This is a genomic window from Pseudomonas sp. FSL L8-0168 (genome assembly GCF_037976155.1).
In the GTDB taxonomy this organism is placed as follows: Bacteria; Pseudomonadota; Gammaproteobacteria; order Pseudomonadales; family Pseudomonadaceae; genus Aquipseudomonas; species Aquipseudomonas paracarnis.
In genome coordinates, this window is the sequence record NZ_CP150262.1 from 3,176,989 (window position 1) to 3,233,406 (window position 56,418).

General features: G+C 61.1%; 52 protein-coding genes, 8 tRNA genes, 1 pseudogene and 1 riboswitch (2 of these 62 cut by a window edge). Of the genes and pseudogenes, 16 read left to right on the plus strand and 45 right to left on the minus strand.

The genetic code is table 11. The annotated features are described in order from the left end of the window. Positions 1-361, plus strand: the 3' portion of a protein-coding gene (locus MHH62_RS14345) for an endonuclease I family protein (protein ID WP_019820898.1). Its footprint begins 329 nt before the window's first position; 361 of the gene's 690 nt are visible here — the last part of the coding sequence; its start codon lies beyond the left edge, outside the window; the stop codon is at positions 359-361. A gap of 35 nt (positions 362-396) precedes the next feature. On the opposite strand, the gene MHH62_RS14350 is transcribed toward MHH62_RS14345, so the two are convergent. Next, the gene (locus tag MHH62_RS14350) at positions 397-762 is read right to left on the minus strand and encodes an SPOR domain-containing protein (protein WP_165901700.1); all 366 of its coding nucleotides are present in this window, start codon (positions 760-762) and stop codon (positions 397-399) included. A gap of 264 nt (positions 763-1,026) precedes the next feature. On the opposite strand from MHH62_RS14350, the gene csrA reads away from it, so the two are divergent. From csrA to MHH62_RS14365, 3 genes are all read left to right on the plus strand, one after another. Then, positions 1,027-1,221 carry a carbon storage regulator CsrA gene (gene csrA, locus MHH62_RS14355; RefSeq protein ID WP_003192511.1) on the plus strand — a complete coding sequence of 65 codons (195 nt, stop codon included), beginning with the start codon at positions 1,027-1,029 and terminating at the stop codon, positions 1,219-1,221. Positions 1,222-1,431: 210 nt separating this feature from the next. Continuing rightward, on the plus strand, positions 1,432-1,692 hold the full coding sequence (locus MHH62_RS14360) for a hypothetical protein (RefSeq protein ID WP_014719135.1): 261 nt from the start codon (positions 1,432-1,434) through the stop codon (positions 1,690-1,692). 98 nt (positions 1,693-1,790) lie between these two features. After that, the gene (locus tag MHH62_RS14365) at positions 1,791-2,087 is read left to right on the plus strand and encodes a hypothetical protein (protein ID WP_014719136.1); all 297 of its coding nucleotides are present in this window, start codon (positions 1,791-1,793) and stop codon (positions 2,085-2,087) included. Here MHH62_RS14365 and MHH62_RS14370 read toward each other — a convergent pair. Then, positions 2,049-2,753, minus strand: coding sequence for an HAD family hydrolase (locus tag MHH62_RS14370; RefSeq protein WP_014719137.1), 705 nt, complete (start codon positions 2,751-2,753; stop codon positions 2,049-2,051). The genes MHH62_RS14365 and MHH62_RS14370 overlap by 39 nt on opposite strands. Positions 2,754-2,937: 184 nt before the next feature. Between MHH62_RS14370 and MHH62_RS14375 the strand changes: the two genes are divergently transcribed. Genes MHH62_RS14375 through MHH62_RS14385 form a run of 3 tightly spaced genes read left to right on the plus strand, consistent with a single transcriptional unit; the run spans position 2,938 to position 5,309 of the window. Further along, complete coding sequence (locus MHH62_RS14375) at positions 2,938-3,198, plus strand: DUF2790 domain-containing protein (RefSeq protein WP_014719138.1); 261 nt, start codon at positions 2,938-2,940, stop codon at positions 3,196-3,198. Between the two features lie 42 nt (positions 3,199-3,240). After that, on the plus strand, positions 3,241-3,912 hold the full coding sequence (locus MHH62_RS14380; RefSeq protein ID WP_003192516.1) for a heavy metal response regulator transcription factor: 672 nt from the start codon (positions 3,241-3,243) through the stop codon (positions 3,910-3,912). Continuing rightward, a complete protein-coding gene (locus tag MHH62_RS14385; protein WP_339231181.1) occupies positions 3,909-5,309 on the plus strand; it encodes a heavy metal sensor histidine kinase in 1,401 nt (466 codons plus the stop codon). The genes MHH62_RS14380 and MHH62_RS14385 overlap by 4 nt, the downstream gene beginning before the upstream one ends. 12 nt (positions 5,310-5,321) lie before the next feature. On the opposite strand, the gene MHH62_RS14390 is transcribed toward MHH62_RS14385, so the two are convergent. The 4 genes from MHH62_RS14390 to MHH62_RS14405 form a co-directional block, all read right to left on the minus strand. Continuing rightward, a complete protein-coding gene (locus tag MHH62_RS14390) occupies positions 5,322-5,813 on the minus strand; it encodes an anti-virulence regulator CigR family protein (protein WP_014719140.1) in 492 nt (163 codons plus the stop codon). A 64-nt stretch (positions 5,814-5,877) separates the two neighbouring features. Continuing rightward, positions 5,878-6,507 carry a pyroglutamyl-peptidase I gene (gene pcp, locus MHH62_RS14395; protein WP_072433801.1) on the minus strand — a complete coding sequence of 210 codons (630 nt, stop codon included), beginning with the start codon at positions 6,505-6,507 and terminating at the stop codon, positions 5,878-5,880. A gap of 7 nt (positions 6,508-6,514) precedes the next feature. Continuing rightward, positions 6,515-7,465, minus strand: coding sequence for a DUF979 domain-containing protein (locus MHH62_RS14400; protein ID WP_014719142.1), 951 nt, complete (start codon positions 7,463-7,465; stop codon positions 6,515-6,517). Continuing rightward, positions 7,462-8,178 carry a DUF969 domain-containing protein gene (locus MHH62_RS14405; RefSeq protein ID WP_014719143.1) on the minus strand — a complete coding sequence of 239 codons (717 nt, stop codon included), beginning with the start codon at positions 8,176-8,178 and terminating at the stop codon, positions 7,462-7,464. Before MHH62_RS14405 ends, MHH62_RS14400 begins: the two co-directional genes overlap by 4 nt. Positions 8,179-8,514: 336 nt before the next feature. Between MHH62_RS14405 and MHH62_RS14410 the strand changes: the two genes are divergently transcribed. Then, positions 8,515-8,673 (plus strand): hypothetical protein, encoded by a 159-nt coding sequence (locus tag MHH62_RS14410; protein WP_339231183.1) that lies wholly within the window; start codon positions 8,515-8,517, stop codon positions 8,671-8,673. A 128-nt stretch (positions 8,674-8,801) separates the two neighbouring features. Here the strand turns inward: MHH62_RS14410 and MHH62_RS14415 are convergent. Next, positions 8,802-8,878: transfer RNA gene (locus tag MHH62_RS14415), tRNA-Val, on the minus strand. Between the two features lie 184 nt (positions 8,879-9,062). Here MHH62_RS14415 and MHH62_RS14420 point away from each other — a divergent pair. Next, positions 9,063-10,346, plus strand: a complete 1,284-nt coding sequence (locus MHH62_RS14420) for an FAD-binding oxidoreductase (RefSeq protein WP_032903795.1) — start codon at positions 9,063-9,065, stop codon at positions 10,344-10,346. 136 nt (positions 10,347-10,482) lie between these two features. On the opposite strand, the gene MHH62_RS14425 is transcribed toward MHH62_RS14420, so the two are convergent. From MHH62_RS14425 to leuC, 24 genes are all read right to left on the minus strand, one after another. Further along, positions 10,483-11,454 (minus strand): XdhC family protein, encoded by a 972-nt coding sequence (locus tag MHH62_RS14425; RefSeq protein ID WP_014719145.1) that lies wholly within the window; start codon positions 11,452-11,454, stop codon positions 10,483-10,485. 1 nt (position 11,455) lies between these two features. Further along, on the minus strand, positions 11,456-12,691 hold the full coding sequence (locus tag MHH62_RS14430) for a cytochrome c (RefSeq protein WP_020300944.1): 1,236 nt from the start codon (positions 12,689-12,691) through the stop codon (positions 11,456-11,458). A gap of 2 nt (positions 12,692-12,693) precedes the next feature. Beyond that, positions 12,694-13,233, minus strand: coding sequence for a (2Fe-2S)-binding protein (locus MHH62_RS14435; protein ID WP_014719147.1), 540 nt, complete (start codon positions 13,231-13,233; stop codon positions 12,694-12,696). Further along, complete coding sequence (locus MHH62_RS14440; RefSeq protein ID WP_032903799.1) at positions 13,226-16,057, minus strand: xanthine dehydrogenase family protein molybdopterin-binding subunit; 2,832 nt, start codon at positions 16,055-16,057, stop codon at positions 13,226-13,228. Before MHH62_RS14440 ends, MHH62_RS14435 begins: the two co-directional genes overlap by 8 nt. Positions 16,058-16,445: 388 nt before the next feature. Continuing rightward, positions 16,446-16,522 (minus strand) — tRNA-Asp (locus MHH62_RS14445). Positions 16,523-16,627: 105 nt separating this feature from the next. Next, positions 16,628-16,704, minus strand: a tRNA-Asp gene (locus tag MHH62_RS14450). A 56-nt stretch (positions 16,705-16,760) separates the two neighbouring features. After that, a tRNA-Val gene (locus MHH62_RS14455) sits at positions 16,761-16,836 on the minus strand. A 107-nt stretch (positions 16,837-16,943) separates the two neighbouring features. Then, positions 16,944-17,708, minus strand: a complete 765-nt coding sequence (locus tag MHH62_RS14460) for an SDR family oxidoreductase (protein WP_014719149.1) — start codon at positions 17,706-17,708, stop codon at positions 16,944-16,946. 11 nt (positions 17,709-17,719) lie between these two features. Next, positions 17,720-18,931, minus strand: coding sequence for an O-succinylhomoserine sulfhydrylase (locus MHH62_RS14465; protein WP_014719150.1), 1,212 nt, complete (start codon positions 18,929-18,931; stop codon positions 17,720-17,722). 65 nt (positions 18,932-18,996) lie between these two features. After that, the gene (gene purF, locus MHH62_RS14470) at positions 18,997-20,502 is read right to left on the minus strand and encodes an amidophosphoribosyltransferase (protein WP_003192537.1); all 1,506 of its coding nucleotides are present in this window, start codon (positions 20,500-20,502) and stop codon (positions 18,997-18,999) included. A 41-nt stretch (positions 20,503-20,543) separates the two neighbouring features. Next, entirely contained in the window at positions 20,544-21,101 is a 558-nt protein-coding gene (locus tag MHH62_RS14475; protein ID WP_014719151.1) for a CvpA family protein, read from the minus strand. A gap of 235 nt (positions 21,102-21,336) precedes the next feature. Beyond that, entirely contained in the window at positions 21,337-22,638 is a 1,302-nt protein-coding gene (locus tag MHH62_RS14480) for an IS4 family transposase (RefSeq protein ID WP_080643517.1), read from the minus strand. Between the two features lie 131 nt (positions 22,639-22,769). Further along, positions 22,770-23,438, minus strand: coding sequence for an SPOR domain-containing protein (locus MHH62_RS14485; protein WP_014719152.1), 669 nt, complete (start codon positions 23,436-23,438; stop codon positions 22,770-22,772). After that, on the minus strand, positions 23,422-24,729 hold the full coding sequence (gene folC / locus MHH62_RS14490) for a bifunctional tetrahydrofolate synthase/dihydrofolate synthase (RefSeq protein WP_032903800.1): 1,308 nt from the start codon (positions 24,727-24,729) through the stop codon (positions 23,422-23,424). Before folC ends, MHH62_RS14485 begins: the two co-directional genes overlap by 17 nt. Then, complete coding sequence (gene accD, locus MHH62_RS14495) at positions 24,726-25,646, minus strand: acetyl-CoA carboxylase, carboxyltransferase subunit beta (RefSeq protein WP_014719154.1); 921 nt, start codon at positions 25,644-25,646, stop codon at positions 24,726-24,728. Before accD ends, folC begins: the two co-directional genes overlap by 4 nt. A gap of 245 nt (positions 25,647-25,891) precedes the next feature. Continuing rightward, positions 25,892-26,524: a phosphoribosylanthranilate isomerase gene (locus tag MHH62_RS14500; protein WP_032903801.1), complete on the minus strand. Its 633-nt coding sequence runs from the start codon at positions 26,522-26,524 to the stop codon at positions 25,892-25,894. Positions 26,525-26,587: 63 nt separating this feature from the next. Then, positions 26,588-27,412, minus strand: a complete 825-nt coding sequence (gene truA / locus MHH62_RS14505; protein WP_003192549.1) for a tRNA pseudouridine(38-40) synthase TruA — start codon at positions 27,410-27,412, stop codon at positions 26,588-26,590. A 243-nt stretch (positions 27,413-27,655) separates the two neighbouring features. After that, positions 27,656-30,181 carry a FimV/HubP family polar landmark protein gene (locus MHH62_RS14510; protein ID WP_339231190.1) on the minus strand — a complete coding sequence of 842 codons (2,526 nt, stop codon included), beginning with the start codon at positions 30,179-30,181 and terminating at the stop codon, positions 27,656-27,658. A gap of 161 nt (positions 30,182-30,342) precedes the next feature. Then, positions 30,343-31,353, minus strand: a complete 1,011-nt coding sequence (locus MHH62_RS14515; protein ID WP_339231192.1) for an aspartate-semialdehyde dehydrogenase — start codon at positions 31,351-31,353, stop codon at positions 30,343-30,345. Between the two features lie 249 nt (positions 31,354-31,602). Further along, positions 31,603-32,715, minus strand: coding sequence for an aspartate-semialdehyde dehydrogenase (gene asd, locus MHH62_RS14520; RefSeq protein ID WP_003192554.1), 1,113 nt, complete (start codon positions 32,713-32,715; stop codon positions 31,603-31,605). 64 nt (positions 32,716-32,779) lie between these two features. Beyond that, positions 32,780-33,862, minus strand: a complete 1,083-nt coding sequence (gene leuB, locus MHH62_RS14525) for a 3-isopropylmalate dehydrogenase (protein WP_339231194.1) — start codon at positions 33,860-33,862, stop codon at positions 32,780-32,782. A 53-nt stretch (positions 33,863-33,915) separates the two neighbouring features. Continuing rightward, positions 33,916-34,680, minus strand: a complete 765-nt coding sequence (locus MHH62_RS14530) for a class I SAM-dependent methyltransferase (RefSeq protein ID WP_130174886.1) — start codon at positions 34,678-34,680, stop codon at positions 33,916-33,918. Positions 34,681-34,809: 129 nt separating this feature from the next. Continuing rightward, entirely contained in the window at positions 34,810-35,454 is a 645-nt protein-coding gene (gene leuD, locus MHH62_RS14535) for a 3-isopropylmalate dehydratase small subunit (protein ID WP_057977611.1), read from the minus strand. 10 nt (positions 35,455-35,464) lie between these two features. Next, a complete protein-coding gene (gene leuC / locus MHH62_RS14540; protein ID WP_339231197.1) occupies positions 35,465-36,883 on the minus strand; it encodes a 3-isopropylmalate dehydratase large subunit in 1,419 nt (472 codons plus the stop codon). 140 nt (positions 36,884-37,023) lie between these two features. On the opposite strand from leuC, the gene MHH62_RS14545 reads away from it, so the two are divergent. Further along, a complete protein-coding gene (locus MHH62_RS14545) occupies positions 37,024-37,914 on the plus strand; it encodes a LysR family transcriptional regulator (RefSeq protein ID WP_014719162.1) in 891 nt (296 codons plus the stop codon). Between the two features lie 66 nt (positions 37,915-37,980). Continuing rightward, positions 37,981-41,280, plus strand: a complete 3,300-nt coding sequence (locus tag MHH62_RS14550) for an EAL domain-containing protein (protein WP_339231199.1) — start codon at positions 37,981-37,983, stop codon at positions 41,278-41,280. Here MHH62_RS14550 and MHH62_RS14555 read toward each other — a convergent pair. The 10 genes from MHH62_RS14555 to uvrB all read right to left on the minus strand — a co-directional run bounded on the left by MHH62_RS14555 (position 41,240) and on the right by uvrB (position 48,644). Then, the gene (locus MHH62_RS14555) at positions 41,240-42,199 is read right to left on the minus strand and encodes a tRNA-dihydrouridine synthase (protein ID WP_003192567.1); all 960 of its coding nucleotides are present in this window, start codon (positions 42,197-42,199) and stop codon (positions 41,240-41,242) included. The genes MHH62_RS14550 and MHH62_RS14555 overlap by 41 nt on opposite strands. 55 nt (positions 42,200-42,254) lie before the next feature. After that, on the minus strand, positions 42,255-42,689 hold the full coding sequence (locus MHH62_RS14560) for a thioesterase family protein (RefSeq protein ID WP_020300953.1): 435 nt from the start codon (positions 42,687-42,689) through the stop codon (positions 42,255-42,257). A gap of 38 nt (positions 42,690-42,727) precedes the next feature. Further along, entirely contained in the window at positions 42,728-43,561 is an 834-nt protein-coding gene (locus tag MHH62_RS14565) for an alpha/beta fold hydrolase (protein WP_019820855.1), read from the minus strand. A gap of 15 nt (positions 43,562-43,576) precedes the next feature. Then, positions 43,577-44,116: a TetR/AcrR family transcriptional regulator gene (locus tag MHH62_RS14570; RefSeq protein ID WP_014719166.1), complete on the minus strand. Its 540-nt coding sequence runs from the start codon at positions 44,114-44,116 to the stop codon at positions 43,577-43,579. A gap of 185 nt (positions 44,117-44,301) precedes the next feature. Further along, a tRNA-Glu gene (locus MHH62_RS14575) sits at positions 44,302-44,377 on the minus strand. 81 nt (positions 44,378-44,458) lie between these two features. Then, positions 44,459-44,534, minus strand: a tRNA-Ala gene (locus MHH62_RS14580). 50 nt (positions 44,535-44,584) lie between these two features. Next, positions 44,585-44,660, minus strand: a tRNA-Glu gene (locus MHH62_RS14585). A 79-nt stretch (positions 44,661-44,739) separates the two neighbouring features. Next, positions 44,740-44,815: transfer RNA gene (locus MHH62_RS14590), tRNA-Ala, on the minus strand. Positions 44,816-44,962: 147 nt separating this feature from the next. Beyond that, positions 44,963-46,444: a glutamate--tRNA ligase gene (gene gltX, locus MHH62_RS14595; RefSeq protein WP_019820852.1), complete on the minus strand. Its 1,482-nt coding sequence runs from the start codon at positions 46,442-46,444 to the stop codon at positions 44,963-44,965. A 184-nt stretch (positions 46,445-46,628) separates the two neighbouring features. Further along, the gene (gene uvrB, locus MHH62_RS14600; protein ID WP_003192575.1) at positions 46,629-48,644 is read right to left on the minus strand and encodes an excinuclease ABC subunit UvrB; all 2,016 of its coding nucleotides are present in this window, start codon (positions 48,642-48,644) and stop codon (positions 46,629-46,631) included. A 343-nt stretch (positions 48,645-48,987) separates the two neighbouring features. Between uvrB and MHH62_RS14605 the strand changes: the two genes are divergently transcribed. Both MHH62_RS14605 and MHH62_RS14610 read left to right on the plus strand, forming a co-directional pair. Further along, a complete protein-coding gene (locus tag MHH62_RS14605; RefSeq protein ID WP_032903807.1) occupies positions 48,988-50,184 on the plus strand; it encodes an amino acid aminotransferase in 1,197 nt (398 codons plus the stop codon). A gap of 106 nt (positions 50,185-50,290) precedes the next feature. Continuing rightward, entirely contained in the window at positions 50,291-50,500 is a 210-nt protein-coding gene (locus tag MHH62_RS14610; RefSeq protein WP_005789784.1) for a hypothetical protein, read from the plus strand. Positions 50,501-50,606: 106 nt separating this feature from the next. On the opposite strand, the gene MHH62_RS14615 is transcribed toward MHH62_RS14610, so the two are convergent. Further along, positions 50,607-51,479 carry a LysR family transcriptional regulator gene (locus MHH62_RS14615; RefSeq protein WP_019820847.1) on the minus strand — a complete coding sequence of 291 codons (873 nt, stop codon included), beginning with the start codon at positions 51,477-51,479 and terminating at the stop codon, positions 50,607-50,609. 254 nt (positions 51,480-51,733) lie between these two features. Here MHH62_RS14615 and MHH62_RS14620 point away from each other — a divergent pair, with 254 nt between their 5' ends. Beyond that, on the plus strand, positions 51,734-53,128 hold the full coding sequence (locus MHH62_RS14620; RefSeq protein WP_014719170.1) for an aldehyde dehydrogenase family protein: 1,395 nt from the start codon (positions 51,734-51,736) through the stop codon (positions 53,126-53,128). Between the two features lie 8 nt (positions 53,129-53,136). Here the strand turns inward: MHH62_RS14620 and MHH62_RS14625 are convergent, their stop codons facing one another. Further along, positions 53,137-53,442: a protealysin inhibitor emfourin gene (locus MHH62_RS14625; RefSeq protein WP_073454100.1), complete on the minus strand. Its 306-nt coding sequence runs from the start codon at positions 53,440-53,442 to the stop codon at positions 53,137-53,139. A 29-nt stretch (positions 53,443-53,471) separates the two neighbouring features. Next, positions 53,472-54,533 carry a M4 family metallopeptidase gene (locus MHH62_RS14630; RefSeq protein ID WP_339231203.1) on the minus strand — a complete coding sequence of 354 codons (1,062 nt, stop codon included), beginning with the start codon at positions 54,531-54,533 and terminating at the stop codon, positions 53,472-53,474. A gap of 136 nt (positions 54,534-54,669) precedes the next feature. Between MHH62_RS14630 and MHH62_RS14635 the strand changes: the two genes are divergently transcribed. After that, a complete protein-coding gene (locus MHH62_RS14635; protein WP_339231204.1) occupies positions 54,670-55,599 on the plus strand; it encodes a DNA/RNA non-specific endonuclease in 930 nt (309 codons plus the stop codon). A gap of 9 nt (positions 55,600-55,608) precedes the next feature. Here MHH62_RS14635 and MHH62_RS14640 read toward each other — a convergent pair. Then, positions 55,609-55,716: pseudogene (locus tag MHH62_RS14640) on the minus strand (outer membrane lipoprotein carrier protein LolA); the annotation flags it as partial. A gap of 1 nt (position 55,717) precedes the next feature. After that, positions 55,718-55,911: riboswitch (cobalamin riboswitch) on the plus strand. 114 nt (positions 55,912-56,025) lie between these two features. Here MHH62_RS14640 and MHH62_RS14645 point away from each other — a divergent pair. Further along, positions 56,026-56,418, plus strand: partial view of an ABC transporter substrate-binding protein gene (locus MHH62_RS14645; RefSeq protein WP_020302464.1) — the beginning only. The gene runs 618 nt beyond the window's last position; 393 of the gene's 1,011 nt are visible here — the first part of the coding sequence; it begins with the start codon at positions 56,026-56,028; the stop codon falls past the right edge of the window.

Genomic DNA, 56,418 nt, shown 5'->3' on the forward strand with positions numbered 1-56,418 from the left:
GGCAGACCTGCACAATCTGGTGCCGAGCATCGGCGAAGTGAATGGCGACCGTAACAACTTCAGCTTTGGCTGGCTGCCGGTGCAAAGCGGGCAGTACGGCTCATGCCTGACCCAGGTGGACTTCAAGGCAAAGAAAGTCATGCCGCGCCCGTCCATTCGCGGAATGATCGCACGTACGTATTTTTATATGAGCAAGCAATACGGCCTACGCCTGTCGAAGCAGGACCGGCAATTGTATGAAGCCTGGAACAAGACCTATCCGGTGCAAATCTGGGAGCGCCAGCGCAACCAGACCGTGGCTTGCGTGATGGGGCGCGGCAATGAGTTCGTCGGCCCGGTCAACCTGAAGGCCTGCGGCTGAACGTGGGCGGGGCTGCCCGCCCACCTGGCCTGCTGCTACTGCGCAGCCTTGTGTTCGGTGATCTCCGACACGGTGTCGTTTTTCTTGGCCCGTGCCATTTTTTCGTTTAGCAGCGCCTGCTTGGCTTCGGCCTCGGCTTTGGTCGCGAACGGCCCCAATAGCACCTCATCCTTGCCGTCGACTTTGACGATATAGAAATTGAAGCCGTGTTCCAGCAACCAGGCGGTCAGGTCGGTGATCGCCTGCAGCTTGTGGTCCGGCGGGCCGACCCGTATATCCCACTCCTGAGCGGCAATCGCACCGGTTTGCGGCAGGCTTTCGGTCACGGCAGGCTTGGCCTTGGGGGCATCGACCGACTTACCTTCACCGCATCCGGCCAACGCCAACACCACAATTGCCATCGCTACTTTACGCACTGCCCTGCTCCTTTGAGGATCAAAGAGGCAACTTTACCATTCACTGTCTATTCTGGCCGTCATAAACGTTGGCTTAAACAATGCGAATCATGTATCGCGACCTGTATGATACCGCCATGGGAATTAATGTCGCCTCTATGCGTCCTAGAAAGAGGCAGTCACAGGGAAGCGCTTCGCAGTAAGCTACACACATCCGACACCTACCCTGTCTGAAACATGTGTCCTTAAAAGTAATTCAAGGAGAAGTCCATGCTTATACTCACCCGCAAAGTCGGTGAAAGCATAAACATCGGTGATGACATTACGATCACCATCCTGGGCGTTAGCGGCCAGCAAGTACGAATCGGCATCAACGCCCCTAAGGATGTTGCCGTGCATCGCGAGGAGATTTACCAGCGTATCCAGGCCGGCCTGACTGCACCCGATAAAAACCAGACGCCTTGAAACGCCTCCAGTAGCCAGCCTTTTCGTTCACTGTAACGGCTGGCGAAAACCCAATTGGCCTGCTCGCGTTTCCCCGCGTGACCAGCGCGCCTTGAGCTTTCCCTTCGCTGCAAGATGAAACTGTCAGGGTATCCGGAACTTGTCGCGCTATTGGCAGCCCAATTTCTGACACTTTATCCTGCCATCCGAGTGCATTTCAGGAACACGTCGATGAGGCCAGCCGCGTCGCAATCCCTTGTTTCCAGATCCTGGATGATTGCCCTGTTGATAGGGCTGACCTTCGTGGCACTCGGGTGTGGCCTGAGAATGGAAGTTGAAGGGGCCGATCCCGACACCCATTCCTGGGTGGATCTGGCGCTTCTACTCTGTGGCTACCTGCTTGTGTTCTGCCTCAAGCCCATCCAGAAGGTGATCTTGCGCAAGCTGTGTCAGCGCGCCGCTCATCGCGCCCATGAAAAAGCCGCACGCTGAGGGCGTTTAGCGGTTATCGGATCGCCGGTATTTACACCGCCGCACCACCACCTATCATTGGGCTTGCGTTGCGCAGCTAATCAAAGGTGCAAAAGCAGATGGACACCCTCAACAAATCCCAAATCGAAAAAGCCTTGGCAGAACGCCTGCCGAGCTACAGGGTTGAGTGCACGCTGCATGCCGACGGCACCCTGTCAGCCGTGCTCAGCGGCCCAGAGACCGATCACTTCGCGATTACCGGCATCGTGCGTGCGCACTATCACGGTACAGAGGCCATCAACCAGCTCGCCACCGAGATACTCAGGGAAATGGTAATGTCGCGCCAAGGCATGAAAAATAGCCGGTTGCAGGCGCTATCAGACTCCCTCGACTGCCTGGAAGGCCGAGACCGGTAACGGACTTAAGGACAGCAAGCCATCAGCCCCACGCTCGGCTTTCAACGCACTATATTCCTCGATGCAAGCATGGGCAGTCACCATCGGCGCCATGTGTGTCGAGGTCACCACCATGATATCCGCCCCCGCCGCTTCCCCAGCCTGAATGCCCACTGTGGCGTCCTCGAACACCAGGCAGTCTTGCACCGGCACGCCCAGGCGCTGGGCACCCAGCACATAACAGGCCGGATCGGGCTTGCCCGTCTTTACATCTTCGGCTGTCACCAGTACCGCCGGCACCGGAATGCCCGCCGCTTGCAGCCGGCGCACGGCCAACGCTTTTGGCGCAGAGGTGACCAACGCCCATTGATCGACGGGCAGGCTGGCCAAAAACGCCACCGCGCCGGGAACTGCCACGATGCCTTCGACATCGTCCAGCTCAGCCTCGGTGATCCATTGGGCTTCTACCTGTGGATCGACACCCGGCAACGCCTGGCGGGTGATCGTATCAATTGCGCGGGCACCATGAATGGTGTGCAGGAACGCTTCCACATCCAAGCCATGCCGTGCAGCCCAGATGCCCCACACGCGCTCCGCAGCCGCAATGGAGTTGAGCAGGGTCCCGTCCATATCGAACAGAAAGGCGCGGTAACGCCGGGTAAATACGTTTGGAGTTGGGCTGGACACTGCGCGGCTTCCTCATGGGCTGGGCCCCTGCAATCTACGGATCACCTTGACGCTTGTAAACGCCGAGATCTGGCCCGTCAGTTCCGAGGCAAAAATGACGAACTTGTCATGATCCTGTTGGTTGGCTGTTGGGGTCGCCTGGTTACCGTGAGCTCACTACCCACCCGGAACGTGAGACACCACCATGAAACTGATTGCCCTGGGCTTCGCCGCTTTGCTCGTCACTGGCTCGGTATTCGCTGCCGACGCCGCCCCTGCCGCCAACGTGATCCATGACAAGACCGGCTTCTTCGTGCACCTGGATGTCGCCAAGGTGCTGTCGAGCACCGACACCTACGGCCAATGCGGGGTTGTGCCGGCGCAACTGCGCTACCTGGACCACCAAGACCGCGAACATGTGCTGGATTACCAAGTCCAGGGCACCGGTTGCGCCAATGACAATTGATCGGGCTACACTGGCGCAACTTATTGAAGCAGAGCACTTCCCATGAACATCCTTGTAGTCGAAGACGAACCCAAGGCCGGCAATTATCTGCTCAATGGCCTGCAGGAACTGGGGCATTGTGTGAGCCTGGCCCGCGATGGCGTGGACGGTTTGCACCAGGCCCTTGAAACGCCCTTCGACGTGATCGTACTCGACGTGATGATGCCGAAAATGGATGGCTGGGAAGTGCTGCGTCGCCTGCGCAAAGAGGCCGATACGCCGGTGCTGTTCCTCACCGCCCGCGATGACATCGCCGACCGCATCAAAGGCCTTGAACTGGGTGCCGATGACTACCTGATCAAGCCCTTTTCGTTCGCCGAACTGGTGGCGCGCCTGCGTACCCTCAACCGTCGTGGCCCGAGCCGGGATGAAGAGCAACTGCACATCGCCGACCTGCACATTGACGTACTCAAACGTCGGGTCACCCGCGCCGGCACGCGCATTACCCTGACCAACAAAGAGTTCGCCCTTCTGCACCTGTTTGCCACGCACCAGGACCAAGTGCTGTCCCGCTCGCTGATTGCTTCGCGGGTATGGGACATGAACTTCGACAGCGACACTAATGTGGTGGATGTCGCCGTGCGCCGCCTGCGCCTGAAAATCGACGACCCGTTCCAGCTCAAGCTGATCCACAGCGTGCGGGGCATTGGCTACCGCTTCGATACCCAGCCATGAGCCGCCAGCACCCTTACTCCCTGACCCTGCGCCTGGCATTGATCTTCGCCCTGCTCGCCTTCGCCCTGCTGGCAACCCTGGGCGTGGCGCTGTACCGGGAGCTGGAGCGCGAACTGATCCGCCGCGATGACGCCGCGCTGATATCCCGGGTGGACCAGTTACGCAACCTGCTCAACGACAGCAATACCTTGGACTTGATCAAGACCAAGCCAGAGCTGTTCCAGAACATGTTGGGCAACCGCGAATCGGTGCTGAGTATCGCCGCACCCGGCCAGCAGCCGCTGCTGCTGGTAAACCCGGGAAATATTGAGTTGCCGTCGATCCAGCCGCTGCCCAAGGATCACCGGCTCATATTGAGCGACGTGCAACATTTGCCAGGCCTGAACGGTATTCCCTTCTCGCTGGTGGCCGTGGCTATCGACTCCGGCGACCTGGGCAGCCTGCAAATCACCAGCGGCCGCCTGATGACCGAGCGCACCGCGGTGCTCGCCAGTTATCGACTCAGCGTATACATCCTGGCGAGTATCGCCGCGATCATCCTGGCGCTGGTGGGTTACCTGCTGGTTCATCGCGGCTTGCTGCCGTTGCGCCGCCTGGCCCGGCATGCCCAAGGGATCGGCGTCAGCAACCTGGCCGAGCGCCTCGACAGCCAAGGCGCGCCGAAAGAATTGCTGCCCATGATCGACTCGTTCAACACCATGCTCGAACGCCTGGCCAAAGGCTTTGTACAACTGGGCCAAGTGTCCACCGATATGGCCCATGAACTGCGCACCCCGATCAACAACCTGCTCGGCGAAACCCAGGTGGCCCTGCAGCAGCAGCGCAGCATCGAGAGCTACCAGCAACTGCTGGCCTCCAATGTCGAAGAGCTGGAGCGCCTGGCGCGGATGCTCGACAACATGCTGTTCCTGGCCCGCACCGACCCCGCCAGCGCACTGCGCCAACGCCAGGCGCTGGACGCGGCGGATGAAGTGGAACGCATCGCGGATTACTTCGAGGGGCTGGCCGGTGATGTGGACATGCACATCACGGCCTTGGGCGAAGGGGTGATCTGGGCTGAACCGATGCTGCTGCGCCGTGCCTTGGCCAACCTGTGTGCCAACGCCATCAAGTATGGCGCGCCGGGCTCGGAGCTGAGTATCCAGGCAGTGCCGGATGGCGCGGGCATCAACCTGAAAGTCAGCAACCAAGGCCAGACGATCCCGGCTGAGCACCTGCCGCGGCTGTTCGAACGGTTCTACCGGGTGGATGAATCCCGCGAGCGGTCATCCCAGTCCAACGGCCTGGGGCTCTCGATCGTGGCGACCATCATGCAACTGCATAACGGGCGGTACCGTGTAAGCAGTGAAGATGGCGTGACCTGTTTTGAGTTGTTTTTCCCCGGCCGTGAAGCCTGAGGGCGCGGCACCTCAATCAAACGCACCGTTCAGAACTTCGTAGATGATACCGGTCGCAATGGCCACCAATATCAAGTCGGTTCCCGCTTGCTGCCATTCGTAACCGTCGTAGCGAGGCAACTGCCCCAGCAAGCGGCCGTCCAGCTTCTTGGCAATACCAGGCGGCAGGGGCTTGCCGCGTGCCAGGTTTTTCTGAATGCCAGGCGGTAAGGCTGGCCCTGGGCGCCAATAATCGCGGTGACCGCCCAGCACGTTCAGTACAAGACCGCGATCAACGCTGAAGTCATTTCTGGATTGGCCGCCCTTGTCTTTGGCCTTACCCGGCCCGCCCTGGGCATTACCTTTGTTATTACCGTGACCTTTGCCGTTGTCCTGCCCACCATAGGCGTCACCCTTGTTATTGCCTTGGCCTTTGCCATTACCTGGATCTGCAAGGGCAAGGCCACTGGTGACGGACAGTGCAAGCGACAACGCAGCCGATACAAGTTTCGTACGCTTTAACATGGCGACTTTCCGAGGCAAGGGTGTGCTGGAACTGTAGTTGAAATTGCAACACAGCGTACAGCTGTCAGCTGATCTGGCCACCGGCAAGGACGACATCCGCCTGGGTTTGCCAGGCTGCCAGCGCCGCAACCCGCAGCCCTTCCACGGTTGTCGATAGCACCATCGACGGCTCGCTCGATCCGGGCAAGCCGGGAACGTGAATAAACCCACTGCGCACCCCAGTCCCCACCAAGGCGTGCTGCAAACGATAAAACACCTGGTTGCACACAAACGTCCCCGCCGTCTGCGATACCGAGGCCGCAATACCCGCCTCACGCACCGCCTTGACCATGCCCTTGATCGGCAACGTCGAGAAGTACGCCGCCGGGCCGCCCTCCACCACTGAGGTATCAATTGGCTGAGCGCCCAGATTGTCGGGAATACGCGCATCGTTAACGTTGATCGCAACGCGCTCGATGGAAATATCACTGCGCCCAGGCCCCAGGCCTGTGGCGATGACCATTGCCGGCTGCAGTTCGTTGATCAACTGCAGCAAGGTCTCGGCCGCGGTGGCAAATGCGCAGGGCAAGCAACGCGCAACTATCTGCACCCCCTCGCACAACTGCACACCGTCCAACTGGCGCACGGCCTCCCAAGAAGGGTTTACCGCCGCCTTATCAAAGGGCTCGAAGCCCGTCAGCAATACGTTTTGCACAATCACCTCACATCAACAGGTAAAGCAGCACGATATTGACCACCAGCATCATCAGCGCCGTGGGTATCTGGGCCTTGATCACCGCATTTTTGTCCGGCAGTTCCAGTAGCGCCGCCGGTACGATATTGAAGTTGGCCGCCATGGGCGTCATCAACGTACCGCAATAGCCCGAGAACATACCAATGGCCGCCATCACCGCAGGGTTGCCACCGTAAATCCCCACCAGCACCGGCACGCCGACGCCACCGGTCATCACCGGAAAGGCCGCAAAACCATTGCCCATGATCACGGTAAACAAGGCCATGCCCAGCACATAGACCATCACCGCCACCAACTTGTAGTCCAGGTTGATGTAGGTGGTGGTGACATGAGCGACCGCCGTGCCCACCCCGGCCTCATTGAACAACAGCCCGAGCATCGCCAGCATTTGCGGAAGCACCATGGCCCAGCCCAGGGCTTCGGTCAGGCGACGGGATTCGCGTAACGCTTGTACCGGCGTATCCCGGGTCAGCCAGCAGGCCAGGCCAAGGGCAATCAGGCAACCGATGCCCAGGGAGACGAAGGTGGTGTTCTTCGGGTCCAGCAGCGGTACACCACCGATTTCGGTGTGTTTGAGCAACACTGAGCCAATCACCGTGGTCAGCGGAATCGCCAACGCCGGGATGAACAATTTGTGGCCCAGGCGCCCGGCACTGGCGCGAGACGCCTTGTCGTGCAATTGGGCATGGCGGCCACGACCAACGCCGCCCAAGCCCGCAATCAATGCCATCACCACCACACCCACTCCGATGACCACCGAGGGCAGGCGCTCGCCTATAAGGAACGGTACGGCGAACAACAACCAGAACAGTGCACTGGACCAGCGCTTGGGGTGGGAACGGTCGAGCAGGATCATGCCGGCGGTGATCAGCAACAGCACGCCCGCCAGCCAGTACAGGTATTGAATGGAAATAATCATTGAGCAGCCTCCACTGGAGCGGTGGCCGAGCTCATTTCGCGGGTCAAGCGCCGGTCGAAACGATGCAACCGGATAGCGTGAATGATGAAGGCGCAGATCGCCGTCGGGATGCCCCACACCGCAATGTGCAGCGGCTCCACATCAATCCCCGAGCCAAGCAGGAAGGTGTGCATCAACGCAATCGCACCAAAGGCCACGAAGATGTCCTCACCAAAGAACAACCCGACGTTGTCGGTGGCAGCGCACATGGCCAGTACCTTGTGGCGTAGCTTGTCAGGCAGCTTGCCATAACGTTTTTCTGCGGCGCCCTCGGCCATCGGCGCCAGCAGCGGCCGCACCATCTGCGGATGCCCACCCAGGCTCGTCAACCCCATGGCCGCCGTGGACTCACGCACAAACAGATAGATGATCAACAAACGCCCGACCGTGGCGCGTTCGAAGCGTGCAATCCAGTTCTGCGCATGCAGGCGCAGGCCATGGCGTTCCAGCAGGCCAATCACCGCCAGCGGCAATAACAGAATCAGTTGCAAGGCACGGGTCTGAAGGAAGCCATCGCCCATGGTGGCGAGAATTTTTTCCAGCGGGAACTGGGCGGCAAGCCCGGTGGCGATGGCGGCCGCGGTGACCACCAACAGCGGATTGAAGCGCAATACAAAGCCGACCACGATGACAAGTACGCCGATCAACGGCCATAAGTTCACAACAGTTTGCATGGCGAAGAGGTCCTTTAGTGCGCGCTGCGGCGCCATTACAGCAGGATGTGGGCAAAGGGCTCACAGCATGAAAATGGCGTGCAATCGGCTCGGTTTTTTATTGTTGACCTGGAAGGTCGAGCGTCAGTGGCGGCAACTTTGCTGCCTGGGGACGGGGGTGTCCAACAAGAAAAATTGTTGCTGCAAACCAATAATTTTTGTGGGGGGATGGCATCGGGGGTACGGCACCATGGAGAGATTCAGCGCAGTTTTTTTGGAAAAGACGTGAGGATGAACTCGCTATGGCGTCGGCAGGGAAAATTCCTGATCTGCACCTATACTCCACGGTGCAGCTGTGTGTACTTGCAGTTCATGCACGGCGTCACGCCGACAATGGGGGTTCCCGCTATGTATGCCGGACAAATGAGTAATATGGCGACCACGCTTGGCGAAATACGCTGCCAGCTGTTCGCCCAGGTAATTTGCCTGCTGGCGGTGGCGACGCTTTTCGCCTGATTGGACATACAAGCCCTGAAAGGACGCCGCCCGGCCTCTTGACTTTCCTTTGCCCAAATTTCAGGCAACAAAAAAGGGCCCACCTTTCGGTGAGCCCTTCTAGACCGCCCAGCAGAGCGGATTTTGTTTGGTAGGCGCGATTGGACTCGAACCAACGACCCCCACCATGTCAAGGTGGTGCTCTAACCAACTGAGCTACGTGCCTGCTGTGAGGCGGCATTCTACGGAATTCCGGAGGGGTGTCAACATCTTTTTTGCAGCTAACCCTATGAATATGCGAATTTTTTATTTGCGCCGGGTACACCCGTGATTTTCGGGTGGCTGGCAGGCAATTTTCAACTCAGGTAGGATCGGCGCACTCGTAAAAAATATAAAACAGAGGTTCCAGGATGGCGAACACCCCCTACCCCCAGTCGTATTACGCCGCTTCTGCGAATGCAGTTCCGCCCCGTCCTGAGTTGCAAGGTGAGGTCGAGACCGATGTGTGCGTGATCGGGGCCGGCTATACCGGGCTTTCCAGTGCGCTGTTTCTGCTGGAGAACGGCTTTCGCGTTACGGTGCTGGAAGCCGCCAAGGTCGGTTTTGGTGCCTCGGGTCGCAACGGTGGGCAGATCGTCAATAGTTACAGCCGCGATATCGACGTGATCGAGCGCAGCGTCGGGCCTCAGCAGGCGCAGTTGTTGGGGCAGATGGCGTTTGAAGGCGGCAGAATCATCCGTGAGCGCGTGGCCAAGTACCAGATCCAGTGCGACTTGAAGGACGGTGGCGTGTTCGCCGCCCTCAACAGCAAGCACATGGGCCACTTGGAATCGCAGAAGCGTCTGTGGGAGCGCTACGGCCATACGCAACTGGAGTTGCTGGACGAGCGACGCATCCGCGAAGTGGTGGCCTGTGACAACTATGTGGGCGGCTTGCTGGACATGAGCGGCGGCCATATCCACCCGCTCAACCTGGCGCTCGGTGAAGCCGCGGCTGTGGAATCCCTGGGCGGCACGATCTATGAGCAATCGGCAGCGGTGCGCATCGAGCGCGGCGCTAATCCGGTGGTGCATACCGCCGAAGGCAAGGTCAGGGCCAAATTCATTATCGTCGCGGGGAACGCTTACCTGGGCAATCTGGTGCCGGAGCTGGCGGCCAAGTCGATGCCGTGTGGCACCCAAGTGATCACCACGGCGCCACTGGGCGATGAAGTAGCCAAGACTTTATTGCCACAAGATTACTGTGTCGAGGACTGCAACTACCTGCTCGACTACTACCGCCTCACCAGCGACAAGCGCCTGATCTTCGGCGGCGGCGTGGTGTATGGTGCACGAGACCCGGCGAATATCGAAGCGATCATCCGGCCGAAAATGCTCAAGGCATTTCCGCAACTGAAGAACGTGAAGATCGACTACGCCTGGACTGGCAATTTCCTGCTGACCCTGTCGCGTTTGCCGCAGGTCGGTCGCCTGGGTGACAACATCTATTACTCCCAGGGCTGTAGCGGCCATGGCGTGACGTACACGCACCTGGCAGGCAAAGTACTGGCAGAGGCCTTGCGGGGTCAGGCAGAGCGTTTTGATGCGTTTGCGGGTTTGCCGCATTACCCGTTCCCGGGTGGGCAAATGTTGCGCACGCCGTTTGCGGCGCTGGGGGCTTGGTACTACGGGTTGCGGGATAAATTCGGGATGTAAACACAGGCAGACTGTAGCGAGGGAGCTTGCTCCCGCTGGGCTGCGAAGCGGCCCCAAAAGCCTGGGAGCGCTACGCACTCCAGCGGGAGCAAGCTCCCTCGCCACATTTACATCAAGCCTTCAAGCAAAGATGCGCTCAGAGCCGGTCGCGAGCAATCCCGCTGCGAATCCGCACGATATCCGCCAATACCGCCAACGCAATTTCCGACGGCGTCCTGCTCCCCAGGTTAAGCCCGATGGGCGCGTGTATCCGCGCCAGTTCAGGCTCCCCCAACCCACCGATGCGGCGCAGTCGCTCAAAGCGCTTCTGCGAGGTCTGCAACGACCCCATCACGCCAATGTAGAACGCGTCGGTACGCACCGCTTCCATCATCGCCAGATCGTCGATACGCGGGTCATGCGTCAGCGCAACCACCGCCGTATCACGGTGACAGCCGCCATCGGCAATAAACACCGACGGCAACTGGCGACGAATCTCCACGCCATTGAGCACCACGCCTTCGAGCACTTCATCGCGTGGGTCGCAGAGAATCACTTCGAACCCGAGGCCGACTGCAAACTCGGCACACGCCTGCGCCACGCTGGAGTACCCGGCCAGCAATAGACGCTGAGCCGCACCGACGCGGAGGCGCACCCGCTCACTGTCACGCTCGATGCGCGCGCCCTGCTCACAATCAGCGACCAGGCGGCGCGCCCCGCTGGCCAGGTCGACCTGGCGAATCAAGCGCCGCTGCCCGAGCAGCGCCGACTCCACTTCACGCAGGTGCGCCTGCACCTCGCAGTCAGGCTCGAACTTCTCAACCAATACTTCGAGAATGCCGCCGCAGGGCAGGCTGACCCGCGAGCGCGGATCGTCCCCTGCGCCGTAGCGCACCACGTTGACCGCATCGAGAAACGCACCGTCAGCGACGCGTTCGAGAAAGTCTTCCTCGACGCAACCACCCGACAACGACCCAATCCACTGCCCTGCGGCGTTCACTGCCAGCAACGAACCCGGCGCACGCGGCGCCGAGCCGTAGGTGGCCAGTACCGTACAGAGCCAGATGCGTTGCCCGGCCACCGACCACTCCAGCGCCCGTCGTATCACCTGCAGGTCCAGATGCTGCATGTCAGTGCGCCTTGTGCTCGATGGACGGCGCCTCAGCCTGCAACTTCTGCACATCGCTCACCGCCAGCTCCGCCGATTGCCCGCCCCAGCCTTGGCGCAGGTAATTGATCAGATCGGTGAGTTGCGCCGGGCTGAGTTTTCCAGCGAAGCCCGGCATCGGTTGCATGTGCTCGAACCCGGAGAACTTCTGCTCACCGATCCCGTCCTCGATCACCCGCACCAGGTTGCGCGGGTCTTCCAGACGCAGCGTGGTGTTGCCGCGCATCGCCACCGCGATGTGCGGCTTGCCTTCACCCCCCGCGGCATGGCAACCGGCACAGACGTTCAGGTATTCCTGGCGGCCGCGCTGAGCGCTCGGGCCGAGCTTGTCCACCGGCACTTCGACCAACGCCTTGGCTGCCGGCGGTTTATCGCCGAGCAGGAAGGTCGCCATCGCGGCCAGGTCCGCATCGCTCAGGCCCTGGGTGCTGTTGTGGAACACCGGGAACATCTCGTTGAACATCGTCCCTTGTGCGCTCATGCCGTGCTTGAGGAACGTGGCCAGGTCCTGCTCATTCCAGCCGCGTGCGGCCAGGTCCGTGGCGAGCAGGCTGGGCGCCAGATAGCCATTGAGGATGCCGCCGGTCAGGCGTTTGTCCAGCTCCATCGCACCGGGCAGGCCACGTGGCGTGTGGCATTCGCCGCAGTGGCCGAGCACTTCGACCATGTACTGGCCGCGCTTCCAGGCTTCGCTCTTGCCTTCGGCCGGTTCCAGTTTCAGCGCTTTGCCGTACAACACGTTCCAGCCCATCAAGCCCAGGCGCACGTTGAAGGGAAAGCTCAGGCTCGTGACCGGCGCTGCGCGCTTGATCGGCTCGATGGTTTTGAGGTACGCATGAATGGCGTCCGAGTCTTCACGCGGCATCAGGTGGTACGAGGTGTAGGGCATCGCCGGATACAAGTACGCACCGTCGCGACGCTTGCCTTCGGTCAACGCAGCGAAGAACTCGTCATCGCTGTACAAGCCGATGCCGTGTTCTTTGCTTGGCGTGATATTGGTGCCATAGATGGTGCCAAACGGCGAGACAATCGGCAGGCCGCCGGCAAACGGCGCACCGCCCGGTGCAGTGTGGCAGGCCATGCAGTCAGCGGCGCGGGCGAGGTATTCGCCGCGCTTGGCTTGATCATCAGCGTGGGCAAACAATACCGGCGCGGCCAGGCCGACCGCCAAGGCCAGGCGGGTCAGAAAAAGCTTCATGCTTAACCCTCCTTGACCAGGCCGAGATCGGTCAGCACGTTGCGGGTGGCGTTGTAATAACGCACGTACCCGGTACAACGGCAGACGTGATGACCGAGGCTGTCCTCGATGATTTGTTCCAGCTTGCTGTACACGGTCGGCTGGCGTTGCAGTTTCTCCACTAACACGGTCGCCGCATTGACGAAGCCCGGCGCGCAATAGCTGCACTGAAAGGCGAACTCATCCACGAAGCGCTGCTGGATCGGGTTGAGCTCAGTGACCTGGCCCGACTCATCGCGCTTGGCGTGGCCTTCGATAGTGCGCACTTGCTTGCCTTCAAAGTAATGCGCGCCGGTGATGCAGGTGCGCACTTCTTCGCTGGTGCCGTCCGGGTTGTCGACGATCACCACACAGGCGTGGCAAATGCCTTGGCCGCAGCCCAGCCGCGAGCCCGTGAGGTTTTTGTATTCGTGCAGGTAGTCGATCATCGGCAGGTCATCAGGGATGTCCACCGGGCCGACGGGTTGACCATTGAGGGTCAGTTGAAGCGGACGGTTAGCCATTGAGGGCCTCCTTGATGCGTGCAGCCGTGATTGGCAGGTCGCGAACACGTTTACCGATGGCGTGTGCCACCGCATTACCAATGGCCCCGACAATCGGGATCATCACCACTTCAGCGATACCTTTGGACGGGTCGCTTGGCGACAGCGCCGGCAGAATCTCCGAGGTCTGTTTCCATACGGCAACGTGACGCGCCATCGGCAGACGGTAGCGGTTGAAGTTCCAGTCGCCCTCCCCCGGCCCGCCTTCGTACAACGGCATTTCCTCCATCAACGCGTGACCGATACCCATGGCCACTCCACCTTCGAGCTGGCCTTTGACCAACTCTTCAACCAGCACACGCCCGCACTCGACCCATGAATGGTGATTGAGCACTTCGACCTGCGCCGAACCCTTGTTGACCTTCAACTCGACCAACGTGGCGACGGGGCTGTAGTACGTCACCGCAGCGTTATTCAACTGGGTGGCGGGATAGCTGACGTTCTGGCGATCGAGCAGGTGGAAACCGGCAGTGCTCATCAGCGCCTGCTTGGCTTTCGGTGCGCCATCGCCGTATTTCACCGCCAGACCGTCGAGCGGCAGGCGCTCGCGCACACCGTCGATGCTGTACTCAGCCTCGGCCCAGCTCCAGCGGTTGAACCCGTGGACCGTGGCAGCGGTGACCAGGCCGCGCTCATGAGCGCGCTTGGCCAGTTCTTCAAAGCTCAATGGCTGCATGCCGTTGGCAGTGAGCTTGCCGTCCACCCAATGTGCGTCTTCGCGGCGCACCACATAGGGGTTGGCCTGGCCGCCGAACGGGCCCTGGCGCCAGATCTCCAGCGCCGCTGGCCACAGGCCGTGGTTGAACAGCACACGCGCCGCTTCACGGGTGGCGTGGCTGAAGTAGTACGCCGAGTTGGTCGCGGACGACGCCGACGCGAGCTTGCCCACCCAACGCGGGTTGCGCAGCAGGTTGTCCTGCTCGGCCTGGCTCATGGTGTAGGGGTTGCCGCCGGTGACCAACTGCATTTCCTGCCATTGTGTTTCGCCGGTCTTCACTTCGTGGGCCGGGCTGCCAAGGAAGTCGGCGACCACCAGCGATTGCGAAGTGGACATGCCGGTGCCGATTTCGATCCCGATGTGGCGCAGGCTGATGCGGCCGTCAGCGCTGAATTCAACACTGGCCATCGGCGCTTCGGAACCGGTGCCGAAGTCTTTCTGGCAGATGGCAAAACCGACGCCATACCAGTTATCCGGGTCTGCGGCTTCACGCTGTTGCTTGATCGCGTCGCGGTTTTTCCATACGTCGTGCGCAGCGGCCTTGTCGAGAATTTCGTGCAGCCGCAACGCACCGGCAGGGATCGCGCCCTGGGTGTTCTTCATGCCCGAACGCAGTGCGTTCTTGCGTCGCAATTCAATGGCATCCACACCCAGGCGACCGGCGATTTCGTCGACCATCATTTCGGTCGCCGCCATGCTTTGCAGGGTGCCGTAGCCCCGCATCGAACCGGCTTCAACGCCACGGGAGTGGTACGCAGTGACTTGCAGGTCGTTCTGCGGCATGTAGTAGATCGACTGCGCCGCCGTGGCGCCGACCGCAGCCACCGACGGGCTGTAGTTGATCCGGCCACCGCCGTCGACGCTCATGTCGGCGAGGAAGATTTTGAAGCTGTGGTCGTTCTTGTCGACCGCCAACTGATAGCGCATATCGAACGAGTGACGCTTGATGCCGCTCTGGAATTGCTCGTAACGATCATTGGCCAGACGCACCGGTACACCGGCGCCATACAACGCAGCGAGGGCGGCGTAGTAGACGAAAATGTTGTGGTCTTTGGAACCGTAACCCACGGTATAACCCGGATGCATGTTCAGGTGGGCCAGGCCGAAGCGCGACGGCGAGATCATCTTGGCGGTCTCGGTCGCCACTTCCAATGGGCACTGGGTGGCCACCACAAAGTGTAGGGTCTTGGTCGCCGGATCGTACCAACCGTTGCCGTTGTCCGGCTCCATGGCGGCCGGTTCGATCGATGGGGTTTTGTAGCGCTCGTCAAACACCAGCCAGTTGTCCGGTGGCGTGTTGATCTGGCTTTTCATGCGCTCGGCGTAGAACAGCCCGCGCTCGGTCAGGTTGCCGTGCAGGTTTGGCTGGGAATTCCACACCGGGCGACGGTTTTTCAGCATCGGGAACAGGATCGAATCCTTGAGGCTGGCGAATTCGTCTTCGTCGGCCGAGGTCGGGCCACCCACGCGCACGTAGCGGAAGCTACCGTAGGGGTCACCTTCGTAATACGGCACTTTGGCACCGTAACGAATCGCCTTGTCATTGAACTTGAGCTTGTTCTTGGCCTGACGGAAACGCTCGAAGTCGTTCCAGATCAGGATCGCCACCGGGTGACCGATGAACATCGGCACTTTGCCCTCGGGCAACAACGGATCCGGCGCATGTTCTTCCGGGAAGACGATACCGTCTTTGTCCAGGTCGGCAGCGGTGACAATGCGGTCCGGCTGCAACTCGGCGCCAAGCCACGACAGGTCGTAGCCCGCGTAGATGTGGTCGGCCTTGATGGTTTTGAGCAACATGGCGTGACCTTGCTGCTGGGGCCAGCCAGGCATGTCCTTGGAACGGATGTCGCGGGCAAACACCTTGCTGCCGCAGACTTTCGACAAGGCATCGTTACGCTGGCGCGCCTTGCCGTTATGGCCGAGCCACTTTTCAGACGGCACGGTCACGCTGTTTTCCATCAAGGCAGCCAGCGCCTGGGTGCTGAGCGGCGTGAGCGTGACACTCACACCCGCCACCAGCCCGCCCTGAAGGAACGAGCGCCGGGTTATTTCACGGTTGGACATGGATCATCCTCTGAGCGGTTATAAATCCGCCCTTATGGTTAAGTACACCGAATCTGGAGACTTGCAGAAGCCTTTCTCGACGAATCAAAAGGCCATGATGACAGTGCAAAGTTGACCGAAGGGTTAACTTTAAAGGTTTCTGCGCCTGCGGCAAATAACCACATTGAAATTTTTTGACACAAGAACGCAAAAACGGCCGACAGAATCGAAATGATCTGTCGGCCGTTTGCCGATAATGAGCGCTGGTGGTAGCGAAGAAGATGAGGTTTTTTCCAAACCCCAGACACAAAAAACCCCGGTCTTTCGACCAGGGTCTTTGCTATCGGATCAAGGTGAGCCAGTGGCTTTCCTTGTGCTTCAAGGCGTTCAGTGGGCCTTGAGGCAGATATGGCGCAGCGGACGGGACTCGAACCCGCGACCCCCGGCGTGACAGGCCGGTATTCTAACCGACTGAACTACCGCTGCGTATCGCTTGGCTGATTGAGCATGAACCCTCAACCACCTTTAAACATCTGATCGATCAGCCTTGGCTGTTCAATCTCAAGCCCGACAGATCGAACCTGGAAAATATGGCGCAGCGGACGGGACTCGAACCCGCGACCCCCGGCGTGACAGGCCGGTATTCTAACCGACTGAACTACCGCTGCGCGTCGGTGCAACCTTTAACGTTGCGTCTTGCCCTAGGGGCAAAACTCTCAAGAAGTGGTGGGTGATGACGGGATCGAACCGCCGACCCTCTGCTTGTAAGGCAGATGCTCTCCCAGCTGAGCTAATCACCCTTTGCTTCGTTGAGGCCGCGAAATTTACGCAGGTAGCGGACCTAAGTCAATAGCCTGCTTGAAGTTTTTCTGAAAAAGACAAAATAACTTCAAGGCGGCTACCCGCCCTACTCGCTGTAAATCATCTTCTTGCTCATGCCGCCGTCCACCACGAACTCTTGCCCGGTGACGAACCCGGCCTGGCGTGACAGCAACCAGGCCACCATCGCCGCCACGTCCTCCACCGTCCCCACCCTGCCCGCCGGATGCTGGGCATGATCGGCGTCGGTGAGCGGCTCTGCACGCCGCGCAGCCGGGTCACGTGCGTCGATCCAGCCAGGGCTGACCGCATTGACCCGCACTTCGGGACCCAGGCTCATGGCCAACGCGTGGGTCAGGGCCAACAGCCCACCTTTGCTGGCCGCATAGGCTTCGGTGTCCGGCTCGGATTGACGCGCCCGGGTCGAGGCCAGGTTGACGATAGCGCCGCCGTGGGCACGCAGGTAAGGCGCGCAGTGCTTGGCCAACAGCATCGGCCCGCTGAGGTTGACCGCCAGCACCCGATTCCAATACGTCAGATCGAGGCTTTCCAGGGTGATATTGCGCGGGTCGGCCACCGCCGCATTGCACACCAACGCATCCAGGCGCCCGAACTGCCCCAGCACCTCGGCGACACCCTGGGCCACTTGCTTCTCGTCGGCCACGTCCATGGTGATAAACCAGGCATTGTCGCCCAGCACCTTGGACACCTTGGCACCGCGCTCGCGGTCCAGGTCGGTCAGTACCACCTGCCAACCTTCACTGATCAGCCACGCGGCAATCCCGAGGCCAATGCCCCGCGCCGCGCCCGTCACCAGCGCCACGCGCCCGTTACTGGCCGCCGCAGCCTCCATGGACCACTCGATCACAAGGCCGCCAGCCCGCGGGCCAGGTCTGCCTGCAAGTCAGCAACATCTTCCAGGCCCACCGCGATGCGGATCAGGCTGTCACGAATGCCGGCCGCTTCACGCTCCTGCGGCGCCAGGCGCCCGTGGGAGGTGGTGCTCGGGTGGGTGATGGTGGTCTTGCTGTCACCCAGGTTGGCGGTAATGGAGATCAAGCGTGTCGCGTCGATGAAGCGCCAGGCGCCGTCTTTGCCGCCCTTCACTTCAAAACTCACCACCGCCCCGAAACCACGCTGCTGGCGCTGGGCCAAGGCGTGTTGCGGGTGGCTCTTGAGGCCGGCGTAATGCACTTTCTCGATACCGTCCTGCTGCTCCAGCCACTCGGCCAGGGCCTGGGCGTTGGCGCAATGGGCTTTCATGCGCAGGCTGAGGGTTTCCAGGCCTTTGAGGAAGATCCAGGCGTTGAACGGGCTGAGGGTCGGGCCGGCGGTGCGCAGGAAGCCCACCACTTCCTTCATCTGCTCGCTGCGACCGGCCACCACGCCGCCCATGCAACGGCCCTGGCCGTCGATGAACTTGGTTGCCGAGTGCACCACGATGTCCGCACCCAGCTTCAGCGGTTGCTGCAAGGCCGGGGTGCAGAAGCAGTTGTCCACCACCAGCATGGCACCCTTGGCATGCGCGACTTCGGACAGCGCGGCGATGTCCACCAGCTCAGCGAGCGGGTTGGACGGCGATTCGACGAACAACAGCTTGGTATTGGCCTTGATGGCCGCCTCCCAACCGGACAGGTCCGCCAGGGGCACGTAATCGACTTCAATACCGAAACGCTTGAAGTACTTCTCGAACAGGCTGATGGTCGAGCCGAACACGCTGCGCGATACCAGCACATGGTCGCCGGCGCTGCACAGGCTCATCACCACCGCCAGGATGGCCGCCATGCCGGTGGCAGTCGCCACGGCCTGCTCGGCACCTTCCAGGGCCGCGATGCGCTCTTCAAACGCACGCACGGTCGGGTTGGTGTAGCGCGAATACACGTTGCCCGGCACTTCGCCAGCAAACCGCGCAGCGGCGTCGGCGGCAGTACGGAACACGTAGCTGGAGGTGAAGAACATCGGGTCGCCGTGCTCACCTTCCGGGGTACGGTGCTGGCCGGCGCGCACAGCCAGGGTATCGAAAGCTACGCCATCGAGGTCGCTGTCCAACCGACCGGCATCCCATTCCTGACTCATGCTGCGACTCCTTATTCAATTCTTTGTTTAAGATACAAAACCGGCCCCTCAGGGCCGGTGTTTACTCAGTTGTTATACAGGTCGATGATCGCGCTGACCGCCTGGGTCTTGATCTTCGACGAGTCGTTGCGCGCTTGCTCGATCTTGTTCAGGTAGGCCTCGTCGACATCGCCGGTGACGTACTTGCCGTCGAACACGGCGCAGTCGAACTGCTCGATCTTGATCTTGCCACCGCCAACCGCTTCGATCAGGTCCGGCAGGTCCTGGTAGATCAGCCAGTCGGCGCCGATCAGGTCGGCCACGTCCTGAGTCGAACGGTTATGCGCGATCAGCTCATGGGCGCTCGGCATGTCGATACCGTACACGTTCGGGTAACGCACCGCGGGCGCCGCAGAGCAGAAGTACACGTTCTTCGCCCCGGCTTCGCGGGCCATCTGGATGATCTGCTTGCAGGTGGTGCCGCGTACGATGGAGTCATCTACCAGCATCACGTTCTTGCCGCGGAACTCAAGCTCGATGGCGTTGAGCTTCTGGCGTACCGACTTCTTGCGCGCAGCCTGGCCGGGCATGATGAAAGTACGACCGATGTAGCGGTTCTTCACGAAGCCTTCGCGGAATTTGACGCCCAGATGGTTGGCCAGCTCCAGCGCGGCGGTGCGGCTGGTGTCCGGAATCGGGATGACCACATCGATATCGTGCTCGGGACGCTCGCGCAGGATCTTCTCGGCCAGCTTCTCGCCCATACGCAGGCGCGCCTTGTAGACCGAGACACCGTCGATGATCGAGTCCGGACGCGCCAGGTAGACGTGTTCGAAGATGCACGGGGTGAGTTTCGGCGCTACGGCGCACTGGCGGGTGTGCAGCTTGCCGTCTTCGGTGATGTAGACAGCCTCGCCCGGCGCCAGGTCGCGGATCAGGGTGAAGCCCAGCACGTCCAGGGACACGCTTTCGGAAGCGATCATGTACTCGACGCCTTCGTCGGTGTGACGCTGGCCGAACACGATCGGGCGAATGCCGTGCGGGTCGCGGAAACCGACGATGCCGTAACCGGTGATCATCGCCACCACGGCATAACCACCGACGCAACGGTTGTGCACGTCGATCACGGCGGCGAACACGTCTTCTTCGGTCGGCTGCAGCTTGCCGCGCTGGGCCAGCTCGTGGGCGAACACGTTGAGCAACACTTCCGAATCGGAGCTGGTGTTGACGTGGCGCAGGTCAGATTCGTAGATCTCCTTGGCCAGTTGTTCAACGTTGGTCAGGTTACCGTTGTGCGCCAAGGTGATGCCGTAAGGCGAGTTGACGTAGAACGGTTGAGCTTCGGCCGAGGTCGAGCTACCGGCAGTCGGGTATCGCACGTGGCCAATGCCCATGTGCCCGACGAGGCGCTGCATGTGACGCTGATGGAACACGTCACGCACCAGGCCATTGTCCTTGCGCAGGAATAACCGGCCGTCGTGGCTGGTCACAATACCGGCAGCGTCCTGGCCGCGGTGCTGGAGGACGGTTAGCGCGTCATACAGCGCCTGATTGACGTTCGACTTACCGACGATACCGACGATGCCACACATGCGACGCAACCCCTACTTAATGAATCTTGACTGAACACAGCTTACTGAGGCGTTTTGGCCGGTAAGAGGTGTTCCTTGAACGGAAGATCAGCGGGTACGCTGATTCCGCTGGCCAGCCACTGACTGCTCCACCCCAGAATGAGGTTCTTGGACCAGTCTGCAACCAATAGAAATTTTGGCACGAGTACCGACTCCTGCCACCACGAATCCTGCTGTACCGGCCCCAGGCTCAACAGCCCGACCGCCACGACCACCAGCAGCGCGCCACGCGCAGCCCCGAAGGCCATGCCGAGAAATCGATCGGTCCCTTCGATGCCGGTGACACGTATCAACTCGCCAATAAGATAATTGACCATTGCCCCCACCAACAGCGTGGCGATGAACATGATGGCGCAGCCCGCGATGACGCGAGCCGAAGGTGTCTCTATGTACCCGGCCAGGTAGACCGACAGTGAACCACCGAACATCCAGGCTACGACTCCTGCAATGATCCAGGTCAGCAACGACAGTGCTTCTTTTACGAAGCCGCGGCTCAGACTGATCAAAGCGGAGATGGCGACGATTGCAACGATCGCCCAATCAACCCAGGTAAATGGCACAGTGCAGCCTACGTACGGATAAGGCGGCGCATTTTAGCAGAGCGCCGGGCTATCGGTAAGCGGTGATTGCGGCTGCTTTGCAAATCAATAGATTGGGCGGTGTGAACGCCATTTCAAGCCCACCATAAATCAATGTGGGAGCTGGCTTGCCTGCGATGAGGGCGGCACATTCGACATCGTTGTCGATTGAACCACCGCCATCGCAGGCAAGCCAGCTCCCACATTTAGAGCCCTTTCAAGGTCTTTTCGTCTTGGCAGCCTTGATTATCCGGTCCGTTGAAACATGCGCATTCACCGCGGTGCCTTTAACCCATGTTTTGGGCTTGGGTACCTTGGGGCCACGGGGGCTTTTCGCAACTTGTTTAGGTTGGATATTTCTGGCAAGCGCCAATAAGTGCTGAGCCAGTTTTTCCAACGGAATGACAGGAAAATGTTCCGAGGGCAGCGCAATCTGCATTCCCTCATATCCACTCCTGACCTGAACCGCTAAATGGTAAATCGAGGCTTCCCATCCTTCAGGCTGGGTATCCCGATGAGCTTGTTCAACACTGCGTTTGAGAACAGCCAGGACGTTGTAAGCCAATACCGCCGTTGCAAACCCCAGTAAGGCAGCCTTTGGGCTGCCAAGGGTTTCGATCTCACTTTCCAGGATCGCTTCCAGTCGCTGGAACATACCTTCAATGCTCCAGCGGCGGCGATACAGTTCGGCGATCTGTTGCGCACTGACGCTCTCAGGCAGGTTGCTCCAGAACATCAAGCTGCTGTCGCCGGAGTCCGTTGGCGAATGAAGCGTCAGTTCGACACGCCGACATTGGTAACCGCCTTTGACCTGGATGATCTGCTCACGCACAGTGCCAGTTTCCACAGGTACTGGCTCTTGCCACTCACCCTCTTGAATCAAGCGTGGATGCTTGGCTTGCTGACGAATGACAAAGCAAGTTTGGACTTGCTCACAAGCCTCCATAACCGGGAGCGTGCAATAAAGCCGGTCAGCCAGCCACACTTGGCCTGGCTCGGCATTGGCCAATAAAGGCAGCACACAAACGCGCTCGCTTGCGTAGGCATCCTCACACGCCTGAAGGTCGACGACCTGATCCAGATCGGGATCGTATGCAACAACCGAAAAACCGGGACGAGCGGCGCCGCGCTCGTTGCGTAAAGCTCCCAGACGTTTTTCAGTGGATGCCAGGTGATTACCGTCCACTACCCGAACCTGCCAACCCGGCAGCATCGCCGTGCAGCCCAGCTCCCGGATGGTTGGAGCCAGGCGCTGTGCACAGCCCGTAATCAGGGCGCGCAACAGAGCAGGCTCGGTACGACTGATCTTGTCGTAGAGAGCCGCCAGGCTGACCGGAAGGTCCTCCAGTTGTCGCGCGGCGGCGTGCAGAGATGGCCTCAAGCCCAATGAAACAAGGGACATTAGCTTGATGATGGTCGAGAACAATAGCTCACGAGAATACTGCCGTTGCCGGTGTTCTTCGAAAACCTGATCAATCCACTCGGGGGCAATAGCCTGCTGCAGCGCCAGTTTGGCCATGACACTGGCAGGTGCTTTTTTTCGAAACGCGCTAGAACTTCCGCCCACATCGTTTAGGTACCCCCTGAATGAATTTCAGGGGATTTTACAGAAGACCTTGAAAGGGCTGACATTTAGAGCCTATTGTCCGTTCAGCCGCGCTCGGGCTGGAAACGCACCACAAACCCGTTGAGGTTCTGCTGACGACCCAGCAAATCGCGCAGGCGATCTGCCTCGGCACGCTCGATCAGCGGCCCCACGAACACACGGTTCTTGCCATCGGCACTGCGGATATAGGCGTTATATCCCTGGGCACGCAGCTTTTTCTGCAAGGCATCGGCGCTTTCGCGATTGGCCAGGCTGGCGAGCTGGATCGACCAACTGATCGGCAAGCCATTAGGGTCGATGCGGCTCTGACCCACATCCGGCTTACCCGGTGCAGCAGGCTGCGGCGCCACAGGCTTGGGCGCTGGCGCCGGTGCAGCCGGTTTGGCGGCGACAGCCGGGGCTGGCGTCGGCTTGACCACCGGCACACTTGGCTGCACCGGCATCGAAGGGGCCTGCGAAGGTGCCTGCTGGGTGACGACCTCCTCCTCGACGGGCACAGGTTCTTCCGGCAACACCTGAGGCTCAGGCACAACTACCGGTTCGACTTGAACCTGGGGCACCACCGGCGCCTGGGGCGCAGCGGGAGCTTCAACCACCACCTGGCGCTGTTCGTCCTGGCGGGAAAACAGCATCGGCAGAAAGATTACCGCCAACGCCACCAGCACCAGGGCCCCGACCATTCGCTGCTTGTATGCGCTATCCAGTAATGCCATGTGCAGCTTCCTCCGTGGAGCGCCGGGCCAGCCATTCGAGCGCCTCGGCAACACAATAAAATGATCCGAACAACAGGATTTCGTCTTCGGCCGCAGCCAGCGCACACTGCGCCTCAAGGGCGGCAGTGATGCTTGCATACGACGTCACGGGCGCGCCAAGGTTCTGCAAGGCAGTTTCCAGCTCAACCGCAGGACGGCTGCGCGGCGTATCCAGCGGCGCAACGGCCCAAGACTGTACGCTGCCAAACAACGGCGCTATTACGCCATCAAGATCCTTGTCGGCCAGCAACCCGAACACCGCCAGGCGGCGGCCGGCCGGTGGTGTGCGCGCCAGGCGCTGAGCCAGATAGTGAGCCGCATGGGGGTTATGCCCGACATCCAGCAACAGGTTCAGGCGCTTGCCTTGCCAGTCCAGCACCCGGCGATCCAGGCGCCCCACCACCTTCGTCGCTCGCAGGGTTGCGCCGATCTGCTTGGCATCCCACGGCAGATCCAGCAGCAAATAGGCTTGCAGCGCGAGTGCGGCGTTTTCCATCGGCAGGTTCAGCAACGGCAAATCGAGCAGCTCTACCACCTTGCCACGGGCATCACGCCCACGCCATTGCCAGTGGGTCGCACCGATGTCGAGATTGAATTCACGACCGCGCAGGTAGAACGGGCAATCCAGCTCGCGCACCTTGTCCAGCAAAGGTTGCGGCGGATCCAGGTCGCCACAGAGCGCGGGCCTGCTCTGGCGGAAGATCCCGGCCTTTTCATAGGCCACAGACTCGCGGGTATTGCCTAGATAGTCGGCGTGATCAACACCGATGCTGGTGACCAGCGCCAGGTCGGCATCCACCACGTTGACCGTATCCAGACGCCCGCCGAGGCCGACCTCCAGCACGACCACATCCAGTTGCGAACGCTCGAACAGCCAGAACGCCGCCAGTGTGCCCATCTCGAAATAGGTCAGGGAGATGTCGCCGCGCCCGGCTTCCAGGGCTGCGAAGGCTTCGCACAGCTGGGCATCAGTGGCTTCTACGCCATTGAGCTGCACCCGCTCGTTGTAGCGCAGCAGGTGCGGCGAGCTGTACACGCCGACTTTGAGGCCCTGGGCCTGCAACAGCGCGGCCACAAAAGCACAGGTGGAGCCTTTGCCGTTGGTGCCGGTCACCGTGATCACACGCGGTGCCGGCTGGCCCAACCCGAGGCGGGCCGCTACCTGTTGCGAGCGCTCCAGGCCCATGTCGATGGCGGACGGATGCAACTGCTCAAGGTAGGCGAGCCATTCGCCCAGGGTACGTTGGGTCATAGGTTTGCTGGCACCGGCGGCACAACGATCGGCTCGACTTTAGGTGCGACGTACACAGGCGTCGGCAGGCCCATCATTTGCGCCAGCAGGCTGCCCAGGCGCGGGCGCAACTCGCCACGCGGGATGATCAGGTCGATCGCACCGTGCTCCAGCAGGAACTCGCTGCGCTGGAAGCCTTCCGGCAGTTTCTCCCGCACGGTCTGCTCGATCACGCGTGGGCCGGCAAAGCCGATCAGGGCTTTAGGCTCGCCAACGATCACATCGCCCAACATCGCCAGGCTGGCGGAGACGCCGCCGTAGACCGGGTCGGTCAATACGGAGATGAACGGAATGCCTTCTTCACGCAGACGCGCCAGAACCGCCGAGGTCTTGGCCATTTGCATCAGGGAAATCAGGGCTTCCTGCATACGCGCACCACCGGAGGCGGCGAAGCAGATCATCGGGCAACGGTTTTCCAGGGCATAGTTGGCAGCGCGAACAAAGCGCTCACCGACGATGGCACCCATGGAACCGCCCATGAAGGAGAATTCGAAGGCCGAAACCACCACCGGCATGCCCAGCAGCTTGCCGCTGACCGAAATCAGCGCGTCTTTCTCGCCAGTCTGCTTCTGTGCGCCGACCAGGCGGTCCTTGTACTTCTTGCTGTCGCGGAACTTGAGACGGTCAACCGGCTCCAGGTCGGCACCCAGCTCATTACGGCCGTCGGCATCCAGGAAGATGTCGATACGAGCGCGTGCGCCAATACGCATGTGGTGGTTGCACTTGGGGCAAACGTCCAGGGTCTTTTCCAGCTCCGGGCGATACAGCACCGCGTCGCAGGATGGGCATTTGTGCCACAGACCTTCAGGAACCGAGCTTTTCTTCACCTCGGAACGCATGATCGAAGGGATCAGTTTGTCTACTAACCAGTTGCTCATGCTTTCTTTTCTCCAGTACCGGTGGCTTGAACACAGCCCCGCGTATGCCCTTGAGCTAAATTCATATGTGGCGATGACACAGGCGGGACGGGGTCAGACGTTGGACCTGCCATTTCCCGCCCGTATCCTCAGCCTTCCAGACAACCTGCCAGCGCAGGGTTGCCACTTCGTTTCCGGGCCACCCACAGGCGGCGCCGGGCTGTTTTACACAGTGGTAGTTATGGACGGCGGCAGACTGCCAGCCGTCACATCCCACCCCTGCTGTTGCGCACGGCCTGCATGAACGCGCGAATCTTGCTCGGGTCCTTGATCCCCTTGCCCTGCTCCACCCCACCGCTGACGTCGACGGCATACGGCCGAACCTGTTCGATGGCCGCCTGGACGTTCTCTGAGGTGAGCCCACCCGCGAGAATAACCGGCTTGCTCAACCCCTCGGGAATCAGCGACCAGTCGAACGCCTCGCCCGTACCACCGGGTACGCCTTCGACGTAGGTGTCCAGCAGAATCCCGCGAGCGCCGGCATACGCGGCGCAGGCTGCGGCAATATCGTCCCCGGCCTTGACCCGCAACGCCTTGATGTACGGGCGCTGATAGCTTTCGCATTCCTCTGGCGTTTCGTCGCCGTGGAACTGCAACATATCCAGCGGCACCGCATCCAGGGTTTCGTTGAGCTCGCAGCGGCTGGCGTTGACAAACAACCCCACGGTGGTCACGAAGGGCGGCAACGCAGCGATAATCGCCCGCGCCTGCAGCACATTCACCGCCCGTGGGCTCTTGGCATAAAACACCAGGCCAATGGCATCCGCCCCCGCTTCGACTGCCGCCAGCGCGTCTTCTATGCGGGTAATCCCGCAAATCTTGCTGCGAACGGCTGACATGTCGTAGGAACCTCAGGGTTGGTCCGAGAAAGTCCCGGATGGTAACAAAAGCTTTTCCGGGCGTCAGCCGCCAAGTTCGCTGAAACCGGTGAGGAAGTGCGGCCCGATAAAGCGTTCCGGCAGTTCGAACTCGTCGCGGTACTCCACATCCACCAGATACAGGCCGAACGGATGCGCCGTGACCCCGCCCGTGCGGCGGATGCGGCTTTCCAGCACTTCCTTGGCCCACTCCACCGGGCGTTCACCGGTGCCGATGGTCATCAGCACCCCAGCGATATTGCGCACCATATGATGCAGAAAGGCCCCGGCACGGATATCCAGCACGATCATCTTGCCGTGGCGCGTCACCCGCAGGTGGTGGACTTCCTTGATCGGCGACTTGGCCTGGCACTGCCCGGCACGGAAGGCGCTGAAGTCATGCACCCCCACCAGATGCTGCGCGGCTTCGGCCATACGCTCGGCATCCAGCGGGCGGTGGTTCCAGGTGATTTCTTCATTGAGGTGCGCCGGGCGGATCTGATCGTTGTAGATCACGTAGCGGTAACGCCGGGCGATGGCCTTGAAACGGGCGTGAAAATGCGCCGGCATGACCTTGGCCCAGCTGACACTGACATCATGGGGCAAATTGATATTGGCCCCCATCACCCACGCCTTCATCGACCGCTCGGCCTGGGTGTCGAAGTGCACCACTTGGCCACACGCGTGTACGCCAGCGTCGGTACGCCCGGCACACATCAGCGACACCGGCGAGTTGGCGACTTTGGACAGGGCGTTTTCCAGGGTTTCCTGCACCGTCAGCACCCCGGAGGCCTGACGCTGCCAGCCGCGATAGCGCGAGCCTTTGTATTCCACGCCCAGGGCGATGCGGTAAAAGCCTGCGGCCGCCATTTCGGCAGCCGCGTTATCTATATTTGCCAAGAACTGAGAGCCTGATGAGTTGCGCAAAGGCGGGCATTATAGGGCGTCAGGGTGCATAAGAGGGGGCTTTTAATCTGGGGCTTTTGTGGCGAGGGAGCTTGCTCCCGTTCGACAGCGCAGCTGGAGCCCGCTTTTCAGGGGCGCTACGCACCCCAGCGGGAGCAAGCTCCCTCGCCACAACAAGCCCGCTCCCACATTTTTCTGCGTCGGCCGTTAGATTCTGCCGAGCATTTCCTCGGCTTCGCTACGCTGACCCTCGTCGCCTTCGGTCAACACTTCGGACAGGATATCTCGCGCGCCGTCCGCATCGCCCATGTCGATGTAGGCCTGGGCCAAGTCGAGCTTGGTGGCCACTTCATCAGTGCCAGAGAGGAAATCGAACTCTGGCTCATCCTCAGCACCCAGCGCGGCATCTTCAGCCGTGAAGGAAGGCTCGATCGGCGGATGCTCCAGACTCTGTGACAAACGATCCAGTTCAGCGTTGACGTCGTCCAGCTCCGAAGCAAAAGCATCGGGCTTGGCTGCCGGGGCGCTCGGCTCGTCCGCCAGCGACAGGTCAAAGTCTTCTGGCAGGTCGAATTCGTCCAGCGCGGCCGGCGTCAGGGTCGGCGGCTCAACCGGCGGGACATCCTTGATCTGCCCTTCAAGGCCCGACAGGAAGTCGTCATCGGATTGCGACGTCGGCGGGTCCAGTTGCAGGTCCAGATCGAAGTCCGACAGGTCCGGCGCATCGGCCTTGGGCTCAGTCTGTTGTTTGAGCAGCGCTTCAAAGGTTTGCTGGTCTTGCGCGATCTCGGCCGGCGAGGCAGCTTCCAGGTCATCCAGACTCAGGTCGAAATCGGTGTCGAAGGTGTCTGCCTGCGGGGCCGGGGTCGGCTTGTCATCGAGCAGGTCCTTGACGTACTGCGCATCCAGGGCCGCGGCAGCCACTGCGGCACTGACACCCGCCGCCAACACGGCCATGGCCGGGAAACGCGCCTTGAGCTGCTCGACCTGGGCATGGTTCTCACCGTTGGCCACCAACTGGCGTTCCTGGGTGACGAACCCGTCTTTGTTGTTCTGCAGCCCATAGACTTCCATCAGCTTCAAACGCAGGTCGCTGCGCTTGGGCTCGCGCTTGATGGCTTGTTCAAGCACATCCGCCGCCTGGTTCAGATGGCCACGGTCGATATGGGATTGGGCCTGGGCCAGGGCGTCACTGGCGTTTTCCTGAGCCACGGCAACCGCCAACGGCGCCAGCACGGAGGCGACCGTCGGTGCCACTACCGTCTCAACCACCGGCGCCGGCGCGGGCGCAGATGCTGGCGGCGTTGCGGTGGCGAGCTTGACGCTCGGCGGCGGCACTTCAAGGCCCTCGAAGCTGTCAGGCGGCAGGTCTTGATCGATATTGGAAACGAACTCAGGCTCTTCGGCCAACGCCCGTGCCATACGCAGATGTTTCTCTTCTTCGCGGCGAGCATTGCGATGGCGTGCCCACAGCAGCAGAAGCAGCAACACCACCAGCAGGGCCGCACCGCCAAGGATGCCGAGCACAATCGGGTTGGTCAGCAGGTCGTTGAACTTGCCTTCGGTGCTGGCCGGCGCAGCAGCCGGCTTGGCCGGTTCAGGCACTGGCGCTGGTGTTGCAACGGGGGCCGCCGGCTCAGCTGCCGGTTCACCCGGCAACTGCGCGGGCATCGCGGCTGTCTGTGGCTCGCCCGTTTGCGCTTGCAAACGAGCCAATTGGTCATTCTTCAGCTGGATCAGCTTCTGCAGCTTGTCCAACTGGCTTTGCAAGTCGGCGGCACGGCTTTTCAGTTCTTCGTTGTCGCGCCGCGTGGTGTCGAGCTCTTCCTGGGTCATTGCCAGCTTGTCGCTCAGGGCGCGGCTGTCACCGACGGTGCCCTTCGCGCCTTTCTTGGCAGCTTCGGCCGACACCAGGCTCAGGTTATCCTTGGCCTGGGTACTCGACGGCGCATTGCCGGCCTGGGTGCGTTTGGTCGCGTCCAACTGCGGCTTGCCGGCCACTTGGCTCTGAGGGCCACGGCGGCCCTGGCGCCAGGCGGCGTTCTGCGCGCTCACTTCGGCAATCGCTTGCGGCTGCGCCAGCGCTGTACTTTGCGTGGTATCTGGCAGGCGCAGGACCTGGCCGGTTTTCAGGCGGTTGATATTGCCGTCGACAAAGGCATCCGGGTTAAGCGCCTGGATGGCCAGCATCGTTTGCTGGACCGAGGCGCCATTGCGGTTCTTTGCGGCAATTTCCCACAAGGTATCGCGGGACGTGGTGGTGTGCTGGGCAGGCGTGCTGGCGGCTGGCGCGGTACTGGCCGGCGCGCTCGCCGTCGGCGCTGGCTGATCGAACTTGGCCGGGTCGAGCAGTACGCTGTAGTCACGCATCAAACGGCCATTGGGCCATTGCACCTGCATGAGGAAGCGCACATAGGAATCGGGCAGAGGCTTGCTGGAGGTCACGCGCACCACGCTGCGACCTTCGGGGTTGATCACCGGCGTGAACGTCAGGTCATCGAGAAACGCCTGGCGGTCGACACCCGCATCCACGAAGGCCTGGGCCGACGCCAGGCTAGGGGTGATCTCGGACGCCGTAAGGCCGCCCACATCGCGCAATTCGATTTCCACCGACAGCGGCTGGTTCAACTTCGACTTGAGGGTCATCTCCCCAAGTTGCAGCGCCTGCGCCATACCGGAGGACAGCGCCGAGGCGGCCGCTATTGCTAACACCAGTTTGCGAACTTGAACCATAGCCTCATCCTTTGTTTGAACACTTCCCGCCCTGCGAGAAGGTTGGTAACCGCTGCCATTAGGCATGGCGAGCCGATAGGTCACCGACGCGCTTGTGTTTCACGTGGGACCAAGCATAGCGCCTGGTTAGAATCAATCTACAAATTGCCGCCAAGTATCTTTTACACAAGGCCTTTTATCAACAACTGCGCCAGCTCCACGGCGTTCAGGGCCGAGCCTTTGCGTACGTTATCTGACGTCAGCCAAAGATTTAGTTCCGCCGGGTCGTCGATACCGGCGCGAACTCGCCCTACGTACACCACGTCCTGGCCGACGGCATCGCCTACGGCCGTGGGGTAATCGCCCTCCTCGACCCGCTCTATTCCCGGTGCAGCGTCGAGCGCACGGTTCACCGCGTCCAGGTCGACCGGCGCGGCCAATTGCAGCGACACAGCCAGGCTATCGCCGAAAAATACCGGGGCTTGAACGCAGGTGGCGGAAATCTTTAGTAAAGGTGTTTCCAGCACCGCACGCAGTTCGTGTACGAGACGTTTCTCTAGGGCGGTATGACCTTGGGCATCCGGCGTGCCGACTTGCGCCAGCAGGTTGAACGCCACTTGCCGATCAAAGAACGCCGGTTCCAAGGGACGCACGTTCAACAGTTCAGCGGTCTGGCGCGCCAACTCGCTGACGGCCTCGCGGCCCTGGGCAGAGATGGCCAGGTTAGCGGTGACGCTCACGCGCTGGATGTCCACCACACCGCGCAAGGGCGCCAGCAGCACCGCGAGGTACGTGGCACAGGGGCTCGGGCTGCCGAGTTGAAAAGGCTTTTTCAACGCGTTCAGCACATGGGCGTTGGCCTGCGGTACCACTTGCGGCGCCTGCTCGGCGGGCAGTGCGCCGGACAAGTCAATCACCGCGCAACCAGCGGCGGTGGCACGCGAGGCGAAGCTCAAGGTCACCGCCGGGCCTGCAGCGAAGAACGCCAACTGCACCTTGCTGAAATCAAACGTGTCGACCTCTTTGACCCGCACGTTCTTGCCCCGAAACGGCACCGAAGCCCCCGCCGAGTTGCTGCCCGCCAGCAAGTACAAGGTGCCCACAGGGAACTCCAGTTCTTCGAGAATCTGCACCAGGGTTTCACCAACGGTGCCGGTGGCGCCGATCACGGCGATTTCAAAGGTCTGGGTCATGGGATTGCCTCGGGCATTACGGGGGAGCGGCACTTTACCGGGTGGTAGAGGGTGAGGCAATTACAGCCCCCCTGATCGTTCCCACGCTCTGCGTGGGAATGCCTCCTTTGACGCTCCGCGTCACGCCTCTAAAGCAGACGCAGAGCGTCCAGAGCTGCATTCCCACGCAGAGCGTGGGAATGATCACAAAGGCAACAAAAAACCCGCGCCTGTCACCAGAACGCGGGTTTCTGTTATTGCTTCAAGCGATCAACGCTCCAGCAAAATCCGCAACATGCGACGCAACGGCTCAGCCGCGCCCCACAGCAGTTGGTCGCCGACGGTGAACGCGCCGAGGAACTGGCTGCCCATGTTCAGCTTGCGCAGACGGCCCACCGGTACATTCAGGGTGCCGGTGACCTTGGTCGGGCTCAGCTCCTGCATGCTGATATCGCGGTTGTTCGGCACCAGCTTGACCCAGGGGTTGTGCTGGCTGATCAGGCCTTCGATATCGGCGATCGGCACGTCTTTGTTCAGCTTGATGGTCAGCGCCTGGCTGTGGCAACGCATGGCGCCAATGCGCACGCAGATGCCATCCACCGGGATCGGGTTCTTGAAGCGACCCAGGATCTTGTTGGTTTCGGCCTGGGCCTTCCACTCTTCACGGCTCTGGCCGTTAGGCAGTTCCTTGTCGATCCACGGGATCAAGCTACCGGCCAATGGCACGCCAAAGTTCTCGGTCGGGTAAGCGTCGCTGCGCATGGCCTCGGCCACACGGCGGTCGATATCGAGAATCGCACTCGCCGGGTCAGCCAGTTGATCGGCGACAGCGGCGTGGGTCGCGCCCATCTGCTTGATCAGTTCGCGCATGTTCTGCGCGCCGGCGCCGGAGGCCGCCTGATAGGTCATGGCGCTCATCCACTCCACCAGGCCCGCTTCGAACAGGCCACCCAGGCCCATCAGCATCAGGCTCACGGTGCAGTTGCCGCCCACGTAGTTCTTGGTGCCGGCGTCCAGTTGCTGATCGATGACCTTGCGGTTGACCGGATCGAGGATGATCACCGCGTCATCCTGCATGCGCAGGCTCGAAGCGGCGTCGATCCAGTAACCCTGCCAGCCGGCTTCGCGCAGCTTGGGGAAGACTTCGCTGGTGTAGTCGCCACCCTGGCAGGTCAGGATCACGTCGAGGCTCTTCAACTCTTCAATGCTGTAGGCATCCTTGAGCGGGGCAATATCCTTGCCCACGGACGGCCCTTGGCCACCTACGTTCGAAGTGGTGAAAAACACCGGCTCAATAAGATCGAAATCCTGCTCTTCCAGCATCCGCTGCATGAGCACGGAACCGACCATACCGCGCCAACCGATCAGACCTACACGTTTCATCGCAACTACACCTTGTTAAAAAGTGGGCCGCCTTGCAGCAACAACTGCAAGCGGGCCCGAGAGATTACAGATTCCGCAGCGCGGCGACTACTGCGTCGCCCATTTCTTGCGTCCCGACCTTGGTGCAACCCTGGGACCAGATATCGCCCGTGCGCAAGCCCTGATCCAGCACCAGGCTGACAGCCTTCTCGATGGCGTCCGCCGCATCGCCCAGGTTGAAGCTGTAGCGCAGCATCATCGACACCGACAAAATCGTCGCCAGCGGGTTGGCAATGCCCTGCCCCGCGATGTCTGGCGCCGAACCGTGGCACGGCTCGTACATACCTTTATTGTTGGTGTCCAGGGACACCGACGGCAGCATGCCGATGGAACCGGTGAGCATCGACGCCTGGTCGGACAGGATGTCGCCGAACAGGTTGTCGGTGACGATCACGTCGAACTGCTTGGGTGCGCGCACCAACTGCATGGCGGCGTTGTCGACGTACATGTGGCTCAGTTCGACGTCCGGGTAATCCTTGGCGACTTCTTCGACGATTTCACGCCACAGCTGGCTGGAAGCCAACACGTTGGCTTTATCCACCGAGCAGACCTTTTTACCGCGCACCCGCGCCATGTCGAAACCGACACGGGCGATACGGCGGATTTCGCTCTCGCTGTACGGCAGCGTGTCGTAGGCCTGGCGTTCGCCATTTTCCAACTCGCGCACGCCCCGTGGCGAGCCGAAGTAGATACCGCCGGTCAGCTCGCGCACGATGAGGATATCCAGGCCCGCCACCACTTCCGGCTTGAGGCTCGACGCGTCGGCCAGTTGCGGGTAGAGGATGGCCGGGCGCAGGTTGCCGAACAGGCCCAGTTGCGCACGGATTTTCAGCAGGCCGCGCTCAGGGCGGATGTCACGCTCGATCTTGTCCCATTTCGGCCCACCCACGGCGCCGAGCAGCACGGCATCGGCAGCCCGGGCGCGGTCGAGGGTCTCGTCGGCCAGCGGCACGCCGTGCTTGTCGATGGCGGCGCCGCCGATCACATCGTGGCTCAGCTCGAAGCCCAGGTTGTACTTGCTGTTGGCAAGCTCAAGGACCTTGACTGCTTCGGCCATGATTTCCGGACCAATACCGTCGCCAGGGAGAATCAGAATCTGCTTGCTCATGCGTTCCTCATTTCATCAAGCGACCCGCCCGTGGGCAGGTCGGGAAAAATCAATCAGCGTTCGGCGAAGACCACCAGCACATCGGTGCTGAAGGTGCCGTCGGCTTGAATGTCGTAATAATCGCGCACTTCCTGGCCCATCGCCTGTTGCAGCTTAAGGATTGCCGCACGCAATACCTCTGGCGTGCGCATGCGCTCGACCCACGAGGTGTATTCCAGGCGCAAGCGCTGGCGACTGCTGTTGCGCACGTGCAGGCCAGCCTCACTCAACTGGCGCATCCACTCGGCGCCGGAGTAATCACGCACGTGGCTGGTGTCGCGCAGCACTTCGACGGTTTGCAGGTAAGTGTCCAACAGGGGGCTGCCCGGTGACAAGACATCCACAAATGCCGCCACGCCGCCCGGCTTGAGCACCCGGCGCACTTCACGCAGGGCCAGGCCGAGGTCGCTCCAGTGATGGGCCGAATAACGGCTGAATACGAAGTCGAACTCACCCTCGGCAAAGGGCAAGCGCTCAGCGGCGCCGTGCACGGTGCGGATGTTGTCCAGGTTGCGGTCTTTGGCGGCGGCGGCCACCACGTCGAGCATAGGCTGGGACAAGTCGTAGGCCACCACTTCTTTGACCAGAGGCGCCACATGGAAGCTGACATGACCGGCACCGCAGCCCAGGTCCAGCAAGCGTGCAGCGCCCTGCCCGGCCAGCTCGGCCTGTAGCACAGCGAATTCGGTGCCCTGGGCGTGTACGGCGCTGCTCAGGTAGGCCGAGGCTTGCTCGCCGAATTGTTTTTGCACGACTTGGGTGTGGGCGGTGGTGGTCATGGTGGCTTTCCTTGGGGTTTGTGGTGGTTGCACTGGCGCTATCGCAGGCAAGCCAGCTCCCACCGTTGGAATGCACTCCAATGTGGGAGTCGGGCTTGCCCGCGATGGGGCCCGCACGGTTACCGCAAATCAGGCATCGCGAAACAACCAGGGCTGGCTCGCCCGGTGCCTGGTTTCAAACGCAGCAATCGCATCGCCGTCCTGCAAGGTCAGGCCGATGTCGTCCAGGCCGTTGATCAGGCAGTGCTTACGGAAGGCATCCACTTCAAAGTGGTACACCTTGCCGTCCGGGCGGGTCACGGTTTGCGCGGCCAGGTCCACCGTCAATTGGTAGCCGATATTGGCCTCCACTTGCTGGAACAACTCGTCCACTTCTGCGTCGCTCAAGATGATCGGCAACAGGCCGTTCTTGAAGCTGTTGTTGAAGAAGATATCGGCGTAGCTCGGCGCGATGATGCTGCGAAAGCCGTACTCTTCCAGGGCCCACGGCGCGTGTTCACGGCTGGAGCCGCAACCGAAGTTTTCCCGGGCCAGCAACACGCTGGCACCTTGGTAACGCTCGGCGTTGAGCACAAAGTCCTTGTTCAGGGGGCGCTTGGAGTTGTCCTGGTAGGCGTAGCCCACGTCCAGGTAGCGCCACTCATCGAACAGGTTGGGGCCGAAACCGGTGCGCTTGATCGACTTCAAAAATTGCTTTGGGATGATCTGGTCGGTGTCCACATTGGCACGGTCCAACGGCGCTACAAGGCCTGTGTGTTGGGTAAAAGCTCTCATCGGGTTTTCCTCAGATCAATTCGCGAACGTCGATGAAACGACCGTTGACGGCAGCAGCGGCGGCCATGGCCGGGCTCACCAGGTGGGTACGCCCACCCGCGCCCTGACGCCCTTCGAAGTTACGGTTGGAGGTCGATGCGCAATGCTCGCCCGACTCCAGGCGGTCCGGGTTCATCGCCAGGCACATCGAGCAGCCCGGCTCCCGCCATTCAAAACCGGCTTCGAGGAAGATCTTGTCCAGCCCTTCGGCTTCCGCCTGGGCTTTAACCAGCCCGGAACCTGGCACCACAATGGCTTGCTTGATAGTCGAGGCCACCTTGCGGCCCTTGGCGATCACCGCCGCGGCGCGCAGGTCTTCGATCCGCGAGTTGGTGCAGGAGCCGATAAATACACGGTCCAACTGGATATCAGTGATCGCCTGATTGGCGGTCAACCCCATGTATTTCAAGGCGCGCTCGATGGAGCCGCGCTTGACCAGGTCGGCCTCTTTGGCCGGGTCCGGCACGTTCTGGTCAACGGCCAAGACCATTTCCGGCGAAGTGCCCCAGCTGACTTGCGGCTTGATCTGCGCAGCGTCGAGTTCGACCACGGTGTCGAACAACGCATCGGCGTCGGAGACCAGGTCTTTCCAGGCTTCGATGGCGGCGTCCCAATCGGCGCCTTGCGGCGCGAAGGGGCGACCTTTGACGTATTCGACGGTTTTTTCGTCCGCCGCCACCATACCCACGCGGGCACCGGCTTCGATGGACATGTTGCAGATGGTCATGCGGCCTTCAATGGACAGCTCGCGGATAGCACTGCCGGCGAACTCGATGGCATGGCCGTTACCGCCCGCGGTGCCGATCTTGCCGATCACAGCCAGTACGATGTCCTTGGCGGTCACGCCAAACGGCAATTGGCCTTCGACGCGTACCAGCATGTTCTTCATTTTCTTGGCCACCAGGCACTGGGTGGCAAACACGTGCTCCACCTCGGAAGTACCGATGCCGTGGGCCAGGGCGCCGAACGCACCATGGGTGGAGGTATGGGAGTCACCGCAGACCACGGTCATGCCCGGCAAGGTTGCGCCCTGCTCCGGGCCGATGACGTGGACGATGCCTTGGCGCACGTCGTTCATCTTGAATTCGGTGATGCCGTATTCGTCGCAATAGTCGTCAAGGGTCTGCACCTGCAACCGCGAGACCTGGTCGGCAATGGCGTCGATGCCGCCTTTGCGCTCAGGAGTGGTCGGCACGTTGTGGTCCGGCGTGGCGATGATGGAGTCGACGCGCCAAGGCTTGCGCCCGGCCAGTCGCAGGCCTTCGAACGCTTGGGGCGAGGTCACTTCATGGATGATGTGACGGTCGATATAGATCAGCGACGATCCATCATCGCGACGTTTCACTTCATGGGAATCCCAAAGCTTGTCGTAAAGCGTTTTGCCGGCCATCAGTCGGTCCTCATCAGCGGTGCTTCTATACGCCGGGCTTTTCAATAACCCTTTGGCTTGTGAGGCTGATGGTATGGCGCTACATTAAATAACTCAAATTCATATTTTTTATGCTTTGGATTACCAACTGGAATAGCACCATGGACCTGGCCAACCTCAACGCCTTTATAGCCATCGCCGAGACCGGCAGCTTCTCCGGCGCCGGCGAACGCCTGCACCTGACCCAGCCGGCCATCAGCAAGCGCATCGCCGGTCTGGAACAACAATTGAAGGTACGGCTGTTCGACCGCCTGGGCCGCGAAGTCGGCCTGACCGAGGCCGGGCGGGCCTTGCTGCCCCGCGCCTATCAAATCCTCAACGTGCTGGACGACACCCGCCGGGCCCTGACCAACCTCACCGGCGAAGTCAGCGGCCGCCTCACCCTGGCCACCAGCCACCATATCGGCCTGCACCGCCTGCCACCGATTCTGCGCACCTTCACCCGGCAATACCCGAATGTGGCACTGGATATTCAGTTTCTGGATTCAGAAGTGGCCTACGAAGAAATCCTCCACGGCCGTGCGGAAGTCGCAGTGATCACCCTGGCGCCAGAGCCCCACAACCTGGTACGCGCCACCCGGGTGTGGGACGACCCGCTGGATTTTGTGGTGGCGCCGGAACACAGCCTGATCAGCAACGGTTCCGTCAGCCTGGCGGATATAGCCGGGCATCCGGCGGTGTTTCCCGGAGGCAATACCTTTACCCACCATATTGTCAGCCGCCTGTTCGAGGCGCAGGGCCTGATGCCCAATATCGCGATGAGTACTAACTACCTGGAAACCATCAAGATGATGGTCTCCATCGGTCTGGCCTGGAGTGTGTTACCACGCACCATGCTCGACGATCAGGTGGCAAGTATCGCTTTGCCGGGCATACAGCTCAGTCGCCAGCTAGGCTATATCGTGCACACCGAAAGGACGCTGTCGAACGCTGCGCGGGCTTTCATGAGCCTGTTGGATGCACAGGTCGATCTGCCAGGGTTATCGGCATGACACCGTGCGGGCCAAGGGTTTGGGTCAAACCGCGCGGTTTTCTCAATGAGCCAAGGCCCTTTGATAATGCGCAACCCCCTTGACCCGATTCCACCCCTGCCCCGCATCTACGCCCTGGACCCTCAAGCGGCGGAACAAAGCTGGGACAGTGCCCCGCAGCTGCTGGCGGCCCTCAATGCCGCGCGGCTGGGTGCCTGGTGCTGGGAAATCGACACAGGAAGAATCAGTTGGTCACGGGGCACCCAGGCGCTATTCGGCTTTGACCCGCGCCAGCCTCTGCCCAAGGACCTGGACTACCTCGACCTGCTGGCCCCGCAAGACAGCGCGCGGGTGGTGCGCGGCTTTCATGCGGTGCTCGCCGGAGAGCCTTTCGACCGCGCCATGCACCACCGTATCCAATGGCCCGATGGCAGCCTGCACTGGCTGGAAATCAGCGGCAACCTGGCCCCCGACAAAGCCGGACGGCGACGCATGATCGGGGTGATCCGCGAGATCACCCACCAACGCGACCGTGAACACGCCCTCAGCCATTCGGAAAAGCGCTTCGCCACACTCTTCCACCTGTGCCCGAACATGGTGCTGCTGACGCGCCAGGCCGACGGCTTGATCAGCGAAGCCAACCAGTATTTCGAGATGCTGTTCGGCTGGCCAGTGGCCGATGCCATCGGCCGCACCACCCTGGAACTGGGCCTGTGGCGCCATCCGGAACAGCGGGCGCTGCTGGTCAAGGCCACCCAGCGCAAAGGCGAACCCATCACCATGGAAGTGCAGTTCTGCGCCAGCAACGGCCAGATCCATGACGGCACCCTCAGCGCACAAAAGGTCGAACTGGACGGCGAGGCGTACCTGATCAGCACGTTCCTGGACACCACCGAACGTAAAAACGCCGAGCAAGCACTCAAGGACAGCCAGGAGCGCCTGGACCTGGCTCTGGATTCCGCGCAACTGGGCACCTGGGATTGGCACATCCCCAGCGGCATGCTCTACGGCTCGGCGCGTGCCGCCCAGTTGCACGGGCTGGAACCCGCGCCGTTCCATGAATCCTTCGATGCGTTTTTTGAGGGCATGTCCGATGAAGACCGCGAGGGTATGCGCCATGCGTACCGCAGTTTGCGCGAAGGCCCGGACGGCAACTATCAGTTGACCTACCGCGTGCAAATGGAAGACGGCAGCCCGCGTTACCTGGAGAGCCGCGCACGCCTGTATCGCGATGAGTCAGGCAAGCCCCTGCGCATGGCCGGCACCTTGCTGGATATCACCGACCAGGTCGAGCGCGAGCAACGGCTGACCGCCTCGGAGGAAAAGTTCGCCAGCCTGTTCCAGGCCAGCCCCGACCCGATCTGCGTCACCTGCCTGGACAGCGGCGCGTTCATCGAGATCAACCCGGCGTTTACCCAGACGTTTGGCTTTACAGCCGCCGAAGTACTCGACAAAAGCGCCGAACAAATCGGCCTGTGGGACGACTCCAGCAAGCGCCTGCAACGCATCGAGCAGGTGATTCGCGAGCAGGCCCTGAGCAATGTGGCCATCGTGGTGCATCACAAGGACGGCCAAAGCCTGACTTGCATGATTTCCAGCCGTTTAATCAAGGTCAGCGACCAGCCGTGCATCGTCACCACGCTGCGCGATATTACCCAACAGCAACGCTCGGAAGCCGCACTCAAGGCCAGCGAAGAGAAGTTCGCCAAGGCGTTCCACTCCAGCCCCGATGCGATTTCCATCACCGAGCGCGACACCGGCCGCTATGTGGAGGTCAACGATGGCTTTTGCCGCCTGACCGGTTACCGCACCGAAGAGGCCATCGGCCTGACCCTGTACCAGATCGGCATCTGGGCCGACGAAAACCAACGCGCCGCACTGTTGGCCGAGTTGCAGATCAAGGGGCGCATTCACCACCTGGAAATGCTCTGGCGCAACAAGCGTGGCGAGGTACTGGCGGTGGAGGTCTCGGTGGAGCCGATCACCTTGAATGAAACCCCCTGCCTGCTGCTGACCGCACGGGATGTGAGCCTATTGAAGAACGCCCAGGCACAAATCCGGCACCTGGCCTATCACGACCCGCTGACCAACCTGCCGAACCGCGCACTGCTGATGGACCGCCTGAGCCAGCAGATCGCCCTGCTCAAGCGCCACAACCTGCGCGGCGCCCTGCTGTTTCTGGACTTGGACCACTTCAAGCACATCAACGACTCCCTCGGCCACCCCGTTGGCGATACCGTGTTGAAAATCGTCACCGCGCGCCTGGAAGCCAGCGTGCGCATGGAGGACACCGTGGCGCGCTTGGGCGGCGATGAGTTTGTGGTATTGCTCAGCGGCCTGGAGGGCACCCGCCAGACGGTCAGCAGCCAAGTGCAAGCGCTGGCCGATACCCTGCGCGAATTGCTCTCGGAGCCGATGTTTCTCGACGGTCATCGGCTGCAGGTCACACCCAGCATCGGCGTGGCACTGATCCCCGACCACGGCACCACACCCGCCGATTTGCTCAAGCGCGCCGACATCGCCCTGTACCGCGCCAAGGACTCCGGGCGCAACACCACGCAGATGTTCCACAACAGCATGCAAAGAACCGCTAGCGAACGCCTGCGCATGGAGACTGACTTGCGCCTGGCCTTGTCACGCGGCGAATTCAGCGTGCATTACCAGCCCCAGGTGGATGCGCGCGGCAACCGGATAGTCGGCGCCGAGGCCCTGGTGCGCTGGCAGCACCCACAATTGGGCGCGCAGTCACCGGCGGAATTTATCAAGGTATTGGAAGACAGCGGCCTGATCCTGGAGGTCGGCACCTGGATTCTCGATGAAGCCTGCGGCGCCTTTGCCCAGTTGATTGCCGACGGCTTGGTGGACCCGCTCAATTTCAGCCTGTGCGTGAACATCAGTCCCCGGCAGTTTCGCCAGAACGACTTTGTGGAACGGGTGGAGCACAGCCTCAAGCAACACGGCCTGCCGTTCAGCCTGCTGAAACTGGAAATCACCGAAGGCATCGTGATCCAGAACCTGGACGATACCGTGGTGAAGATGCGTCGCCTGAAAAAACTCGGCGTGAGCTTTGCAATGGATGATTTCGGCACCGGCTACTCATCCTTGACCTACCTCAAGCGCTTGCCGGTGGATGCGCTGAAGATCGATCAGTCGTTCGTGCGCGATGCGACCCACGACCCCAATGATGCAGAAATCATCCGCGCCATTGTGGCCATGGCCCGCAGCCTGAACCTGGAAGTCATCGCCGAGGGGGTGGAAACCCTGGAGCAACTGGCGTTCCTGCAAAAGCTCGGCTGCCATTTATTCCAGGGCTATTTGCACAGCCGACCGTTGCCGATCGAGGGGTTCAGGCGGCTGCTGGATGCGGCATACCCAGCAGGCGGCTGACTTGGTTCAAGTCCGTCTCCCGGCGTAGGGCCGTGAACAACTCCACCGCTTGCGGGTAGTTGCGCGTGAGCATCGCCAGCCATTGTTTCAAGCGGCCGGGCGCCTGCTTCTCCGTCAGTTGCGCCACCGACTGACGCCAGAACTCCTGAAGCATCGGCTGCATCTGCGCCCAGGTCATCTCGACCACCTCTTCGCCGGCCTTGGCCGCCACAATCTGCCGCGCCAGATCGGGCCGCGCCACCAGGCCACGGCCCAGCATGATGTCTTCGGCGCCGCTGATTTCGCGGCAGCGTTTCCAGTCTTCGACGCTCCAGATATCGCCATTGGCAAACACCGGCACCTTGACCACGTCCTGCACCCGCGGGATCCACTCCCAATGAGCCGGCGGCTTGTAGCCATCGGCCTTGGTGCGTGCATGCACCACGATATGCGCAGCGCCGCCCTCGGCCAGGGCCGTGGCGCACACCAGCGCGCCATCCGGGCTGTCGAAGCCCAGGCGCATCTTGGCGGTCACGGGAATATGGGCGGGTACGGCGCGGCGCACGTGCTCGACGATCTGGTTGAGCAGCTCCGGCTCCTTGAGCAGCACCGCGCCACCTCGGGATTTATTCACGGTCTTGGCCGGACACCCGAAGTTCAGGTCGATCACTTCAGAGCCCAATTCACAGGCCAGGGCGGCATTTTCCGCCAGGCACACTGGGTCGGAACCGAGCAACTGCACCCGCAACGGCACACCCGCCGCCGTGTGGGCACCGTGCAGCAGTTCAGGCGCGAGCTTGTGGAAATAGGCAGGCGTGAGCAGGCGGTCGTTGACCCGGATGAACTCGGTCACGCACCAGTCGATACCGCCCACGTGGGTCAACACGTCCCGCAGGATGTTGTCGACCAACCCCTCCATGGGCGCCAAAGCAATTTGCATGGAAAACACTCAACAAAAATCGTGGCGCAGTTTACTGGGTTTCCCGCGGCAACCGTTAACCCCCTGTCAGGGCGGGGCCGTAACCTTCAATAAACTCGGCGGGCATGCGCTTGGGCTTGCCGCTGGACAACTCAATACATACGAAGGTTGTTTGCGCGCGGAGCAGGGTCGCGCCGTCACGGGGGCGTACCAGTTGGAAACGGCGGGTCATCTTCAGGCGCTGGTCCCAGTCGACGATCCAGGTGGCCAGTTGTAACTCATCGCCCTCATAGCCTGCCGCCAGGTAGTCGATCTCATGGCGTACCACGGCCATGGCGCGGTCGAGGCGGCGGTATTCGGTGAGGTCCAGCCCCAGGCGCTGGGAATGGCGCCAGGCACAACGCTCCAGCCATGAGACGTACACCGCATTATTGGCGTGCCCCAGGCCGTCGATGTCCTCAGCCGCAACCTGCAGATCGATGATGAACGGCGTTGCCAAATCCCAGCCCATGCCTTGCTCCAGTCGATTGATGTCGGCGGGGCAGTGTATCAGGCGATCTGGCGCTCCTGTAGACGGCAGCCGGCCAATAGGGCGAGCACAGCATCGATGACCTGCGGGTCGGCGAGCACTTTCTGGTGGCCGCCCTGCTCCAAGCGCAGCAGGCGGCTGTCGAACCAGGCTTCGTGAATGGCTTGAGCCGCCCTGACCGGAACAAAGGTGTCGTCTTCGGCGTGGACGATCAGGCCGGGAATGTTCAGTTGGTAGTGGGCCACGTCCAAATGCTTGAGCGCCATGCCCATGCTCAACTCCACCTCTTGGATAAAGGCTGAGCGCGCCCGTGGCGGCAAGCCGACCATGCGGGTGAACCCGCGTAGCACATCCAGAAAGCGCGACGGTGCGGCAATGCTGACCAATGCCTGCGTACGCAACCCCAACTGCACCGCCAACATCGCACTGGCGCCGCCCATGGAATGGCCGACCACCGCATACAGCGGCGGCAGCTCGGCCGCCGCCTCAAGCATGGCGCGGGCAAACAGCAGTACATGGGCTTCACGCCCTGGCGAACGGCCGTGAGCGGGACCGTCCAGGGCAATTACCGAATAGCCGTTGTCGACCAACGCCGTGATCAAGCTAGCGAACTGGGTGGGCCGGCCTTCCCAGCCATGCATCAGCAGCACCGCCGGGCCATGCCCCCATCGCAACGCCGACAGGCCGAAACGCAGGGTGATGCGCTCCGACTGGGCCAACAGCGGCAACTCCCAGTCACGCGGCGGCAGATCGCGCGGGGTCATGAAGGTGCGACGCATCTTGCTGGCGACCGCATGCGGCGCAAGGCGCCCCACCGTGCCATTGAAACCACGAACCCAGGTCAATGCGCCCATCTCGCGTCCCCTTTTTCAGCGTACCGCCGACTTGGCCGCACGTATCACCCGATCCGATAACTCGCCCGGCCCCAGCGCCCGCGCCAGGGTCAGCCCCCCGACCATCAAGGCCATGTCCGCCAGGGCTTTGTCGATCTCTTCAGGGCTGCCGGCCAGTTGCGCAGCCATCAACTCGACGTGCTCGTTCAAGACCTCGCGAAAAGCATCCGGCAAGCGCCCCATCTCCCCCACCGTCGCGGGCAACGGGCAGGCCTGGGTCGTGGAGTCGCGGTGCTTGCGTGACAGATAAAACGCGGCGACCAACGTGCGACGCTCTTCGCCGGTCAACTGGTCATCCAAGTCATCGATGGAGGCGCGGCGCTGCGCCAACAACTGGTTGAACGCTTCCAGCATCAGTGCGTCTTTGCTTTCAAAATGCGCGTAGAAGCCTCCTACCGTCAGCCCAGCCGCCCCCATCACTTCGCCCACACTGGGCTCAGCCGGGCCACGCTGGATCAACGCCGCGCTGGCAGCCTGCAAAATACGTTCGCGGGTTTGCGCTTTTTTATCGCTCATCGAAGCCTCCGTCTCTCATGGGGTTTAATATTATTACCATAATAATATTTGGCAAGCGACAAGCACGACCGCCGGTCAGAACAGAAAAATGGGTAATAAAGGAGGGAATTGGCCAAACGCCAGACAAACAAAAGGGCCATTCAATAATTGAATGACCCTTAAAAATCCCGCAGAGCGGGTAATCGTGGCGTCCCCTAGGGGACTCGAACCCCTGTTACCGCCGTGAAAGGGCGGTGTCCTAGGCCACTAGACGAAGGGGACACAAACCTTCTATACAACTGATCAGCGCTGAGAACTGATCGACTCAAGGACGGTGTGGCCGGAACCTTGAACCTGTAAAATTGGTGGAGCTAAACGGGATCGAACCGTTGACCTCTTGCATGCCATGCAAGCGCTCTCCCAGCTGAGCTATAGCCCCGGATTTTTCGTCTCGCGACGCAGCAGACCTTTCGAGCTGCTTGTTGAAACTGGCGTCCCCTAGGGGACTCGAACCCCTGTTACCGCCGTGAAAGGGCGGTGTCCTAGGCCACTAGACGAAGGGGACAAAACCTTCTGTACATCTGATCAGAGCTGAGACCTGATCAATTCAAGGACGGTGTGGCCGGAACCTTGAACCTGTAAATTGGTGGAGCTAAACGGGATCGAACCGTTGACCTCTTGCATGCCATGCAAGCGCTCTCCCAGCTGAGCTATAGCCCCTCATCGGTGAGGACGGGGCGAATCTTAATGGCGGTTTGGAAACGTGTCAAATTTATTTTCAACAATTTCCAAAATTTTTTGCCGGGATAACAATCACTTACCGACGAAACCCCGAAAAACCGGGGTTTCGTGCCTTAAGCGGCCTGCTTAAGCGATAGCGCCCAGCAGCTTTTCCCATTCCTTGTTTTCTTTCTTCGATACACCCCCAAGCAAATCAAGGGCTTGGCGTAGACGGAAACGGGTCAGGTCCGGACCGAGGATTTCCATCGCATCGAGCACCGACACCGAACTGGCCTGCCCGGTGATTGCGGCAAACATCAGCGGCATGGCATCGCGCAGTTTCAGCTCCAGGGATTCCACCACCGCCTGGATGGTCGCGGTGATCGCATCCTTCTCCCACTGACGCAGGCTTTCAAGCTTCCACAGAATCAACTGCATCAGCTGGCGCACCTGATCACCGGAAAGCTTCTTGGACTCGAACAGCTTGGGATCGGGATTCACGCCACCAGCAAAGAAGAAACTGGCCAAGGGTGCGACCTGGCTGAACGTCTCTACCCTGCCCTGCACCAACGGCGCAATTTTCATCATGTACTCGGGGTTCAATGCCCACTGCTGCACACGGGAGGCAAACTCCTCCACGGGCAAGTCACGCAGCCACTGACCATTGAGCCACGACAGCTTCTCGATATCGAAGATCGGCCCACCGAGGGAGACGCGGGACAGGTCGAAGTTGTCGACCATTTCCTGCAACGAGAATTTCTCGCGCTCGTCCGGCATAGACCAGCCCATGCGACCCAGGTAGTTGAGCATCGCCTCGGGCATAAAGCCCATGCGCTCGTAGAACGTCACCGACGTGGGGTTCTTGCGCTTGGACAGCTTGCTCTTGTCCGGGTTACGCAGCAGCGGCATGTAGCACAGTTGCGGTTGCTCCCAGCCGAAGTATTCGTACAGCAGAATGAGTTTCGGTGCCGATGGCAGCCACTCTTCGCCACGCAGCACATGGGTGATGCCCATCAGGTGGTCATCGACCACGTTGGCCAGGAAGTACGTCGGCAAGCCGTCGGTCTTCATCAGCACCTGCATGTCCATGCGGTCCCACGGGATCTCGACGTCACCGCGCAGCATGTCCGGCACCACGCACACGCCTTCGCTTGGCACTTTCATACGAATGACGTGAGGCTCACCGGCGGCCAGGCGCGCAGCCACTTCTTCCTTGGACAACAGCAACGCACGACCATCGTAACGCGGGGTCTCGCCACGGGCCTGCTGCTCGGCGCGCATCTGGTCCAGTTCTTCGGCGGTGCAGAAGCACGGGAAGGCATGGCCCATATCGACCAGTTGCTGGGTGTACTGCTTGTAGATGTCGCTGCGCTCGCTCTGACGATACGGGCCGTGAGGGCCGCCGACATCCGGGCCTTCAGCCCAGGTAATGCCCAACCAGCGCAGGGCATCGAAAATCTGCTGTTCCGACTCACGGGTGGAGCGCAGTTGATCGGTATCTTCGATCCGCAGGATGAATTCACCACCATGCTGCTTGGCAAAGCAGTAGTTGAACAGGGCGATGTAAGCAGTACCGACGTGGGGATCCCCAGTAGGCGATGGCGCAATGCGCGTGCGGACGGTGGTCATGGCAGGTCTCGAATGGGCGATAAAACTGAAAATTGAAACAAGGGGCGAATGGTAACAGCCTGGGTGATTTCTGGAAAACCAAGGCGCGGCCATCGCAGGCAAGCCAGCTCCCACATTGACCGTGTTCACAGATCAATGTGGGAGCCGGGCTTGGCCGCGATGAGGCCAGCCCAATCTACGCAAATCAAACAGCCAACAGACGCTCACGCAACTTGCCAATCTCATCACGCGTCTGCGCCGCCGCTTCAAACTCCAGATCCCGCGCCAACTGGTACATCTTCTCTTCCAGCTGTCGAATCCGCTTGGTGATCTCACTCGGTGAGCGCAGTTCGTTCTCGTACTTGGCGCTCTCCTCGGCGGCCTTGGCCATGCCCTTGCGCTTCTTGCTGCGCGAGCCCGGCACGGTGGCGCCTTCCATGATGTCGGCAACGTCCTTGAACACGCCCTTGGGGGTGATGCCGTGTTCCAGGTTGAACGCGATCTGCTTGTCGCGACGACGCTGGGTCTCGCCAATCGCCCGCTCCATGGAACCGGTGATGCGGTCCGCATACAGGATCGCCCGCCCATTGAGGTTACGCGCCGCTCGGCCGATGGTCTGGATCAGCGAGCGTTCGGAGCGCAGGAAGCCCTCCTTGTCCGCATCCAGGATCGCCACCAGCGACACTTCCGGCATGTCCAGGCCTTCACGCAGCAGGTTGATCCCCACCAGCACATCGAAGGTGCCCAGGCGCAGGTCGCGGATGATTTCCACGCGTTCCACGGTGTCGATGTCCGAGTGCAGGTAACGCACGCGCACGCCGTGGTCGGCTAGGTAATCAGTCAAGTCTTCGGACATGCGCTTGGTCAGGGTGGTGACCAGCACCCGCTCTTCCAGGGCCACGCGCTTGTTGATTTCCGAGAGCAAGTCGTCGACCTGGGTCAGCGCGGGGCGGATTTCGATTTCCGGGTCCACCAGGCCAGTGGGACGTACCAGTTGCTCGATGACGCGGCCCGCGTGCTCGGCTTCATAGTTGCCGGGTGTAGCGGAGACGAAGATGGTCTGCGGGCTGATGGCTTCCCACTCGTCAAAGCGCATCGGCCGGTTGTCCAGCGCCGACGGCAGGCGGAAACCGTATTCCACCAGGGTTTCCTTGCGCGAACGGTCGCCCTTATACATGGCGCCCACCTGCGGCACGCTGACGTGGGATTCGTCGATCACCAGCAAGGCGTCCGGCGGCAGGTAGTCATAGAGCGTCGGTGGCGGCGCCCCGGAGTCACGGCCCGACAGGTAACGCGAATAGTTTTCGATGCCGTTGCAGTAACCCAGTTCCAGGATCATCTCCAGGTCGAAGCGAGTGCGCTGCTCCAGGCGCTGGGCTTCCACCAGCTTATTGTTGGAGCGCAAGTATTCCAGGCGCTCGGCCAGCTCGACCTTGATGCCCTCGATGGCGCCCATCAAGGTTTCGCGTGGGGTCACGTAATGGCTTTTGGGGTAGAAGGTGAAGCGTGGCAGCTTGCGGATCACTTCACCGGTCAACGGGTCGAAGGCTGACAGGCTTTCGACCTCATCATCGAACAGCTCGATGCGAATCGCTTCCAGGTCGGATTCCGCCGGGTAGATGTCGATCACATCGCCGCGCACCCGGAAGGTGGCGCGGGCAAAATCCATGTCGTTACGGGTGTACTGCAGGCTCGCCAGGCGCCGCAGCAATTCGCGCTGGTCGAGTTTGTCACCACGGTCGACGTGCAGCACCATCTTCAGATAGGTTTCCGGGCTGCCCAAGCCGTAGATGCACGACACCGTGGTGACGATGATCGCGTCTTTGCGCTCCAGCAGTGCCTTGGTGGCCGACAGGCGCATCTGCTCGATGTGGTCGTTGATCGACGCATCCTTCTCGATAAAGGTATCGGACGACGGCACATAGGCTTCGGGCTGGTAGTAGTCGTAGTAGGAAACGAAATACTCCACCGCGTTGTTCGGGAAGAACGCCTTGAACTCGCCATAGAGCTGCGCCGCCAGGGTTTTGTTCGGCGCCAGCACCAGGGTCGGGCGGTTGGTCTGGGCGATCACGTTGGCGATGCTGAAGGTCTTGCCGGACCCGGTCACCCCAAGCAGCGTCTGGTGCGCCAGGCCGGCTTCAATGCCTTCGACCATCTGACGAATGGCTTCCGGTTGATCGCCGGCGGGTTCAAAACGGGTAACGAGCTGGAAATCCGACATAACGTACCTCGTGAAGTCACCCCAGACTCGACACCGCCAGGGACGAAATAGCTCAGCAACCCGCGAATAATCATCGCAGGTTGCAGGAAAAAACCATGATAGCTGTAGAAGTGGTGTCAAATGTGACGGGTTTCAAGGCCGTCGTCCTACACGACCTTGCTCGCCAATGTTGCAATAAGACTAACGGTCAGCAAATAAACCGAAAAACATGGCCGAAAAGCCGTTTCCGTTGTCGCTCTCAGCCGTGATGGCCTCTATACTAGCTCCCCGTTTGTGCACCGCTCTAGTGCATTCGGCTGGAGCGCGACACGTCCCTCCTACCCCCCATAGAGCTGCCGCAAAAATGAGCCTGTTCTCCGCTGTCGAAATGGCACCACGCGATCCAATCCTGGGCCTCAACGAAGCATTCAACGCCGACACACGAACCACCAAGGTGAACCTTGGCGTGGGCGTTTACTGCAACGAGGAGGGGAAGATTCCACTCTTGCGTGCCGTTGCCGAAGCGGAAGCCATTCGTGTGGCGCAACATGCCGCCCGTGGCTACTTGCCAATCGACGGCATCGTGGCGTACGACCAGGCCGTGCAAAAGCTGCTGTTTGGCGCTGAGTCGCCGCTGTTGAGCGCCGGCCGTGTGATTACCGCCCAGGCCGTGGGCGGCACAGGCGCGCTGAAAATCGGCGCCGACTTCCTCAAGCAATTGCTGCCCAACGCCGTCGTCGCCATCAGCGACCCAAGCTGGGAAAACCACCAGGCGCTGTTTGAAAAAGCCGGTTTCCCGGTGCAGGCCTACCGCTACTACGACGCCGCCACCCACGACGTGAACCGTGCCGGCCTGCTCGAAGACCTCAACGCCCTGCCGCCACAGTCCATCGTGGTGCTGCACGCCTGCTGCCATAACCCGACCGGCGTCGACCTCAGCCCGGCCGACTGGCAAAACGTGCTGGACGTGGTCAAGGCCAAGAACCTGGTGCCGTTCCTCGACATGGCCTACCAGGGCTTCGGCGACGGCATCCACGAAGACGCCGCCGCGGTGCGCTTGTTCGCGGAATCAGGCTTGACCTTCTTTGTGTCCAGCTCGTTCTCCAAGTCGTTCTCGCTGTATGGCGAACGCGTAGGCGCGCTGTCGATCGTCAGCGAGTCCAAGGAAGAAAGCGCGCGCATCCTGTCCCAGGTCAAGCGTGTGATCCGCACCAACTACTCCAACCCGCCCACCCACGGCGCAGCCATCGTTGCCGCAGTGTTGAACAACCCTGAGCTGCGCGCCCAGTGGGAAGCCGAGCTGGCCGAGATGCGCCTGCGCATTCGCGGTATGCGCGAGCAGATGGTGGCCGAACTGGCCAAGGCGGCTCCAGGCCATGACTTCAGCTTCGTCGGTCGCCAGCGCGGGATGTTCTCCTACTCCGGTTTGAGCGTTGAGCAAGTCACCCGTCTGCGCAGCGAGTTTGGTATCTACGCACTGGATACCGGCCGTATCTGCGTAGCGGCGCTGAACCAATCGAACATTGGTGCCGTGACCAAGGCGATTGTCGAGGTGCTGTAAGCAAGCCGGCAAACGTAAGACGAAGGGGGAAGCCACTGGCTTCCCCCTTTTTATTGGCGAACACACTAGACTGAACGCCGACTGCCTCTTTGCTGCGAGAACCCTAATGAGAAACGATGACCTGGACCTGCGCGCCGACCGCGACGAACTGCACGACTACGCCCCACGCGCACCGCAAGCCAAGCGCCAGAAGAGCCTGGTGTTGCAGGTTGCGCTGGGAGTATTCCTCGGTGGGTTGGCGTTATGGCTGGTACAACTGGGCGCGACGGCAATCATGGCCAAACTGGCCATGGGCACCCTGCAGTTCGGCGGCTGATGTACGACACCTGTGGGAGCTGGCTTGCCTGCGATAGAGGCGGTTCAGTTAAAGATTCATTAACTGACACACCGCTATCGCAGGCAAGCCAGCTCCCACATTTGATCTAGGATGCTGGCAGATTGCGTTCTTCCAGCAGTTTTACGAAGCTGTTCAAGCTTTGTGACACCGTGCCCCGCCGCCAGATCAGCCAGGTATTCAAGATACGGAATGTGTCGGGCAGCGGCCACACACTCACCGCCGCACACCCCGGCATACTCTCCAGCATGCTGCGTGGCATCAGCGCCAGCCCGGCCCCGGCGCTGACACAGGCCAACATGCCGTGGTACGACTCGATCTCGAAGATCCTGCCCGGCACCGCGCCATCCTGTGAGAACCAGCGTTCGAAGTGATGCCGGTAAGAGCAGTTGGAGCGAAACGTATAGATGTTCTCGCCATTCACATCCTGGCCGCGGGTGATCGGCGCGTGATGCAGTGGCGCAATCACCACCATCTCTTCCTCGAACACCGCCACACCCTCTAGCGTGGAATGCAGCACCGGCCCATCGACAAAGGCCGCCGTCAGCCGGCCCGACAGCACACCTTCGATCATGGTGCCCGAGGGGCCGGTGCTCAGGTCTAGCTCGACCTTGGTGTATTGCTGGTTATACGCCGCCAGTAACGCAGGTATACGCACGGCCGCCGTGCTCTCCAGCGAGCCCAGGGCAAAGGCGCCTTGGGGCTCCTCCCCCGCCACCGTCGCACGGGCTTCTTGCACAAGGTCGAGAATGCGCCGCGTATAGCCAAGGAAATTCCACCCGGCCGGCGACAGGCGCAAGCGGCTTTTCTCGCGGATAAACAACTCCACGCCCAGGTCCTGCTCCAGTTGTTTGATGCGCGTGGTGAGGTTCGATGGCACGCGATGAATCAACTGCGCGGCGGCGCTGATGCTGCCTTGCTCGGCAACGGCCTTGAAGATTTCCAGTTGCACAAGATCCAAATCATTCTCCAATCATGTACATGATCGTTCCCACGCTCTGCGTGGGAACGCTGCCTCGGACGCTCCGCGTCCGATCGTTGGCGCATAGGTCTTTGACGCGGAGCGTCATGGGATGCATTCCCACGCAGAGCGTGGGGACGAGCTTAGGCCAAACATTCTCGTAATGAGAATATATTGCTTAATATTATTCAGTTTCCAGAAAACATACAGCCCCGTACGCTGGCCCCATTCCACTCATTCAGCCGGACGGTGCCATGAACAATGCTATCTCCCACCAGACCCACGCCCTGTCGATCAACCCCGCCAGCGGCGAAACAGTCGGCAGCTACCCCTACGAAAGCGCAGAACAGCTGAACGCCGCCCTCGCCCGCTCGACCGATGCCTTCCGCACCTGGCGCCGCACGCCTGTGAGCCAGCGCGCCGAATACCTGCTGGCCCTGGCTGCCGCCCTGCGTGAGCAAGCTGAAGACATGGCGCAAATGATCACCCTGGAAATGGGCAAACCCATCGCCCAGGCCCGTGCCGAAATCGAAAAGTGCGCGCAACTGAGCGAATGGTACGCCGCCCACGGCCCGGCCATGCTCGCCCCGGAGCCCACCCTGGTGGACAACGGCAGCGCCCGGATCGAATACCGCCCACTGGGCCCGATCCTCGCGGTAATGCCGTGGAATTTCCCGGTATGGCAAGTACTGCGCGGCGCGGTGCCGACCCTGCTTGCCGGCAACACCTACGTACTCAAACACGCGCCAAATGTGATGGGCAGCGCCTACCTGATCCAGCAAGCGTTGCGCAAAGCCGGTTTTACTGAAGGCGTGTTTGAAGTCATCAACGTAACCCAGGACGGCGTGTCCACCGCCATCGCCGACCCGCGCATCGCCGCTGTGACCCTCACCGGCAGCGTGCGCGCTGGCATCGCCATCGGCTCACAGGCCGGGGCCGCGTTGAAGAAATGCGTGCTGGAACTGGGCGGCTCCGACCCCTTTATCGTGCTCAACGACGCTGACCTCGACGCCGCCGTACAAGCCGCTGTCATCGGCCGCTTCCAGAACAGCGGCCAAGTCTGCGCCGCCGCCAAGCGCTTGATCATCGAAGCGGGCGTGGTTGAAGCCTTCACCGCCAAATTCCTAGAAGCCAGCCGCGCCCTGGTGATGGGCGAGCCCACCTCCTACAGCACCTATATCGGCCCCATGGCGCGCTTTGATCTGCGTGACGAACTGCACGGCCAGGTCCAGGCGACCCTGGAAGAAGGCGCCACGCTGCTGCTGGGTGGCCATAAAGTCGCGGGCGCGGGCAATTACTACGAACCGACCGTCCTGGCTGACGTCACCGACCAAATGACGTCGTTCAAACAGGAACTGTTCGGCCCAGTAGCCTCGATCATCACCGCCCGCGACGCCGAGCACGCCGTGGCGCTGGCCAATGACAGCGAGTTTGGCCTGACCGCGAGTATCTTCACAGCCGATTCCGCAAAGGCGCGGGCGATTGCCGACCAGTTGGAAACCGGCGGGATATTCGTCAACGCGTTCAGCGTCTCAGACCCGCGGGTGGCGTTTGGCGGCGTGAAGAAGAGCGGGTTCGGCCGCGAGCTGTCGCACTTCGGTGTACGCGAGTTCTGCAATGCGCAGACGGTGTGGCTGGATCGTAAGTAGTTGGCGCCTCAACAATTGATATGTCGCCGCACGCACTGCACCAAACCATCCAGGGCCTGGGGTTTTACCGGCGCGAGTACGCAGACCGTGTGCTCGCGCGCTCCTTCCGTCACTGTCAGGGTGTAATGCACCTGGCCGGGGTTGCCTGGTTCAGGGCGAGTGCTTTGCGGCAGCCGAAAGAAACCCGACGCTTCAATCAGTTGCCGCAACTCCTGCTGATCAGGCTCGGGCAGCGCGTCCAACTCTACCGTGCGCGGCTTGGCCAACCCCGGAAAAAACGCCGGTCCGCCGCTTTCCTTGATTGAAATTCGCATGGTTTTTCCTCGCCGCTCAGGCGGCTTCGTCAAACGTTTATGCCCACCGCTTTCCAGCCTTCCTTGACTGCCTTTTGCTCAGCTTTGTTCACACCATAAAGCTGGCCGGCAATATCGTGCGTGATACGTGCAAAACGCAAAAAGCCGGAATTGGGCCGCAACCGCGAATCGCGCAGTGCGTCATACCAGATACGCCCGACACGCTCCCAGGCGAACCCGCCAATCCGGGTGGCCACCTGATAGAACGCGTGGTTGGGAATGCCGGAATTGATATGCACGCCACCATTGTCCTCGTAAGTGTGCACAAAATCATCCATGTGCCCAGGCTGCGGGTCTTTGCCCAGCAGCTTGTCATCAAACGCGGTGCCCGGCGCTTTCATCGAACGCAGAGCGGTGCCTTTGATCTTTTTGGTAAACAGCCCCTTGCCGATCAACCAGTCGGCGTCCTCGGCCTTTTGCTTCAGCGCGTACTGCTTGATCAGCGAACCAAACACATCCGACAGCGACTCGTTCAGCGCACCGGATTGATTAAAATACATCAGCTTGGCTTCATCCTCGGTCACGCCATGGGCCAACTCATGGCCAATGACGTCGAGTGCCACGGTGAAGCGGTTGAACAACTGCTGGTCGCCATCGCCGAACACCATCTGGGTCGAATTCCAGAACGCATTGTTGTAGTCCTGGCCGAAGTGCACCGTGGCGTCCAGCGCCATGCCCGCATCGTCGATGGAGTTGCGGTCGAAGACCTGGTCGAAAAAATCGAAGGTTGCGCCCAGGCCGTCATAGGCTTCGTCTACTGCGGCATCGCCACTGACGGGCTGCCCTTCGCCGCGAATCAGCTTGCCGGGCAGGCTGTCGGTGTTTTCGGCGCTGTAGATCGAGCGTTGCTTCTCGGCGCCCACGGCCAGTGCCATGCGGGCCGGGCCCTTGGCGGGTACCGCGACCATGCGCAACGAGCGAAACGTGCTGTCCTTGGCACGCGTGCGTAGTGCAACTTCCCGTTGGGCTTTGTCCCCGTGGCGGGCGATCTGGTCGAGCATGTACGGCGGGATCAGGCAAAAAATCGGGTTGCGCGGTTGGCGAACACACATGAGCTGGCTCCTTTTTGGCGTGTGATGAACGTCCGGGTAACGGTTTTCAGGATAGTCCTGAGTTCGCCACCTGGGCCAAATTGTCATGAGTTTGTGTTTCAGTGGTGTTTATCCGAGGCCCATAAGGAACATGCCCATGCCTGCCCGCACAGCTAACATTGACCTTTCCCATCGCCCAAGGCTCGCCGACCTGCGCCCATTGGTCGCAGCCAGCCCCAGCCTGCTGGAAGCCAGAGCCGCGACGCCGCGTGTCACAGCAGCCAAGGACCTCACAAACCGCGCGGGCTATGCCGACGACTTCCTCAGCGACTTCGTGGTGCCATGGCCCACGGTTGACCAGCCACTGGCAGGCGACGTGCAACCCAAGCGTCTGGACTACACGCATTTCTCCATCACCCTGTCGCGCTCTCGACGACTGGCGCTGTACGTGGGGGTGAATATCGACGGCGCCAAGCATGTAGACATCACCCGCAGCAACGACACCTGGGCCTACGATGGTCGCCTACCCCTGGAGGCGCAGGTAGGTGAAGAGCTCTATGCCGGCAATGGCCTGGACCGCGGCCACCTGGTACGGCGCCAGGATCCCAATTGGGGCGACGAGGCGACCACCGCCAACTTCGACACCTTTCACTTCACCAACTGCTCGCCACAGATGAGCGGCTTCAACCAGAAGACGTGGCTGGAACTCGAAGACTACATCCTCGACAACACCCAGCGCTGGAAAGCCCGGGCCACGGTATTTACCGGACCAGTGTTCGCCGATGACGACCGACTTTACCGTGGCGTGAAAATCCCCAAGGCGTTCTGGAAAGTGGTGGCCTACCTCAGCGACGAGGGCAAGCCGTCCGCCAGCGCCTACATGATCGACCAAAGCCGCGAGCTGGGCCAACTCGACCTGGTATTCGGCCCGCTGCGAACCTACCAGCGCAGTGTGATTGCGATCGAACAATTGACCGGCATCCGCTTCGCCAACCTGGCCGACTACGACGGCTTCAGCAACGAAGAGCGCGCCACAGGCACCCGGATCGAAGCGCTGATCCGCGGCCCCCAGGATATTCGGCTCTGACGCTTCTTTTGTAGCAGCGAGCTTGCTCGCGAAGACCAGGAAAGCGCCGCGGGGCATCAGGTGCCCAGCGTTATCGTTGACGACCTTCGCGAGCAAGCTCGCTCCTACAGGGATGATCGCTTACCATACGGCCGCCGGTTCCCGTATGGGACTAACAGGGAATTCGAAACGCCGCACGCGGCGTGAACCGAAACTGCCCCCGCAACTGTAGATGCCGAGCCTGCCCTTGAATGCCACTGGACCACGTCCGGGAAGGCGGGGCATGGCGACGACGCATCAGTCAGGAGACCTGCCGGCCCAGCTAATTCACTAACCGGCGGGGTGTCCGGGAAGGACATCCTGGCCCTGCGCATCAGCAGCGCCCATGGGCGTATTTCCGAGCCGTACCTCCCCTGCTGCACCTACGGTTCACAAGGAGATCGCCTCATGCTGCCACGCGTTACCGCCCTGATCGCAGGTTTGAGTGTGTGTGCCCTGGCGCAAGCCGCGCCCACTCAGTACCCGCTGACCCTGCAAAACTGCGGCAGCACCCTGACCTTCCAGCACGCCCCCGCCCGCAGCGTGACCATCGGCCAGGCCGCCACCGAGATGCTCTACGCCCTGGGTGTGGGCGACAAGGTGGTCGGCACTTCGCTGTGGTTCAACAACGTGGCGGCGCAGTACAAGGCCCAGGACGATCACATCGAGCGCCTGGCCAACAACGAGCCCAGCTTTGAAGCCGTACTCGCCAAGCGCCCGCAACTGGTGGCCGCCGAGCTGGAATGGGTGGTGGGCCCCCAAGGCGTGGTCGGCACCCGTGAGCAGTTTCATGAACTGAAG

Coding starts and splice junctions, on each gene's coding strand:
- MHH62_RS14350 (WP_165901700.1), bottom strand. CDS start 762: ATGGCAATTGTGGTGTTGGCGTTGGCCGGATGCGGTGAAGGTAAGTCG.
- csrA (WP_003192511.1), top strand. CDS start 1,027: ATGCTTATACTCACCCGCAAAGTCGGTGAAAGCATAAACATCGGTGAT.
- MHH62_RS14360 (WP_014719135.1), top strand. CDS start 1,432: ATGAGGCCAGCCGCGTCGCAATCCCTTGTTTCCAGATCCTGGATGATT.
- MHH62_RS14365 (WP_014719136.1), top strand. CDS start 1,791: ATGGACACCCTCAACAAATCCCAAATCGAAAAAGCCTTGGCAGAACGC.
- MHH62_RS14375 (WP_014719138.1), top strand. CDS start 2,938: ATGAAACTGATTGCCCTGGGCTTCGCCGCTTTGCTCGTCACTGGCTCG.
- MHH62_RS14380 (WP_003192516.1), top strand. CDS start 3,241: ATGAACATCCTTGTAGTCGAAGACGAACCCAAGGCCGGCAATTATCTG.
- MHH62_RS14385 (WP_339231181.1), top strand. CDS start 3,909: ATGAGCCGCCAGCACCCTTACTCCCTGACCCTGCGCCTGGCATTGATC.
- MHH62_RS14390 (WP_014719140.1), bottom strand. CDS start 5,813: ATGTTAAAGCGTACGAAACTTGTATCGGCTGCGTTGTCGCTTGCACTG.
- MHH62_RS14400 (WP_014719142.1), bottom strand. CDS start 7,465: ATGATTATTTCCATTCAATACCTGTACTGGCTGGCGGGCGTGCTGTTG.
- MHH62_RS14405 (WP_014719143.1), bottom strand. CDS start 8,178: ATGCAAACTGTTGTGAACTTATGGCCGTTGATCGGCGTACTTGTCATC.
- MHH62_RS14420 (WP_032903795.1), top strand. CDS start 9,063: ATGGCGAACACCCCCTACCCCCAGTCGTATTACGCCGCTTCTGCGAAT.
- MHH62_RS14425 (WP_014719145.1), bottom strand. CDS start 11,454: ATGCAGCATCTGGACCTGCAGGTGATACGACGGGCGCTGGAGTGGTCG.
- MHH62_RS14430 (WP_020300944.1), bottom strand. CDS start 12,691: ATGAAGCTTTTTCTGACCCGCCTGGCCTTGGCGGTCGGCCTGGCCGCG.
- MHH62_RS14435 (WP_014719147.1), bottom strand. CDS start 13,233: ATGGCTAACCGTCCGCTTCAACTGACCCTCAATGGTCAACCCGTCGGC.
- MHH62_RS14440 (WP_032903799.1), bottom strand. CDS start 16,057: ATGTCCAACCGTGAAATAACCCGGCGCTCGTTCCTTCAGGGCGGGCTG.
- MHH62_RS14460 (WP_014719149.1), bottom strand. CDS start 17,708: ATGGAGGCTGCGGCGGCCAGTAACGGGCGCGTGGCGCTGGTGACGGGC.
- MHH62_RS14465 (WP_014719150.1), bottom strand. CDS start 18,931: ATGAGTCAGGAATGGGATGCCGGTCGGTTGGACAGCGACCTCGATGGC.
- purF (WP_003192537.1), bottom strand. CDS start 20,502: ATGTGTGGCATCGTCGGTATCGTCGGTAAGTCGAACGTCAATCAGGCG.
- MHH62_RS14480 (WP_080643517.1), bottom strand. CDS start 22,638: ATGGCCAAACTGGCGCTGCAGCAGGCTATTGCCCCCGAGTGGATTGAT.
- MHH62_RS14485 (WP_014719152.1), bottom strand. CDS start 23,438: ATGGCATTACTGGATAGCGCATACAAGCAGCGAATGGTCGGGGCCCTG.
- folC (WP_032903800.1), bottom strand. CDS start 24,729: ATGACCCAACGTACCCTGGGCGAATGGCTCGCCTACCTTGAGCAGTTG.
- accD (WP_014719154.1), bottom strand. CDS start 25,646: ATGAGCAACTGGTTAGTAGACAAACTGATCCCTTCGATCATGCGTTCC.
- MHH62_RS14500 (WP_032903801.1), bottom strand. CDS start 26,524: ATGTCAGCCGTTCGCAGCAAGATTTGCGGGATTACCCGCATAGAAGAC.
- truA (WP_003192549.1), bottom strand. CDS start 27,412: ATGGCGGCCGCAGGCTTTTACCGCATCGCCCTGGGCGTGGAATACAAA.
- MHH62_RS14510 (WP_339231190.1), bottom strand. CDS start 30,181: ATGGTTCAAGTTCGCAAACTGGTGTTAGCAATAGCGGCCGCCTCGGCG.
- MHH62_RS14515 (WP_339231192.1), bottom strand. CDS start 31,353: ATGACCCAGACCTTTGAAATCGCCGTGATCGGCGCCACCGGCACCGTT.
- asd (WP_003192554.1), bottom strand. CDS start 32,715: ATGAAACGTGTAGGTCTGATCGGTTGGCGCGGTATGGTCGGTTCCGTG.
- leuB (WP_339231194.1), bottom strand. CDS start 33,862: ATGAGCAAGCAGATTCTGATTCTCCCTGGCGACGGTATTGGTCCGGAA.
- MHH62_RS14530 (WP_130174886.1), bottom strand. CDS start 34,680: ATGACCACCACCGCCCACACCCAAGTCGTGCAAAAACAATTCGGCGAG.
- leuD (WP_057977611.1), bottom strand. CDS start 35,454: ATGAGAGCTTTTACCCAACACACAGGCCTTGTAGCGCCGTTGGACCGT.
- leuC (WP_339231197.1), bottom strand. CDS start 36,883: ATGGCCGGCAAAACGCTTTACGACAAGCTTTGGGATTCCCATGAAGTG.
- MHH62_RS14545 (WP_014719162.1), top strand. CDS start 37,024: ATGGACCTGGCCAACCTCAACGCCTTTATAGCCATCGCCGAGACCGGC.
- MHH62_RS14550 (WP_339231199.1), top strand. CDS start 37,981: ATGCGCAACCCCCTTGACCCGATTCCACCCCTGCCCCGCATCTACGCC.
- MHH62_RS14555 (WP_003192567.1), bottom strand. CDS start 42,199: ATGCAAATTGCTTTGGCGCCCATGGAGGGGTTGGTCGACAACATCCTG.
- MHH62_RS14560 (WP_020300953.1), bottom strand. CDS start 42,689: ATGGGCTGGGATTTGGCAACGCCGTTCATCATCGATCTGCAGGTTGCG.
- MHH62_RS14565 (WP_019820855.1), bottom strand. CDS start 43,561: ATGGGCGCATTGACCTGGGTTCGTGGTTTCAATGGCACGGTGGGGCGC.
- MHH62_RS14570 (WP_014719166.1), bottom strand. CDS start 44,116: ATGAGCGATAAAAAAGCGCAAACCCGCGAACGTATTTTGCAGGCTGCC.
- gltX (WP_019820852.1), bottom strand. CDS start 46,444: ATGACCACCGTCCGCACGCGCATTGCGCCATCGCCTACTGGGGATCCC.
- uvrB (WP_003192575.1), bottom strand. CDS start 48,644: ATGTCGGATTTCCAGCTCGTTACCCGTTTTGAACCCGCCGGCGATCAA.
- MHH62_RS14605 (WP_032903807.1), top strand. CDS start 48,988: ATGAGCCTGTTCTCCGCTGTCGAAATGGCACCACGCGATCCAATCCTG.
- MHH62_RS14610 (WP_005789784.1), top strand. CDS start 50,291: ATGAGAAACGATGACCTGGACCTGCGCGCCGACCGCGACGAACTGCAC.
- MHH62_RS14620 (WP_014719170.1), top strand. CDS start 51,734: ATGAACAATGCTATCTCCCACCAGACCCACGCCCTGTCGATCAACCCC.
- MHH62_RS14625 (WP_073454100.1), bottom strand. CDS start 53,442: ATGCGAATTTCAATCAAGGAAAGCGGCGGACCGGCGTTTTTTCCGGGG.
- MHH62_RS14630 (WP_339231203.1), bottom strand. CDS start 54,533: ATGTGTGTTCGCCAACCGCGCAACCCGATTTTTTGCCTGATCCCGCCG.
- MHH62_RS14635 (WP_339231204.1), top strand. CDS start 54,670: ATGCCTGCCCGCACAGCTAACATTGACCTTTCCCATCGCCCAAGGCTC.